The sequence below is a fragment of the Maritimibacter alexandrii genome, assembly GCF_005871115.1.
GTDB lineage: Bacteria > Pseudomonadota > Alphaproteobacteria > Rhodobacterales > Rhodobacteraceae > Maritimibacter > Maritimibacter alkaliphilus.
On sequence record NZ_SWKQ01000014.1, the window covers coordinates 250,529 to 305,639 of the forward strand.

At 64.5% G+C, this 55,111-nt stretch carries 62 protein-coding genes (1 of these 62 only partly in view); 29 read left to right on the top strand and 33 right to left on the bottom strand.

Annotation, left to right across the window (positions count from 1 at the left end; translation table 11 throughout):
* Positions 1-238: 238 nt before the first annotated feature.
* The 4 genes from FCT00_RS17900 to ruvC all read right to left on the bottom strand — a co-directional run bounded on the left by FCT00_RS17900 (position 239) and on the right by ruvC (position 3,730).
* Positions 239-1,405, bottom strand: coding sequence for a M20 aminoacylase family protein (locus FCT00_RS17900; RefSeq protein WP_138424098.1), 1,167 nt, complete (start codon positions 1,403-1,405; stop codon positions 239-241).
* A gap of 54 nt (positions 1,406-1,459) precedes the next feature.
* On the bottom strand, positions 1,460-2,488 hold the full coding sequence (gene ruvB / locus FCT00_RS17905) for a Holliday junction branch migration DNA helicase RuvB (protein ID WP_138424099.1): 1,029 nt from the start codon (positions 2,486-2,488) through the stop codon (positions 1,460-1,462).
* Between the two features lie 70 nt (positions 2,489-2,558).
* Positions 2,559-3,227, bottom strand: a complete 669-nt coding sequence (gene ruvA / locus FCT00_RS17910; protein WP_138424100.1) for a Holliday junction branch migration protein RuvA — start codon at positions 3,225-3,227, stop codon at positions 2,559-2,561.
* Positions 3,224-3,730: a crossover junction endodeoxyribonuclease RuvC gene (gene ruvC / locus FCT00_RS17915; protein WP_138424101.1), complete on the bottom strand. Its 507-nt coding sequence runs from the start codon at positions 3,728-3,730 to the stop codon at positions 3,224-3,226. Before ruvC ends, ruvA begins: the two co-directional genes overlap by 4 nt.
* A 318-nt stretch (positions 3,731-4,048) precedes the next feature.
* Between ruvC and FCT00_RS17920 the strand changes: the two genes are divergently transcribed.
* A complete protein-coding gene (locus FCT00_RS17920) occupies positions 4,049-4,240 on the top strand; it encodes a DUF1127 domain-containing protein (protein WP_008329598.1) in 192 nt (63 codons plus the stop codon).
* Positions 4,241-4,329: 89 nt separating this feature from the next.
* Here FCT00_RS17920 and FCT00_RS17925 read toward each other — a convergent pair whose 3' ends face one another.
* From FCT00_RS17925 to rpiA, 6 genes are all read right to left on the bottom strand, one after another.
* A complete protein-coding gene (locus FCT00_RS17925) occupies positions 4,330-5,847 on the bottom strand; it encodes a DegQ family serine endoprotease (RefSeq protein WP_008329599.1) in 1,518 nt (505 codons plus the stop codon).
* Positions 5,848-5,929: 82 nt separating this feature from the next.
* Positions 5,930-6,115: a DUF2065 domain-containing protein gene (locus tag FCT00_RS17930; RefSeq protein ID WP_008329600.1), complete on the bottom strand. Its 186-nt coding sequence runs from the start codon at positions 6,113-6,115 to the stop codon at positions 5,930-5,932.
* On the bottom strand, positions 6,112-7,158 hold the full coding sequence (hflC, locus tag FCT00_RS17935; RefSeq protein ID WP_008329601.1) for a protease modulator HflC: 1,047 nt from the start codon (positions 7,156-7,158) through the stop codon (positions 6,112-6,114). The genes FCT00_RS17930 and hflC overlap by 4 nt, the downstream gene beginning before the upstream one ends.
* Complete coding sequence (gene hflK / locus FCT00_RS17940; protein WP_008329602.1) at positions 7,158-8,330, bottom strand: FtsH protease activity modulator HflK; 1,173 nt, start codon at positions 8,328-8,330, stop codon at positions 7,158-7,160. Before hflK ends, hflC begins: the two co-directional genes overlap by 1 nt.
* A gap of 87 nt (positions 8,331-8,417) precedes the next feature.
* Entirely contained in the window at positions 8,418-9,779 is a 1,362-nt protein-coding gene (gene gor, locus FCT00_RS17945) for a glutathione-disulfide reductase (protein ID WP_171043036.1), read from the bottom strand.
* Positions 9,780-10,130: 351 nt separating this feature from the next.
* Positions 10,131-10,913: a ribose-5-phosphate isomerase RpiA gene (gene rpiA, locus FCT00_RS17950; RefSeq protein ID WP_008329627.1), complete on the bottom strand. Its 783-nt coding sequence runs from the start codon at positions 10,911-10,913 to the stop codon at positions 10,131-10,133.
* Positions 10,914-11,046: 133 nt separating this feature from the next.
* On the opposite strand from rpiA, the gene FCT00_RS17955 reads away from it, so the two are divergent.
* Complete coding sequence (locus FCT00_RS17955) at positions 11,047-11,649, top strand: hypothetical protein (RefSeq protein WP_138424104.1); 603 nt, start codon at positions 11,047-11,049, stop codon at positions 11,647-11,649.
* Positions 11,650-11,751: 102 nt separating this feature from the next.
* Positions 11,752-12,105 carry a YbaN family protein gene (locus FCT00_RS17960; protein ID WP_138424105.1) on the top strand — a complete coding sequence of 118 codons (354 nt, stop codon included), beginning with the start codon at positions 11,752-11,754 and terminating at the stop codon, positions 12,103-12,105.
* A gap of 1 nt (position 12,106) precedes the next feature.
* Here FCT00_RS17960 and FCT00_RS17965 read toward each other — a convergent pair whose 3' ends face one another.
* Positions 12,107-12,745, bottom strand: coding sequence for a thiamine diphosphokinase (locus FCT00_RS17965; RefSeq protein WP_235889171.1), 639 nt, complete (start codon positions 12,743-12,745; stop codon positions 12,107-12,109).
* 50 nt (positions 12,746-12,795) lie between these two features.
* Entirely contained in the window at positions 12,796-13,005 is a 210-nt protein-coding gene (locus tag FCT00_RS17970; protein WP_138424107.1) for a hypothetical protein, read from the bottom strand.
* On the opposite strand from FCT00_RS17970, the gene FCT00_RS21530 reads away from it, so the two are divergent.
* Positions 12,995-15,280 (top strand): hypothetical protein, encoded by a 2,286-nt coding sequence (locus tag FCT00_RS21530; RefSeq protein ID WP_171043037.1) that lies wholly within the window; start codon positions 12,995-12,997, stop codon positions 15,278-15,280. The two genes, FCT00_RS17970 and FCT00_RS21530, sit on opposite strands and share 11 nt — an antisense overlap.
* A 55-nt stretch (positions 15,281-15,335) precedes the next feature.
* Here the strand turns inward: FCT00_RS21530 and FCT00_RS17980 are convergent, their stop codons facing one another.
* Positions 15,336-15,566, bottom strand: a complete 231-nt coding sequence (locus FCT00_RS17980) for a DUF2842 domain-containing protein (RefSeq protein WP_138424108.1) — start codon at positions 15,564-15,566, stop codon at positions 15,336-15,338.
* Positions 15,567-15,620: 54 nt separating this feature from the next.
* Positions 15,621-16,916, bottom strand: a complete 1,296-nt coding sequence (locus FCT00_RS17985; protein ID WP_138424109.1) for an adenylosuccinate synthase — start codon at positions 16,914-16,916, stop codon at positions 15,621-15,623.
* Between the two features lie 174 nt (positions 16,917-17,090).
* On the opposite strand from FCT00_RS17985, the gene secG reads away from it, so the two are divergent.
* The 13 genes from secG (at position 17,091) to FCT00_RS18050 (ending at position 29,570) form a co-directional block, all read left to right on the top strand.
* On the top strand, positions 17,091-17,480 hold the full coding sequence (secG, locus tag FCT00_RS17990; protein WP_138424110.1) for a preprotein translocase subunit SecG: 390 nt from the start codon (positions 17,091-17,093) through the stop codon (positions 17,478-17,480).
* A 220-nt stretch (positions 17,481-17,700) separates the two neighbouring features.
* Positions 17,701-19,344 carry a CTP synthase gene (locus FCT00_RS17995; RefSeq protein WP_008329614.1) on the top strand — a complete coding sequence of 548 codons (1,644 nt, stop codon included), beginning with the start codon at positions 17,701-17,703 and terminating at the stop codon, positions 19,342-19,344.
* 167 nt (positions 19,345-19,511) lie between these two features.
* A complete protein-coding gene (locus FCT00_RS18000) occupies positions 19,512-20,900 on the top strand; it encodes an aromatic ring-hydroxylating oxygenase subunit alpha (protein WP_235889173.1) in 1,389 nt (462 codons plus the stop codon).
* A gap of 49 nt (positions 20,901-20,949) precedes the next feature.
* Entirely contained in the window at positions 20,950-21,732 is a 783-nt protein-coding gene (locus FCT00_RS18005; RefSeq protein ID WP_138424112.1) for a 23S rRNA (adenine(2030)-N(6))-methyltransferase RlmJ, read from the top strand.
* A 1-nt stretch (position 21,733) separates the two neighbouring features.
* A complete protein-coding gene (locus FCT00_RS18010; RefSeq protein ID WP_138424113.1) occupies positions 21,734-22,027 on the top strand; it encodes a DUF1330 domain-containing protein in 294 nt (97 codons plus the stop codon).
* 75 nt (positions 22,028-22,102) lie between these two features.
* Positions 22,103-22,537 (top strand): tellurite resistance TerB family protein, encoded by a 435-nt coding sequence (locus FCT00_RS18015; protein WP_138424114.1) that lies wholly within the window; start codon positions 22,103-22,105, stop codon positions 22,535-22,537.
* A gap of 132 nt (positions 22,538-22,669) precedes the next feature.
* Positions 22,670-23,449: an ABC transporter ATP-binding protein gene (locus tag FCT00_RS18020; protein WP_138424115.1), complete on the top strand. Its 780-nt coding sequence runs from the start codon at positions 22,670-22,672 to the stop codon at positions 23,447-23,449.
* A gap of 20 nt (positions 23,450-23,469) precedes the next feature.
* Positions 23,470-24,201 (top strand): transporter substrate-binding domain-containing protein, encoded by a 732-nt coding sequence (locus tag FCT00_RS18025; protein WP_008329606.1) that lies wholly within the window; start codon positions 23,470-23,472, stop codon positions 24,199-24,201.
* A gap of 41 nt (positions 24,202-24,242) precedes the next feature.
* Positions 24,243-25,127 (top strand): ABC transporter permease, encoded by an 885-nt coding sequence (locus FCT00_RS18030; protein WP_138424116.1) that lies wholly within the window; start codon positions 24,243-24,245, stop codon positions 25,125-25,127.
* Positions 25,124-25,930 (top strand): ABC transporter permease, encoded by an 807-nt coding sequence (locus tag FCT00_RS18035; RefSeq protein WP_138424117.1) that lies wholly within the window; start codon positions 25,124-25,126, stop codon positions 25,928-25,930. Before FCT00_RS18030 ends, FCT00_RS18035 begins: the two co-directional genes overlap by 4 nt.
* 163 nt (positions 25,931-26,093) lie before the next feature.
* The gene (locus FCT00_RS18040) at positions 26,094-26,771 is read left to right on the top strand and encodes a type 1 glutamine amidotransferase (RefSeq protein ID WP_138424118.1); all 678 of its coding nucleotides are present in this window, start codon (positions 26,094-26,096) and stop codon (positions 26,769-26,771) included.
* Complete coding sequence (locus FCT00_RS18045; protein WP_008329629.1) at positions 26,771-28,132, top strand: glutamine synthetase family protein; 1,362 nt, start codon at positions 26,771-26,773, stop codon at positions 28,130-28,132. Before FCT00_RS18040 ends, FCT00_RS18045 begins: the two co-directional genes overlap by 1 nt.
* A 214-nt stretch (positions 28,133-28,346) precedes the next feature.
* The gene (locus tag FCT00_RS18050) at positions 28,347-29,570 is read left to right on the top strand and encodes a DegT/DnrJ/EryC1/StrS family aminotransferase (RefSeq protein WP_008329631.1); all 1,224 of its coding nucleotides are present in this window, start codon (positions 28,347-28,349) and stop codon (positions 29,568-29,570) included.
* Positions 29,571-29,626: 56 nt separating this feature from the next.
* Here FCT00_RS18050 and FCT00_RS18055 read toward each other — a convergent pair whose 3' ends face one another.
* The 6 genes from FCT00_RS18055 to FCT00_RS18080 form a co-directional block, all read right to left on the bottom strand.
* Positions 29,627-30,046: a PACE efflux transporter gene (locus tag FCT00_RS18055; RefSeq protein ID WP_138424119.1), complete on the bottom strand. Its 420-nt coding sequence runs from the start codon at positions 30,044-30,046 to the stop codon at positions 29,627-29,629.
* A gap of 251 nt (positions 30,047-30,297) precedes the next feature.
* A complete protein-coding gene (locus tag FCT00_RS18060) occupies positions 30,298-30,834 on the bottom strand; it encodes a dihydrofolate reductase family protein (RefSeq protein WP_008329633.1) in 537 nt (178 codons plus the stop codon).
* Positions 30,831-31,790, bottom strand: a complete 960-nt coding sequence (locus FCT00_RS18065; RefSeq protein ID WP_138424120.1) for a LysR family transcriptional regulator — start codon at positions 31,788-31,790, stop codon at positions 30,831-30,833. The genes FCT00_RS18060 and FCT00_RS18065 overlap by 4 nt, the downstream gene beginning before the upstream one ends.
* 42 nt (positions 31,791-31,832) lie before the next feature.
* Positions 31,833-32,393, bottom strand: coding sequence for a polyhydroxyalkanoate synthesis repressor PhaR (gene phaR / locus FCT00_RS18070; protein WP_008329635.1), 561 nt, complete (start codon positions 32,391-32,393; stop codon positions 31,833-31,835).
* Positions 32,394-32,595: 202 nt separating this feature from the next.
* The gene (locus FCT00_RS18075; RefSeq protein WP_008329636.1) at positions 32,596-33,039 is read right to left on the bottom strand and encodes a phasin family protein; all 444 of its coding nucleotides are present in this window, start codon (positions 33,037-33,039) and stop codon (positions 32,596-32,598) included.
* A gap of 145 nt (positions 33,040-33,184) precedes the next feature.
* Positions 33,185-34,981 carry a PHA/PHB synthase family protein gene (locus FCT00_RS18080; protein ID WP_138424121.1) on the bottom strand — a complete coding sequence of 599 codons (1,797 nt, stop codon included), beginning with the start codon at positions 34,979-34,981 and terminating at the stop codon, positions 33,185-33,187.
* Positions 34,982-35,090: 109 nt separating this feature from the next.
* Between FCT00_RS18080 and phaZ the strand changes: the two genes are divergently transcribed.
* A complete protein-coding gene (gene phaZ, locus FCT00_RS18085; RefSeq protein WP_008329638.1) occupies positions 35,091-36,386 on the top strand; it encodes a polyhydroxyalkanoate depolymerase in 1,296 nt (431 codons plus the stop codon).
* Positions 36,387-36,447: 61 nt separating this feature from the next.
* On the opposite strand, the gene FCT00_RS18090 is transcribed toward phaZ, so the two are convergent.
* The 3 genes from FCT00_RS18090 to FCT00_RS18100 all read right to left on the bottom strand — a co-directional run bounded on the left by FCT00_RS18090 (position 36,448) and on the right by FCT00_RS18100 (position 39,222).
* The gene (locus tag FCT00_RS18090; RefSeq protein WP_008329639.1) at positions 36,448-37,158 is read right to left on the bottom strand and encodes an alpha/beta fold hydrolase; all 711 of its coding nucleotides are present in this window, start codon (positions 37,156-37,158) and stop codon (positions 36,448-36,450) included.
* Positions 37,155-37,898, bottom strand: coding sequence for an alpha/beta fold hydrolase (locus FCT00_RS18095; RefSeq protein ID WP_138424122.1), 744 nt, complete (start codon positions 37,896-37,898; stop codon positions 37,155-37,157). The genes FCT00_RS18090 and FCT00_RS18095 overlap by 4 nt, the downstream gene beginning before the upstream one ends.
* 67 nt (positions 37,899-37,965) lie before the next feature.
* Positions 37,966-39,222, bottom strand: coding sequence for an MFS transporter (locus FCT00_RS18100; RefSeq protein WP_138424123.1), 1,257 nt, complete (start codon positions 39,220-39,222; stop codon positions 37,966-37,968).
* Between the two features lie 140 nt (positions 39,223-39,362).
* Here FCT00_RS18100 and thrS point away from each other — a divergent pair, with 140 nt between their 5' ends.
* From thrS to FCT00_RS18125, 5 genes are all read left to right on the top strand, one after another.
* Positions 39,363-41,312 carry a threonine--tRNA ligase gene (gene thrS, locus FCT00_RS18105; protein ID WP_138424124.1) on the top strand — a complete coding sequence of 650 codons (1,950 nt, stop codon included), beginning with the start codon at positions 39,363-39,365 and terminating at the stop codon, positions 41,310-41,312.
* 196 nt (positions 41,313-41,508) lie between these two features.
* Complete coding sequence (locus FCT00_RS18110) at positions 41,509-41,823, top strand: BufA1 family periplasmic bufferin-type metallophore (protein WP_138424125.1); 315 nt, start codon at positions 41,509-41,511, stop codon at positions 41,821-41,823.
* 68 nt (positions 41,824-41,891) lie between these two features.
* Entirely contained in the window at positions 41,892-42,743 is an 852-nt protein-coding gene (gene bufB, locus FCT00_RS18115) for an MNIO family bufferin maturase (protein WP_138424126.1), read from the top strand.
* A 102-nt stretch (positions 42,744-42,845) separates the two neighbouring features.
* Positions 42,846-43,562, top strand: a complete 717-nt coding sequence (locus FCT00_RS18120; protein WP_138424127.1) for an HvfC/BufC N-terminal domain-containing protein — start codon at positions 42,846-42,848, stop codon at positions 43,560-43,562.
* Entirely contained in the window at positions 43,559-44,104 is a 546-nt protein-coding gene (locus FCT00_RS18125) for a DoxX family protein (protein ID WP_138424128.1), read from the top strand. Before FCT00_RS18120 ends, FCT00_RS18125 begins: the two co-directional genes overlap by 4 nt.
* Here the strand turns inward: FCT00_RS18125 and FCT00_RS18130 are convergent.
* On the bottom strand, positions 44,077-44,400 hold the full coding sequence (locus tag FCT00_RS18130; RefSeq protein WP_138424129.1) for an arsenate reductase family protein: 324 nt from the start codon (positions 44,398-44,400) through the stop codon (positions 44,077-44,079). The genes FCT00_RS18125 and FCT00_RS18130 overlap by 28 nt on opposite strands.
* 167 nt (positions 44,401-44,567) lie before the next feature.
* Between FCT00_RS18130 and FCT00_RS18135 the strand changes: the two genes are divergently transcribed.
* The gene (locus FCT00_RS18135) at positions 44,568-44,774 is read left to right on the top strand and encodes a cold-shock protein (protein ID WP_008329657.1); all 207 of its coding nucleotides are present in this window, start codon (positions 44,568-44,570) and stop codon (positions 44,772-44,774) included.
* A 65-nt stretch (positions 44,775-44,839) separates the two neighbouring features.
* On the opposite strand, the gene FCT00_RS18140 is transcribed toward FCT00_RS18135, so the two are convergent.
* From FCT00_RS18140 to FCT00_RS18155, 4 genes are all read right to left on the bottom strand, one after another.
* Entirely contained in the window at positions 44,840-45,238 is a 399-nt protein-coding gene (locus FCT00_RS18140) for a DUF2177 family protein (RefSeq protein ID WP_171043038.1), read from the bottom strand.
* Positions 45,239-45,303: 65 nt separating this feature from the next.
* A complete protein-coding gene (locus FCT00_RS18145) occupies positions 45,304-45,717 on the bottom strand; it encodes a hypothetical protein (protein WP_171043039.1) in 414 nt (137 codons plus the stop codon).
* Between the two features lie 85 nt (positions 45,718-45,802).
* The gene (locus tag FCT00_RS18150) at positions 45,803-46,282 is read right to left on the bottom strand and encodes a dihydrofolate reductase (protein WP_138424132.1); all 480 of its coding nucleotides are present in this window, start codon (positions 46,280-46,282) and stop codon (positions 45,803-45,805) included.
* Positions 46,282-47,100, bottom strand: coding sequence for a thymidylate synthase (locus FCT00_RS18155; protein WP_008329663.1), 819 nt, complete (start codon positions 47,098-47,100; stop codon positions 46,282-46,284). The genes FCT00_RS18150 and FCT00_RS18155 overlap by 1 nt, the downstream gene beginning before the upstream one ends.
* A 243-nt stretch (positions 47,101-47,343) precedes the next feature.
* Between FCT00_RS18155 and FCT00_RS18160 the strand changes: the two genes are divergently transcribed.
* Together FCT00_RS18160 and FCT00_RS18165 are read left to right on the top strand one after the other, a co-directional pair.
* Complete coding sequence (locus tag FCT00_RS18160) at positions 47,344-48,690, top strand: tetratricopeptide repeat protein (RefSeq protein WP_138424133.1); 1,347 nt, start codon at positions 47,344-47,346, stop codon at positions 48,688-48,690.
* Entirely contained in the window at positions 48,629-49,411 is a 783-nt protein-coding gene (locus tag FCT00_RS18165; RefSeq protein WP_138424134.1) for a DUF1194 domain-containing protein, read from the top strand. Before FCT00_RS18160 ends, FCT00_RS18165 begins: the two co-directional genes overlap by 62 nt.
* A 208-nt stretch (positions 49,412-49,619) precedes the next feature.
* On the opposite strand, the gene FCT00_RS18170 is transcribed toward FCT00_RS18165, so the two are convergent.
* The 3 genes from FCT00_RS18170 to FCT00_RS18180 all read right to left on the bottom strand — a co-directional run bounded on the left by FCT00_RS18170 (position 49,620) and on the right by FCT00_RS18180 (position 50,851).
* The gene (locus tag FCT00_RS18170) at positions 49,620-50,117 is read right to left on the bottom strand and encodes a MarR family winged helix-turn-helix transcriptional regulator (protein ID WP_138424135.1); all 498 of its coding nucleotides are present in this window, start codon (positions 50,115-50,117) and stop codon (positions 49,620-49,622) included.
* An 87-nt stretch (positions 50,118-50,204) separates the two neighbouring features.
* Entirely contained in the window at positions 50,205-50,465 is a 261-nt protein-coding gene (locus tag FCT00_RS18175; RefSeq protein WP_008329670.1) for an FAD assembly factor SdhE, read from the bottom strand.
* A complete protein-coding gene (locus FCT00_RS18180; protein WP_138424136.1) occupies positions 50,462-50,851 on the bottom strand; it encodes a helix-turn-helix domain-containing protein in 390 nt (129 codons plus the stop codon). The genes FCT00_RS18175 and FCT00_RS18180 overlap by 4 nt, the downstream gene beginning before the upstream one ends.
* Before the next feature lie 79 nt (positions 50,852-50,930).
* Between FCT00_RS18180 and FCT00_RS18185 the strand changes: the two genes are divergently transcribed.
* Positions 50,931-52,133 (top strand): pyridoxal phosphate-dependent aminotransferase, encoded by a 1,203-nt coding sequence (locus tag FCT00_RS18185; RefSeq protein WP_138424137.1) that lies wholly within the window; start codon positions 50,931-50,933, stop codon positions 52,131-52,133.
* Between the two features lie 88 nt (positions 52,134-52,221).
* Positions 52,222-52,626 (top strand): hypothetical protein, encoded by a 405-nt coding sequence (locus FCT00_RS18190; protein ID WP_008329676.1) that lies wholly within the window; start codon positions 52,222-52,224, stop codon positions 52,624-52,626.
* A gap of 116 nt (positions 52,627-52,742) precedes the next feature.
* On the opposite strand, the gene FCT00_RS18195 is transcribed toward FCT00_RS18190, so the two are convergent.
* Complete coding sequence (locus FCT00_RS18195) at positions 52,743-54,116, bottom strand: MATE family efflux transporter (protein WP_138424138.1); 1,374 nt, start codon at positions 54,114-54,116, stop codon at positions 52,743-52,745.
* Between the two features lie 230 nt (positions 54,117-54,346).
* Positions 54,347-54,943, bottom strand: coding sequence for an SAM-dependent methyltransferase (locus FCT00_RS18200; protein ID WP_138424139.1), 597 nt, complete (start codon positions 54,941-54,943; stop codon positions 54,347-54,349).
* Between the two features lie 89 nt (positions 54,944-55,032).
* Between FCT00_RS18200 and FCT00_RS18205 the strand changes: the two genes are divergently transcribed.
* Positions 55,033-55,111, top strand: partial view of a TIGR02453 family protein gene (locus tag FCT00_RS18205; RefSeq protein ID WP_138424140.1) — the beginning only. Its footprint extends 560 nt past the window's final position; only the first 79 of its 639 coding nucleotides appear in the window; its start codon is at positions 55,033-55,035; its stop codon lies off the right edge, out of view.

Here is a 55,111-nt window from a genome sequence, read left to right on the forward strand (position 1 = left end):
GCCTGAGACCAGGGGGACGGAGACGGGCGGGACGATCCACCGAAATCGACGAGGGGCCCCGGCTTGCCGGGGATACGTCTATTTCGGTTGAGCGGCACGACCGGCTCTGTCATCGCAGGATCAGGCGACCGCGGATACGCAAGCGAAAGGTCTTTCGCTTTGGTGAGCCGGAGCCACCCTACTCCAGAATAGAGCGTGCGGCGTCAGCCGCACTCAATCCAACACCGCCACGCAGCCCTCACGCCGCCGGCATCCGCCGTTCCACGATCTCGGCCCACCAGCTGCACCCCGCCGGGATCGCTTCGTCGTTGAAGTTGTATTCCGGGTGATGCACCGGCGCCGTGTCGCCGTTGCCCACGAGGATATAGGCCCCCGGCCGCGCCTCGAGCATATAGGCGAAGTCCTCGCCGCCCATGATCGGGTCGGCCTCGGCGGTCTCCTGCCCCGTCACCGCCTGCGCCACTTCGGCGGCGAAGGCAGTCTGTTCCTCGGAATTCACCATGACCGGATAGCCCGGCAGGTAGGTGAACTCGGCCCGCGCACCGAATCCGCTGGCGATCCCCTCGGCCAGAGCCTTCACCCGCTCCGGCGCGGCCTCGCGCACGTCGGCGTCATGGGTGCGGATCGTGCCTTTCATATGCACGCGCTGGGGGATGACGTTGTAACTGTCGCCCTCGGTCTGCATCGTCGTGACGCTCACCACCACATGCTTCACCGGGTCCACATTGCGGCTGGCGATGGTCTGGAGCGCGACGATCACATGGCTCGCCACCACCGTCGGGTCCACGCCCTCATGCGGCTTGGCGGCATGTCCGCCCTTGCCTTCGATCGTCAGGTCGAACTGGTCGGTGGCGGCGAAGAACCCGCCTGCGCGGATTTGGAACTGCCCCACGGGAACGCCGGGCCAGTTGTGCATCCCGTAGACCTCCTGAATACCCCAGCGGTCCATCATCCCGTCTTCGACCATCTCGCGACCGCCACCGCCGCCCTCTTCGGCGGGCTGGAAGATCACGACGCAGGTGCCGTCGAAATTGCGCGTCTCGGCCAGATATTGCGCCGCCCCCAGCAGCATCGAGGTGTGCCCGTCATGACCGCAGGCATGCATCTTGCCGTCCGTGCCAGAGGCATAGGGCAGCCCGGTCGCCTCCTTGATCGGCAGGGCATCCATGTCGGCGCGCAGCCCGATGACCTTGCCCGCCGTGTCGCTTTTGCCCTTGATGACGCCCACGACCCCGGTGCGCCCGATCCCTTCGACCACCTCGTCGCAGCCGAAGGCGCGGAGTTTCTCGGCCACGAGCGCGGCGGTGCGGTGGGTGTCGAACAGAAGTTCGGGATTGGCGTGGATGTCCTGCCGCCACGCGGTGATGTCACCGTGCAGTTCGGCGAAGCGGTTCTTGATGGGCATGAAGCTCTCCTTTGCCCGGAATCTGTGCCCGGACCCTCGGACAGTCAAGCGGCCTCAGTCCTCGAAAAGCGAGCCTTGTCCGGGACCGCGCGGGGCCTCCAGCCCCAGATGCCGCCAAGCCAGATGGCCCAGCATCCGCCCGCGCGGGGTGCGCTGGATCAGGCCCTGTTGAAGCAGATACGGCTCGATCACCTCTTCCAGAGCGTCCCGGCTTTCCGACAGCGCCGCCGCCAGCGTTTCGATGCCCACCGGTCCGCCGCCATAGTGCTCGGCCATCAGAGTGAGATACCGTCGGTCGGCCCCGTCCAGACCCAGATGATCGACCCCGAGCCGCGTCAGGGCATTGTCCGCAATCGCCCGCGTAATGCGCCCGTCGCCCTCGACCACGGCGAAGTCCACGACCCGGCGCAAAAGCCGCCCGGCGATGCGCGGCGTGCCGCGTGCGCGCTTGGCGATCTCCAATGCGCCGTCTTCATCGGCGGGTGCGCCCAGCTTGATCGCGTTTTTGGTCACGATGCTGTGGAGTTCTTCGACCGTGTAGAATTGCAGCCGCGTCGGAATGCCGAAGCGGTCGCGCAATGGCGTGGTCAGCAGGCCCAACCGTGTGGTCGCGCCGACCAGCGTGAAAGGCTGCAATTCGATCCGCACAGTGCGCGCGGCCGGCCCTTCCCCGATCACGAGGTCCAGTTCGAAGTCCTCGAGCGCCGGGTAAAGCACCTCTTCCACCACCGGGTTCAGACGGTGAATCTCGTCGATGAACAGCACATCGCGCGCTTCGAGGTTGGTCAGGATCGCCGCCAGATCGCCCGCTTTCGCCAGCACCGGGCCGGAGGTCATGCGGAAATTCACGCCCAGTTCGCGCGCCATGATCTGCGCCAGCGTGGTCTTGCCCAGACCGGGCGGGCCGTGGAACAGCGCGTGATCCATCGCCTCGCCCCGCCGCCGCGCGCTTTCGATGAACACGCTCAGGTTCGCGCGCGCCTCCGCCTGCCCGATGAAATCGGCGAGCGTCTGGGGCCGCAGGGCGCGGTCGAAGTCTTCCGCCATCGGTGCGGGCCGCAGGGTGGGATCAGGCTCGGTCATGCTCCTCGCACGCTTTCAGAGGCTCGTCGCCGCGAAGACAGCCCAAGGCTGGATGAGCAGCACATTCTCCCTACCCCTTCGGCGCGAGCAGCTTCAAGGCCGCGCGGATCAGCCCCGCCGTGTCGAGGTCAGGATCGTCGCCCAGAGCGGTGGCCACCGCACTCGCCGCCTCACCCGGCCCGTAGCCGAGGTTCGCGAGCGCCGACAAAGCCTCAGGCTGGGCCATGTTCGCGGGCTTTGCAGCCGTTTTGGGCGCCGCCGCGACCGGCGCGGTATCGCTTTCGATCAGCACGTCCTCGGGCGCGGCCACAGCCGCCCCCGCGCCCATCGCCATGATCGTCGGCGCCTTGTCTTTCAATTCGTTCACGACACGCTGCGCCGTCTTCGGCCCCAGCCCCTTGGCCGCTTTGACCGCGTTCCAATCGCCCAAGGCAATCGCCCGGCTCACACCGTCCGCACCAAGCGTGCCGAGGATCGCGGTCGCGGCCTTGGCCCCGATGCCCTGCACCGTCATCAGAAGCCGGAACCACTCTTTCTCGACCAGCGAGGTGAAGCCGTGCAACTGCATCAGGTCTTCGCGCACGATCATGTCGGTATAGAGCGCCACCGCCTCGCCCGGCCCCGGCAGGCCGGCGAGCGTGCGGTCCGAGACGTGGACGATATAGCCGACGCCGCGCACGTCGATGAGCACGTGATCGTCGCCCTTGTAGTCGATCCGGCCCGACAGCTTCCCGATCATGCCCGCACCCGTCCCACGGCCTGCGCGAGCCGGTCGCCCGCCCGCGCATGATGGGCATGGCAAAGCGCGATGGCCAGTGCATCCGCCGCATCCGGCCCCGCGATCTCGACCCCCGGCAATTGCAGGCGCACCATATGGTCGATCTGGCGCTTGTCGGCATGGCCCACGCCCACGACGGTCTTCTTGATCGTGTTGGGCGCGTATTCCCCGACCGACAGGCCCGCGCGCGCCGGGACCAGCATCGCGATCCCGCGCGCCTGACCCAGTTTCAGCGTGCCCGCGCCATCCTTGTTTACGAAGGTCTGTTCCACCGCCGCCGTGTCCGGGGCGAAGCGCGCGACCACGTCGGTGAGCGCGTCGAACAGGGCCAGAAGGCGGTCGGCCAGATCTTCGCCGGTCCCGTGACAGACGCCGTTCGCGATGTGCGAGATTCGGCTGCCGGATACGTCGATCACGCCCCAGCCGAGGTTTCTCAGCCCCGGGTCGATGCCCAATACCCGCATGTCGCCGCCCCTTTTGTTCTGCTTTTGACGAAAAATTAGCACGAAACGCGAACATCTGCCAAGGTCAATCCTTAGGGACCGCTCCTCGATTTGCGACCACGAGGGCGAAAAACGACACCCCGGAAATCGAAACCGACGGTTTTGGCCACCCGGATTCCTCAAGTTATTTCAGGGCCTTAAATGATGCGTTAGCTATGCGGAAATGACAGCCTAGCCATGCAGAAACTGCATTTGTGCCGGCACGTGTTTCTCCCTATTTGCACCGGGTCGGGCGTAGATGTTTTCAAAATGCCCATAACTTATGCAAGGAGCGCCGAAATGGCTGTCAAAGTCGCCAACTACGAATTCGCCGGTCACGTTTCGCGCGTCGTCCGGTTCTTCTCCGATCTCGCCATCGAGGTTGAGCGTCGTCGTGCCCGCCGCATGACCCGCGCGATCCTCACCGGCCTGACGGATGCGCAGCTCACGGACATCGGGGTGAACCGCCTCGACGTGTTCCGTATGCGCTGACCCGCCACTCACGCGAACGAAAAGGGCCGCCCAACGGGGCGGCCACGAAGCGCCCCGCCTATTTCGGCGGGGCGTTTTGTTTTCATGGTCTACTCGGTGACCGGCAGCGCCACGAAGCGCGGGTCGCCGCCGCGCCGCACCAGAAGCAGCAAGGATTGCCGACCGCCATCACGGGCCGAGGCGATCCGTTCTTCCAGCTGAGCGATGGAGGTCAGCTGCTGTTGACCGGCCTCGGTGATGACGTCGCCTTCGATCAGGCCCTTGGCGGCGGCTTCGCTGTCGGCCTGCACCGCCGTCACGACGAGCCCTTGCGCCCCGGCGTCGAGCCCCAGTTCCTCGCGCAATTCGTCGGTCATTTCCGACAGGGTCATGCCGAGGATTGTCTGTTGCTGCACCTCGGGCGCGGGCGTGCTGTCGGTCGACGAGCCGCCTTCGTCATTGGCGAGGGCTTCCTCGCGCCGGCCGAGCACGACCTTCAGCGTCTGGGTCTGACCGTCGCGCAGGACCACGACGCGCACGGTTTCACCCACGCCGGAGTTGCCGACGATGCGCACGAGTTCGCGGGTGTTCGCGACCTCTTCGCCCGCGAAGCTCAGGATCAGGTCGCCCGCTTCCATGCCCGCATCCTTGGCCGGGCCGTCCGGCACATCGGTCACGAGCGCGCCGTTGGTGGAGGAAAGCCCCATCGCCTCGGCCACGTCGTCGCTCACGTCCTGAATGCGGACACCCAGCCAGCCGCGCCGCGTCTCGCCGAATTCCTTGAGCTGGTCGACCACCTTGGTCACCACGTTCGACGCCATGGCGAAACCGATGCCGATGGACCCGCCGTTGGGCGACAGGATCGCGGTGTTCACGCCGATCACCTGCCCGTCCATGTTGAACAGCGGCCCGCCCGAGTTGCCCCGGTTGATCGCCGCATCGGTCTGGAGGAAGTCATCATAGGTGCCCTGAAGCTCGCGCCCACGGGCCGAGATGATCCCGGCGGAAATCGAAAAGCCCTGACCCAGCGGGTTGCCCATCGCCATGACCCAGTCGCCGACGCGGATCGCTTCGGAATCGCCGAAGGGCACGAAGGGGAGCGGTTCGTCGGTCTCGACCTTCAAAAGCGCGATGTCGGTGTTCGGGTCGGTGCCGATCACGGTCGCATCCAGTTCGCCCCGGTTGCCGAAGAATTCGATCACGATCTCGTCCGCGCCCTCGATGACGTGGTTGTTGGTGACGATGTAGCCGTCCTCGGAAATCACGAAGCCCGATCCGAGAGCGGACGAACGCCGGGTGCGCGGCGGCTGCCCCTCGCCCTCGCGGTCGAGGAAGTCACGGAAGAAATCCTCGAACGGCGACCCCTCGGGCACCATCGGTTGCGGCCCGGTGTCCTGACTGACGACCGTGGCCGTGGTGATGTTCACAACCGAGGGGCTGACCTTTTCGGCGAGATCCGCGAAACTCGCGGGCCGGGTCTGGGCATGGGCCAGCGACGTGGCCGCCAGCACCATCGCCGCCATCAGGGCGAACAGGGTTGCGATCAGTTTGGGGTTCGGTCGGGTCTCTACCCTCGCCTGCGCTTTCACTGCAGTCTCCTCTGAAATCCTGTCGGACGTTTCGTTCATCTTTCCAGATAGGAGGCGCCAAGCGCAACGCAATCTTGACCACGGGCCGTCACGGCGGCGTGACATGGCCCACCCGCCCCGCTCAGCGATTGGCGAGCCAGACCAGCGCCACGCCAAAAGCAATGGCCACCAACCCCACGACCCGCCGCCTGTCGCGGCTCATCGTGGCGATGGTGGCCAGTATGTTTTCCAGGCGGCCCGGAAGCAGGGCGAAGATCAGGCCCTCGAACACGAGGGCGAGACCCAGGCCCAAAAACAGCCAGCTCATCCGTCGGCGGGCTGCTCTTGCGTCGCTTCGTCACCACCGGCCGAGTCGGTCGCGGTCGCATCCTCGTCGCCAAGCCCGGCACCGGGAACTTCGATCACGGGACCGGCATCGGCCGACCCGTCGGTCTCGGTTTCGACACGGGTGTCGTTCGGCGTGCCCGCGCTGCGCGCGATCTGGGCCGAGGTGTCGGACTTGAGGTAGTTGAAGAACTCGCTGTTGGGCGAAATGACGAGCGTGGAGTTTCCGCCCCGGATCGACCGCTCATAGGCGCTCATCGACCGGTAGAAGGCGAAGAATTCCGGATCGCGGCCAAAGGCTTCGGCATAGATCGCGTTGCGCTGCGCGTCGGCTTCACCGCGAATGATCTCGGCTTCACGCTGGGCTTCGGATGTGGTTTCGACCACGGTCCGGTCGGCTTGTGCGCGCAGACGCTGCGCCGCCTCGTTACCCCGTGCAATCTCGTCCGCCGCTTCCCGCTGACGCTCGGCCCGCATCCGTTCAAAGGTCGCCTCGAGGTTCTGATCCGGCAGGTCGGCGCGCTTGATGCGCACGTCGATGACACGGATACCCAGCGCGGCGGCCTCGTCGCGCGACTGGTCGCGGATCTGGTTCATGAGCGACACACGGTCGACCGACAGCACCGCGTCCGAGGGCACGCTACCCAGCACTTCGCGAAGCTCGGCGTTCAGGATGCGCTCAAGCCGCGAACGTGCGCCCGAGATGCCCGACGCGCCAACAGCACGGCGGAACTGGGTCGCATCCTCGATCCGCCAGCGCGCGAAGGCATCGACGACGAGACGACGATCATCCGCCGGCGTGACCTCGAGCGGCTCGGTGTCGAGCGGCAGGATACGGTCGTCGTATTTGGCGATCTCGTGCAGGACCGGCACTTTGAAATAAAGACCCGGCTCGCCGATCTCGGCCGTGACCTCACCGAACCACAGGCGCAGGGCCTTTTCGCGTTCGTCGACGATGTAATAGGAATTCAGGCCGATAAAGACGAGAACGGCGATGATCCCGAGAATGACGTAGGAACGACGCATCAGTTCGACCCTCCCGAAGTAGTGGTGTTGGTCGAGTTCCGGCGCAGCTCGTTCAGCGGCAGATAGGGCACGACCCCCTGCTCGCCGCCCACGGCATCGTCCATGATGATCTTGTCGACATCACCCAGAACCCGCTCCAGCGTTTCGATGTAAAGGCGGCGACGGGTCACTTCCGGCGCCTTCGCGTATTCGTTGTAGACCGCGATGAAGCGCGCGGCTTCACCTTCGGCCTCGTTCACGACGCGGGCGCGATAGGCCTCGGCCTGTTCCAGCGTCTGCGCCGCTTCACCACGGGCTTCCGCAACCACGCGGTTGGCATAGGCATCCGCCTGCGATTGAAGCGTGTCGCGGGTCTGTTCGGCGGCCTGCACTTCGCGGAAGCTGTCGATGACCTCGCGCGGCGGGTCGGCGCGGTCGAAGTTCACACGCACGATGTTCACGCCGGAGTTGTAGCTGTCGAGCGTCGACTGGATCAGCTCTTCCAGTTCCTGCGCGATGACGCCGCGATCCCGGTTCAGGATCGGCGCGAGCGAGGAGCGACCGATGATCTCGCGCATGGCCGATTCCGACACGGCGCGGATGGTGTTCACGGGATCGGCGAGGTTGAACACGAATTGCTCGACGTCACCGATGTTCCAGACCACCTGATAGTCGATGTCGACGATGTTCTCGTCACCCGTCAGCATCAGACCCTCGTCGAGGCCCACACCGATGTCTTCGGTGTTTTCGCGGGTGACGGGGTAGATTTCCTTGGTCACGACCGGCCAGGGCGCGAAGTTCAGACCTTCGGTGCCGACCTGATAGCGTTCGCCGAACAGAAGCTCGACCGACTGCTCCGAGGTGTCGACGCGGTAGAAGCTGGCGAACAGCCACAGCGCGACGGCAGCCAGAACGACGATCCCGATGGTGCCACGGGTGAACCGCGGGCCGGCCGGACCTTCGCCGCCGCCGTTGCCCCGGTTTGCACCGCCCTTGCCGCCCATGAGCACGCGAAGCTGTTCCTGCCCGCGCCGCATCAGGTCGTCTATTTCGGGGATGTTTCCGCCTTGCTGACCGGGCCGGCGATTGCCGCCGTTCTGCCCGTTGCGGTCGTCGCCGCCATTCGATCCGCCATTGCTGCCGCCACGGTTTCCACCGCCGCCGCCCCAGGGTCCGCCGCTATCGCTGGCCATATGTGTAGAGTCCTCCAGAAACTGTCCGCTCATAACTGGCGGCTGAATGCTTGTTTTTCAACCCGGATCACGGGTTCTCTATTGGGTTCAATCGCTCCGCGTGGGCGATTTCATCAGCACGATTTCCTCGGCCATGGTCGGGTGCACCGCCACGGCGGCGTCGAAATCGGCCTTGGTCGCCCCCATCTTTACCGCCACGGCGGCCAGCTGGATCATCTCGCCCGCCCCATCCGCGACGATATGGCACCCCAGAACCCGCTGGCTCTCCTGACTGACAACCAGTTTGAAGAGCGCCTTTTCCTGACGGTCGATGAAGCTTTTCTGCATCGGGCGGAAGGTCGCGGTGTAGACGTCGATCGGCTCCTGCGCGCGCGCGTCCTCTTCGGTCAGCCCGACTGTGCCGTATTCCGGCTGGGTGAAGACCGCCGAGGCGACCATTTCGTGATCCGGCTTGGTCGGGTTGCCCTTGAACACCGTCTCGACGAAAGCCGCGCCTTCGCGGATCGCGACCGGGGTGAGGTTGATGCGGTCGGTCACATCCCCGATGGCATAGATCGACGGCACGGCGGTCTGGGAATAGTCGTCCACGACGACCTCGCCCCGTTCCCCGATCTCGACCCCGAGGTCTTCGAGCCCAAGACCATCGGAATTGGGCTTGCGGCCCGTGGCCCACAAGACCTCGTCCACGACGACCTTGTGGTCGTCCGAGCCGATCACCCGGATGCGCCCGTCGTCACAGCGTTCGAGCGCGCGGGGACTGACGCCCACGCGCAGGTCGATCCCCTGCGCCAGCATGAGTTCCGCGATATGCCCGCGCACCTCGTCATCGAAGCCGCGCAGCACCTGCGGCCCCCGGTGCCATTGCGTCACATGGGTGCCCAGACCATTAAGAATGCAGGCGAATTCACAGGCGATATAGCCGCCGCCGACGATCAAGATCTTCTTCGGCAACCGGTCGAGGTTGAAGACCTCGTTCGAGGTGATCCCCATTTCCGCCCCCGGCAGATCAGGGATGAAGGGCCGGCCGCCGGTCGCCACGAGGATATGCTTGGCGGTGTAGCTCTGCCCGTTGGACAGCGCGACCGTATGCGCATCGGTCAGCGTGGCGCGCGCGTCGTAGATGTCGGTGCCGGGCCGCGCGAGGTTGGTGCGGTAGATGTTCTCGAGCCGGCTCAACTCGGCATGGAGGTTAGGGCGGAACTTCGACCAGTCGAAGGTGCCGTCGCCCATGTCCCAGCCCCAGTCGCGCGCCTCGCCGGTGGCCGGGCCGAACTTGGAGGCGAAGACCATCAGTTTCTTCGGCACACAGCCCCGGATCACGCAGGTTCCGCCCATGCGGAACTCCTCGGCCAGGGCCACCCTGGCCCCGCTCTCGGCCGCCACACGCCCCGCGCGCACCCCGCCGGAGCCGCCGCCGATCACGAAAAGGTCGTAGTCGAATGTGCTCATGGTCATCCCTTCCCAACCGTTCGATGCGGATATTCCACACAAATCCCGGGGATGCCAGCCGCCGCGACGCAGCGGAGGATCACGCCCGGGTGTGATACGCCAGACAGCGGAGCCGGCTTGCGCCGGCACAGGGTTTGCGCCGCCCCGCCTTCGGCAGGCCGTCGCGGTGAGGGGGACCAGTCCCCGTGGGCGCATTTGCAGGCAAATGCGCCCTTACCCCCTGAGGTTTCCCGAAACGGAGAAGAGGGAAGCCGCGCGCTTATGCCTTCTCTGTTTCAAAAAACCTCGGGAGAGCGCGAGAGGGCAGCGCCCTCTCGCCCGGGTCGGATTTCGCGCAAGCGGAATTCGAAATCAGATGTCGGAGAACAGGTTCTCGGTTTCGGCGAATTCGACGAGGCCCTCGTCATGCGTGCCTTCGTTGATGTCGATGACTTCGACGCGCCCATCCTGATGCCCGATGACGACCTTGTCGCAGATGTCGATGAACAGCCCGTTCTCGACCACGCCCGGGATCTGGTTCAGGACCATGGAGAGCTGGCGCGGGTTGCCGATGCGTTGCAGGTAGAGGTCGATGATGTGGTTGCCTTCGTCGGTGACGAAGGGGGCCTCGCCATTCATCCTGAGGGCGCTGGTCTGTCCCAGAACCTCGAGCGAGGCGAGCGTTTCTTCGATCAGGGCCTTCGAGGTCTGCCATCCGAACGGAATCACTTCGACCGGCAACGGGAACGAGCCGAGGTGTTCGACCTGTTTCGACGGATCGGTGATGACGATCATCTGGTCCGAGGCCGTCGCCACGATCTTTTCCTGAAGATGCGCGCCGCCCCCGCCCTTGATGAGGTTGAGGTCCATGTCGAATTCGTCCGCGCCGTCGATGGTGAGGTCGAGCCAGCGCGCCTCGTCCAGCGAGATCACGCGGATTCCGACCTGGCGCGCCAGTTCCGCGGTGCGGGTCGAGGTCGGGACACCGGCGATCCGGAGCCCCTCCTCACGCACGCGTTCTCCCAGACAGCGCACCATCCAGGCCGCCGTCGACCCGGTGCCCAGCCCCACGCGCATCCCGTCCTCGACGAAATCCACCGCACGCTTGGCGGCGACGAATTTGGCGGTGTCGATGGGCGAGAGGTTGGATGACATGGGCGGGTCCCTGCACTGCGTTCGCAGGCTTTATAGGCAATCGGTGCGAGCGGGGCGAGAGCCGATTGCGATGCGAAGACTGGCCTCATGCGGCGCGCGGCCTTATGATTTTCTCACCGATCCGGAGATCGCCATGTTTCGCGCCGCCCTGACCGCCCTTGCCCTGTCCGCCGCCGCCCCGTACGCGATGGCCGAGGGCACGCTGCCGGGCCCGGACGCGTCGCTTTGCGATACGGCACAACTCGACCCCGAAGCGGTGATGGGGGACGGCTGGACGATGACCGTCTCGCGGTTCCGCATCCGCACCGAAGAGACGCCGACCTACACGTCCGAGATCAAACGCCTGCCGGTCCGGCTTTATGTCGTCGACGGGGCCTTCAGGATGTTCGGGATGGTGGCGCCCCTCTCGCCTGTCACTTTCGTCGAAATGCCGTTCGGTCAGGGCGTGTGGCGCTGGTCCGGCGATCCGGTCCTGACGCTTCCCGACGATCCCGAGGCCGCTCAATCCAGCGCGGATGTGGAGGCGGCCTTGGGCTGCACACTGTCGCGCTTTCCCCGGCTGGCGGCGCAGGTCGAGACGGTGTCGGACGACGGTCGGCAGTTCACCCACACCATCTGGCTCGTCGCCCTGTCGGCCGACCTGATGCTCGGCGCCTGGGACTGGCGCACGCGCGACGACGGGCCCGAGATTCACTATACCGCCGGGCTGAGACTTGCCCGAACACAGGCGGAGTGACGCCCGGCCTTGCCGTCTTATCGGCATGGGGCCATGGTGCCGGAATTGTCCGGTCTTCCGGACGGGAACGATTTGGCAAGCGGCACAGGGTACAGTCGGATCATGCAACGTTTCGGGTTTCTCCTGTTGGGTTGGGCCGCGCTCGCCCTTGGCGGTCTCGGGGTCGTTCTGCCGGGCCTGCCGACCACGCCTTTCCTGCTGGTCGCGGCCTTCGCCTTCGGCAAGGGCAGCCCCCGGATGCGGGCATGGCTGATCGACCATGCCCACCTCGGTCCGCCGATCCGGGATTGGGAGGATCGCGGTGCGATTTCGCGCCGGGCCAAGGTGCTGGCGGTGTCGATGATGGCGGCGCTCTTGCTTTTGTCGGTGGTGCTGGGCCTGTCCGGCTGGCTCATCACCGTGCAAGCTCTGTGCATGGGCGGAGCGGCGGTTTTCATCCTCACCCGTCCCGATTAGGTCACGGCATGGCCAGAACCGCCTCCATCGCCGCGTTCAGATGCCCGACCGGAAGGATGACCAGCAGACCGGGGCCGGAGCTTTCGATCTCCACCACTCCGTCCGCCGCATTCGACGTACCGACCCGACCAAGGGGCGACAGGGTGATGCCCTCATGCGACCAGACCAACCCGCGCAGGTTCACCACGCGTTCGGCCAGCGGAAACACCGACACCCGCGTGCCCTTGGGCAGGTCGAGCCGGACCGAGGCAGGCGCGTGAAAGCAGATGTCATGATCGCCGACGAGGATGCAGCGCCGGTCCCAACGCACGAGCGCATTGTAACAGGCAAGTTCATGGTCCAGCCTGCGTCCCATGAACCCCGCCCCCAGAACCAAAGGCGCGTCGATGGCGAGGAGCGCCTTGTCGAAATCCGTCGTGTCCTGGTCGCCGGAGAAATGCACCGTCGCCGGGTCGAGCCTTGCGCGCGTTTCCGCGTCGATCGAGTCGAGATCGCCGACCACCGCGTCCGGCACATGGCCCATCGCCAGCGCCCTTCCCGCCGCCCCGTCACAGCAGACGAGATTCGGCGCGATCGTCAACAATTCGGAAACCGTGCCCGGGGCAAGCTCGCCGCCGCCCAGAAGGGTGACTTTTTCCAAATAGGTTAAAAAACCGGAATTTATGGCCAACTTTGTATCCATGTCGGAAACTATCCACATTTCGGACCAGAAAAAATACCGCGATTATCTCGGTTTTGTGCAATTTCGCGGGACAGGGCATGGTAAACCATTCCCTGCTGGATCGGGGGAGAAAGCGAGTCAGAGATGGTGAGTTCGAGCAGGATTCTCACTGTATCATACGGAACTTTCAGCTGCACGCTGGAGGGATTCGATGAGCCGTTCTCGACGATGAAGTCCATCGCCGAGTATTTCCGCGAACTTGCGGCGGATGACCGCTATTTCGGGGCCGAACCCCCGCAGCCGGATGCCGAGATGCTGCACCAGATCGCCGAACGCGAGGTCAAGCGCCGCGTCGAGGCTCGGGTCAGTGAACACGGCGTCGTGCTGCGTCAGGCCACCGACGACGAGATGCCCGCGACCGGTCTGCTCACCGGTGCCGCGGCCCCGACCGTGGACGACGAAATCAAGCGCCAGGCCGATGAGGCCCGTCGCCGCGCCGCCGAGGAAGAGGCGGAACGCCACGCCGCCGAAGTCGAGCGTCAGGCCGAGAATCGCCGGGCCGCCGAAGAGGCCGCCGCAAAGGCCGCAGAAGAGGCTGCCGTGCAGGAGGCCGAGGCCGCCCGCAAGGCCGAGGAAGACGCCGCACGCGCCGCCGAAGAAGAAGAAGCCCGCCGGGCCGAGGCGGAAGCCGAAGCGGCCCGTCGCCGCGCCGAGGCGGAAGCGGAAGCCGAACAGCGCCGCGCCGAAGCCGAGGCCGAGGCCGAAGCGCGCCGTGCCGCCGATGAGGACGAAGACGAAGCGGCGGACGCCGGGTCCGTGACCGATCGCATCCGCCGCATCCACGCCGTCACCGATGTAAGCGCCGACGACTATTCAGAAGACGAACACGCCGACGATTACTTCCGCGACGACGACGACATTCTCGAAGAGGCGCTGCTGGCCGAGGAACAGGACGAAGTTCTGCCGATCGACACCGACGACGAAGACGACACGCCCGCCGAAGCGCAGGCGGAGGACGATGCGTCGGAGGAGGATGACGACATTTCCGCCCTGCTCGGCAAGGTGGCCGAAGATTCGGCGCTCGAGGACGAGGCGCTGACCGACGAAGTGAGCGAAGAGACCGCCTCGGAACTCGACCACGACGAGGATGAGGACGAAGCGCCGCTGGACCTCAGCGCCTTTGCCGAGGACTTCGCGACCGATGACGCAGATGCGGACGAAGATACCCCGCAGGCCGCCGAAACGCCGGATGCAGCCGAGGACGAAGCGCCCGCTCAGGACGCCAAGGCCGCGACCGTGATCGTGCCCGCCCAGACCCAGACCCCGGCGACCCAGCCGCGCCGCCCGATCGCCCGCGTGGTCCGTGTGCGCCGCCCCTTCGCCAAGGACGAAACCCCGGCCCCGCAGCAGATCGAAGCGACGGCGACCGCGGAGCCTTACGACCCGGACGAGGACGATTTCACCGTTCCCGGCGAAAGCACGCTGACGCCCGAGGACGAGGCCGCGTTGATTGCGGAGCTGGCCGAGGTCGAGCGCGACTCGCGCGAAACGGCGGGTGCCGACGAAGACGATTTCAACGCCGCACGCGCCGCGCTGGCCGAGGACGCCGGCGAGGACGAGGCCGCTCTGGCCGACGACGTCGCGGACGCGGACGATGAAGACGAAATGGTGCGCGGCGAAGCCCTGCCCATCGAGCCCGAGGAAGAGCCCGAGGATCGCATTCAGGACGACCGCAAGACGCAGGCCGCGCCGTTCGCGGATGTGGACATGGGCGAAACCGACCGCGCCATCGACCGCATCCTGCAAAAGACCAATTCGCAGCTCGCCACCGGCGAAAGCACCCGTCGCCGCAATGCGATCCAGCACCTCAAGGCCGCGGTTCAGGCGAAGCGCGCCGACCGTGACGAGGTGGACGAGGCGCTCGATTCGATCGACCCGACGCCGCTGACCAACGACGAATACCGCGACGACCTTGCCCGTGTCGTGCGTCCGCGCCGCCCGCAGGCCGATGCCGACCGCCCCAAGCGCCGCCTCGCCCCGCTGGTTCTGGTGTCCGAGCAGCGTGTGGATCAGTCCGACGTGGCCAAAGCCGAAGTGCCCCAGCCCGCGCGCCCGGCCGCCGTCGCAAAACCCGCCCGTCCGGTGCGCCCGGTGCGCCCGCGTCGCGTGGGCAAATCGAACCTTGCCATGCAGGACGAGCCGGAAGAGGCGCAGGATGACGAGGGCGAAGAGGCCAGCGACAACATGACCTCGGGCTTCCGCGCTTTCGCCGCCGATCTGGGAGTCGAAGGGATCGAAGACACGTTGGAGGCGGCCACCGCCTTCGTCACGCAGGAAGTGGGCCGTCCCTGGGCCACACGTCCGCAAATCATTTCGCTCGCCCTCGCCTCCTCGTCCGGCGCGGGGCGCGAAGAAGCGCTGGCGAGTTTCGCCCAGCTCCTGCGCTCCGGCCAGATCGTCAAGGTCAACCGGGGCCAGTTCGTCCTGTCTGAGGACAGTTTGTATTACGAGTGAAACGCTGCCGCGTTATGGGGATGTCGGAAACGGCGGGGTCGGACCCCGCCGTTTTTCATTCCACGTCGCGCTTTTCTTCGGGCGGCATCGCGGCGACGCCCTGAAACAGCTTCTTGAACGGCAAAATCCACGCCACGCCCAGCACGACGAACACGATCAGCTCGACGAGGATGGAATCGCGGTTGATGAGATCGGCCAAGTTGACCGCCACGATGATCCACAGCGGCAGGCCGATCAGCAGAACGACCAGCGACCAGCGTTTGCGGGCTTTCAGTGACAGGGCCATGGCGTCTCCTTTCAACGGGCTTGCGCCCTTGGTCTGGTATCCAGACTTACGGCATCAGTCCGCGAACGGATCGGTGACGAGGATCGTGTCGTCGCGCTCCGGGCTGGTGGACAAGAGCGCGACCGGGCATTCGATCAACTCCTCGACCCGGCGGACGTATTTGATCGCGGCGGCCGGAAGATCGGCCCAGCTACGCGCGCCTTCGGTCGACTCGCTCCACCCTTCCAGCTCTTCGTAGATCGGCTTGCACCGCGCCTGCTCGTCGGCGGCGGTTGGCAGGTAGTCCAGCCGCTTGCCGTCCAGATCGTAGGCCACGCAGATTTTCAGCGTTTCGAACCCGTCGAGCACGTCGAGTTTCGTCAGGCAGATGCCGTTGATGCCGGAAATCGCGCAGGTCTGCCGCACGAGCGCCGCGTCGAACCAGCCGCAGCGCCGCTTGCGCCCGGTAGTGGTCCCGAATTCGTGTCCGCGCGTGCCCAGACGGTCGCCGTCCGCGTCGAAAAGCTCCGACGGGAACGGCCCTTCGCCCACGCGGGTCGTATAGGCTTTCACGATGCCCAGCACATAGTCGATCGCCCCCGGCCCCATGCCGACGCCCGTGGCCGCCTGACCCGCGATCACGTTGGACGAGGTCACGAAGGGATAGGTGCCGAAGTCGATGTCGAGCAGCGCACCCTGCGCCCCTTCGAACAGGATGCGGTTGCCCGCCTTGCGCTTCTCGTTGAGCACCTTCCACGCCGGCGCCGCGTATTCGAGGATCTTGGGCGCGATCTCTTTCAACTGCGCGATCAGCGCGTCGCGGTCGATCTCGTCCACGCCCAGCCCCTTGCGCAGCGGGTTGTGGTGCTGAAGCGCCCGGTCCACCCGCGCCTCGAGCGTCGCGTCGTCGGCAAGGTCGGCGACCCGGATCACCCGGCGCCCCACCTTGTCCTCGTAGGCCGGGCCGATGCCACGGCCCGTCGTGCCGATCTTGGTCCCGGTGCTCGCGGCCTCTTCGCGCGCCCGGTCCAATTCGCCGTGGAACGGCAGGATCAGCGGCGTGTTTTCGGCGATCATCAACGTCTCGGGCGTGATTTCGACGCCCTGTTTGCGTATCGTCTCGATCTCGCCCAGCAGGTGCCACGGGTCCAGCACCACGCCGTTGCCGATCACCGACAGTTTGCCGCCGCGCACCACGCCCGAAGGCAGCGCGTGCAGCTTGTAGACGGTGCCGTCGATGACAAGGGTGTGGCCCGCGTTATGGCCACCCTGAAACCGGCAGATGACGTCAGCGCGTTCGCTGAGCCAGTCCACGATCTTGCCTTTCCCCTCGTCGCCCCACTGGGCGCCTACGACGACTACGTTGGCCATGACGTTTCCTCTGTCGGTAAACCCGCGCCCGTATAGCGAAGCCCGCGCCCCGGTGAAAGGCCAATCCCGCGCGCCCTGCTCGCATTTCGGCATGGCTTTGGGGTTGCGACGGCGCGCCGTTCACCCTAGATAGCCCCATCGGAACACTGACCCCCGGAAGGCCGCTAAAGTCCCATGGAAAACGTCCTGCTCGTCATCCTTCTCCTGCTCGCGCTGTCGCTGATCGGCGTCGTGCTTCTGCAACGCTCGGAAGGCGGTGGGCTCGGCATGGGCGGCGGCGGTGGCGGCGGCGGCGTGATGTCGTCGCGCAGCGCGGCCACGGCGCTTTCCAAACTGACCTGGATTCTGGGCATCGCCTTTCTTGCCGCGTCACTTGGTCTCACGATCATCTCGGCGCGCAACTCGGCGGACAGTTCGGTCACCGACCTGATCGTCGCACCGGCTTCGGATGCCGGCGACGCGACCCCGGACGCCCCGGCGCTGCCCGACGTGACGGACATGATGCCGTCGCAGAATTCGGATCAGCCGTCGGATGCTCCGGCAGCCCCGCCGCGCGCCGAGTAAGCGCGGCACCCGAAACCCCGTCCGTGACCCGGACGGGGTGATTTCGCACCACACTACAACCTGTTGATAAGCCGGAAAATCCGGCCACATCATATTGCGGTCTGCTTGCCTTGAGACCGGGAATCGGATATTCCGGAATCCCGTGATGATGGGTTTTTGAGCCGGGACAACTCGGCCTGAGCGCACCGCATCCAACCAAAATCACGGGGGCAGCCCTTACATGGCACGTTACATCTTCATCACCGGCGGCGTGGTTTCGTCCCTTGGCAAGGGGCTCACGGCGGCGGCACTCGGCGCGTTGTTGCAGGCACGCGGCTTTTCCGTCCGGATGCGCAAACTGGACCCGTATCTGAACGTCGATCCGGGCACGATGTCGCCCTTCGAGCATGGCGAAGTGTTCGTCACCGACGACGGCGCGGAAACAGACCTCGATTTGGGCCATTACGAACGCTTCACCGGTGTCGCGGCGCGCGCCACCGACAGCGTCTCGTCGGGCCGCATCTATACCAACGTGCTCGAGAAAGAGCGGCGCGGCGACTACCTCGGCAAGACCATTCAGGTGATTCCGCACGTCACCAATGAAATCAAGGACTTCATCGAGATCGGCGATGACGAGGTCGATTTCATGCTGTGCGAGATCGGCGGCACCGTCGGCGACATCGAGGCGCTGCCTTTCTTCGAAGCGATCCGCCAGTTCAGCCAGGAACGCCCCCGCGGACAGTGCATCTTCATGCATCTCACGCTGCTCCCCTATCTCGCGGCCTCGGGCGAGCTGAAAACCAAGCCCACGCAGCACAGCGTGAAGGAGCTGCGCTCCATCGGCATCGCGCCCGACGTGCTGGTCTGCCGCGCCGAGCATCCGATCCCCGAAAAGGAACGCGCCAAGATCGCGCTGTTCTGTAACGTGCGCCCCGACAGCGTGATCCCGGCCTACGACCTCAAGTCGATCTACGAGGCGCCGATGTCGTTCCACCGCGCGGGCTTGGACCAAGCCGTGCTCGACGCCTTCCAGATCAGCCCGGCGCCCGCGCCCAACATGACCCGGTGGGAGGATGTCGAGGACCGCATCCACAACGCCGAGGGCGAGGTGAAAATCGCCATCGTCGGCAAATACGTGCAGCTTGAAGACGCCTACAAGTCGATCAAAGAGGCGCTCACCCACGGCGGCATGGCCAACCGGGTGAAGGTCACGACCGAATGGGTCGATGCCGAGATTTTCGAAAAGGAAGACCCGGCCCCGCATCTTGAAGGCTACCATGCGATCCTCGTGCCCGGCGGCTTCGGTGAACGCGGGACCGAAGGCAAGATCCGCGCCGCCCAGTTCGCGCGCGAGCACAAGGTGCCCTACCTCGGGATCTGTCTGGGGATGCAGATGGCCGTGATCGAAGCGGCCCGCAACGTCGTCGGGCTCGAGGATGCCGGGTCCGAGGAATTCGACCATGAAGCCGGGAAAAAACGTTTTACGCCCGTGGTTTACCACCTCAAGGAATGGGTGCAGGGCAACTATACCGTCAAGCGCAAGGTGTCCGACGACAAGGGCGGCACGATGCGGCTTGGCGCCTATACTGCGACGCTGAAAGAGGGGTCGAAGGTGGCCGAAGTCTATGGCGACACGACCATCGAAGAACGCCACCGTCACCGCTACGAGGTCGACATCAAGTATCGGGAGGAGCTTGAGGCCAAGGGCCTGTGCTTCTCCGGTATGTCGCCAGATGGCCGCCTGCCCGAGATCGTCGAATGGCAGGACCACCCGTGGTTCATCGGCGTGCAATATCACCCGGAGCTGAAGTCGAAGCCCTTCGCGCCCGCGCCGCTCTTTGCCGATTTCGTTCGCGCGGCGATCGAGCAGGAACGCCTCGTTTAACGCGGGCCGCAACCGCCCAACTGACAAGGGCCGCTGCACCGATGGGTGCGGCGGCCTTTTTCGTGTCCGCGCGCGGTGCGCGATTGATCTGGATCAAGGTTTTTGTATGCACCTGGTCGCTATCCGTATGCACAAGAGACAATGAACGGATGCAGACGGAGCCCGCCATGAACCGCGAAACCCCAGCCCCCCTTGCCGACCCGGAAACCATCGAAGGCCGCCCGCGCCCGACCTATCAGATGGTGCTGGACCGGGACACGAACCCGCCTTCGCCCTGCCTGCGCGACGTGGCGCCGTATCATCCGCAGACCGTCCGCGTGGCCACCGCCCGTTACACCTCCCCCGACTATTTCCAGCGCGAAGTGCGCGAGATGTGGGAAAAGGTCTGGCAGATGGCCTGCCGGGACGAAGACATTCCCGCGCCGGGCGATCAGACCGTTTATGACATCGCGGACCGCTCGGTCCTGCTGGTCCGCACCGAAAGCGGCACGGTGCGCGGCTTCGTCAATTCCTGTCCGCACCGGGGCCGCAAGCTTCGGGCCGACGCCGGGCAGGCCCAGACGATCCGCTGCGCGTTTCACGGTTGGACCTGGAACCTCGACGGCAGCGTGAAAAGCATCCCCTGCCGCTGGGATTTCCCGCATCTGACGGACGACGACGCGCACCTGCGCGAGGTGCAGGTCGACACGTGGGGCGGCTTCGTCTTCATCAATTTCGACCCGGACGCCGCGCCGCTTGCCGACTACCTCGGCGTGCTACCGGAGCATTTCGCGCCCTGGCGGCTCGAAGATTGCTATAAGTCCGTGCATCTGGCCGGGGTCATGCAATGCAACTGGAAGGTGGCGCAGGAGGCTTTCATGGAAAGCTACCACGTCATCGCCACGCACCCGCAGATCCTTCCCTTTTTCGCGGACGCCAGCGCGCAATACGACCTTTACGGCGACAACGTGAACCGAAACCTCGCCGCCTTCGGCGTGACCAGCCCGCATATGGGCGAGGGCGCCGTGTCGGAGCAGGAGATCGTGGCGCAGATGCTTGGGATGCGCGAAGAGGCGCAGACGGTCGACCCCAAGGACGATGGCGCGATTCAGGCCCGCCGCACGCTGGGCGACAAGACCCGGGCGGCGTTCAGCCGGGCCTATGGCACCGACCATTCCGGCGTCTCGGATGCCGAGGTTCTGGACGCGCTCGTCTACAACGTCTTTCCGAACTTCGCGCCGTGGGGCGGGTTCGCGCCCAACATCGTCTACCGCTGGCGCCCAAACGGGATGGACGTTCATTCGTGCATCATGGAGGTGATGATCCTGAAGCGCTGCCCCGCTGGCAAACCGCGCCCTGCGCCCGCCGAACTGCGGTGGATCGAACCGGGCGCGCCGTGGTCGGAGGCCCCCGAACTGCCCGTTCTGGGGCCGGTCATAGATCAGGACATCTCGAACCTCGGGCTTGTGCAGGACGGGCTGCGCAATTCCGCGACCGGCGTCGTCGAGCTTGCGCGCTACGAAGAACAGCGCATCCGGCACTTTCACCAGACCCTCGGCAAATACGTGGCAGACTGACCATCGCCTCGCCCCTTGATGCCGCTTGGGGCAGGCGTTACGCCAAGGGATGCTGTCTTACCAACACATCTTCCATGCGGGCAATCTGGCCGACGTGCACAAACACGGGCTTCTGGCATGGGTGCTGGACTACCTGACCCAAAAGGACAAACCGCTGTCCTACATCGAAACCCATGCGGGTCGCGGGCTTTATCGGTTGGACGCGCCCGAGGCGGTCAAGACGGGCGAAGCGGCGGCGGGCATCGGGCGTGTGGCCGACTGGTTCGGCCCCGATCACCCCTACACCCGCGCCCGCGACTGGGTGTCTGCCGAGTATGGCCCAACCGCATATCCCGGCTCGCCCCTGATCGCCGCGCATCTTTTGCGACCCGGCGATACCCTGCGACTGGCCGATCTGCATCCGCAGGAAAGTGCGGCTCTGGCCGAGGTCATGCGGCCCTTGGGCGCAAAAGTCGAACAGCGCGACGGGATCGAGATGGCGCTGGCCGTGACGCCCCCCGATCCGCGCCGGGGCGTTTTGCTCATCGACCCGTCGTGGGAGTTGAAATCGGATTACGACACCCTGCCGAAGGCGATCTCGAAGATCGCGCGCAAGTGGCCCGTGGGCGTTGTTTTGCTGTGGTATCCGATCCTCACCGACGACCGCCATACCGGGATGGTACGCACACTCACCACCCAGCACCCCGATGCGTTGATAAGCGAAGTGCGCTTTCCACCCGCACGCCACGGGCATGGCATGGTCGGCTCGGGTCTTTTCGTGCTCAACCCGCCGTGGGGTCTGGCCGACGAAGCGGGAAAACTGAAACGGGACTTCGATAGCTTGGGAGGCTGACATGCCCAAAGGATACTGGATAGGTCGCGTCGATGTGGACGACCCCGAAACCTACATGACCTATGTGGTCGCGAACGCCTCGGCTTTCGCCAAGTACAAGGCCCGCTTCCTCGTGCGCGGCGGCGAGCACCGGATCGCCGAAGGCACCGCACGCGCGCGCAACGTAGTGATCGAGTTTCCCAGCTACGCCGATGCGCTCGCCTGCTACGACAGCCCGGAATATCAGGCCGCCAAGGCGATCCGCGACCCGGTGTCCGAAGGCGACCTCATCATTATTGAGGGCTATGAGGACTGAGGAACCGGGCCATATCCCCGAAAGTTGACAGTCATACGCTGGAAAGCGTCGCGAAACCGGCCTAAGTGGAAAGCTATGTTCGACAAACTCATGAATTCCCTCTTCGGCTCCGCGCCCGAAGAGCTCCCGCCCGAAGACGCCCGCGTGGCGCTGACCGCCCTGCTCGTGCGGATCGCCCGCTCGGACGGGCAATATGACGACGTCGAAAAGGACCAGATCCGCGACATCGTGGCGGACCGTTACGACCTGTCCCCCGAACTGGCGCAAGACTTGATGTATCAGGCGCAGGAGTTGGAATCGCAGGCCCCCGACACCGTCCGTTTCACCGAGGCGATCAAGGATGCGGTGCCCTACGAAGACCGCACGAGCGTCGTCGCGGCCGCCTGGCGCGTGGTATTGGCGGACGGCGACCGGGCCGATGAAGAAGACGCGCTGATGCGGCTCATCGCCAAGTTCCTGGGCGTGTCCGACCGCGACTCGAACATCGCGCGACAAAAGGCGACGGGCTGAGGCCCGCTGCCCGTTTTCGCGCCACCTGACCCAACGGCAGGCAAAAGCCGCCCGGGCATCGGGCAATCTATCGTTGCAATACATTGGGATTTCGTCCCTACTCGGGCCTCGAAACCGATATGATCAAATGCTGTGCCGCACACTGAACCGCCCGTCATAGAGATACATGACCTGCACAAGAGTTTCGGGGAACTCGAGGTCCTGAAAGGTGTCAGCCTGTCCGCCCCGCGCGGGCATGCGATCTCGATGATCGGGTCGTCCGGCTCGGGCAAATCCACGCTTCTGCGTTGCTGCAACCTGCTGGAAGACAGCCAGTCGGGCGAGATCCTGTTCGAGGGCGAGCCGATCCGCTGGCATGGAACCGGCCTTGCCCGCCGCCCCGCCGACCGGGCGCAGGTGACGCGCATTCGCACGAACCTGTCGATGGTGTTCCAGCAGTTCAACCTGTGGTCCCATATGACCATCCTCGAAAACGTCATGGAGGCCCCCGTCACCGTGCTGGGCCGCCCGAAAAAAGACGTGGAAGAGGCCGCGCGCGCCTATCTCGAAAAGGTCGGCATCGGCGACAAATGCGATGTCTACCCGGCGCAGTTGTCCGGCGGCCAGCAACAGCGCGCCGCCATCGCCCGCGCGCTGTGCATGGAGCCCAAGGCGCTTTTGTTCGACGAACCCACCTCGGCCCTCGACCCAGAGCTCGAGCAAGAGGTGGTGCGCGTCATCAAGGCCCTCGCCGCCGAGGGCCGCACCATGATAATCGTGACCCACGACATGCGCATGGCCGCAGACGTGGCCGATCATGTGGTCTTTCTCCATCAGGGAAAGATCGAGGAAGAAGGGCCACCTGAAGAGCTTTTCTCCAACCCCAAATCGGAACGTCTGAAGGGGTTTCTCTCCGCCACCGTTCCGGCCTGAACCAACCAAGGGAGCAAGAAATGAAAAAGCTGATCCTCACCGCCGCCGCGCTCGCGTTGACTGCGGGCACCGCGATGGCCGAAAGCCACGCCATGACCGTCCGCATGGGCACCGAAGGCGCTTACCCTCCGTTCAACTTCCTGAACGACAACGGCGAAGTCGACGGGTTCGAGCGCGAACTGGGCGACGCGATCTGCGAAACCGCCGGGCTGACCTGCGAATGGGTGACGAACGAGTGGGATTCGATCATCCCGAACCTCGTGTCGGGCAACTACGACACGATCATCGCGGGCATGTCGATCACCGACGAGCGTGACGAGGTCATCGACTTTACCGAGGCCTACTTCCCGCCCGATCCGTCCTCCTTCGTCGCGATGTCCGACGCCTTCGACGGCACCGGCGTGATCGCGGCCCAGACCGGCACGATTCAGGCCAGCCACGTGGCCAGCATGGACGGCGCCCAGCTTGTCGAATTCGCCACCCCGGACGAAACCATCGCCGCCGTGAAGAACGGCGAAGCCGACGCGGTCCTCGCAGACAAGTCGTTCCTCGAGCCCATCGTGGCCGAAGACAGCGACCTGATGTTCGCGGGCGACGACGTGATGCTGGGCGGCGGCATCGGCCTTGGCGTGCGTGAAAGCGACACCGAGCTGAAAGACAAGCTCAACGCCGCGATTGCCGAACTGAAGGCGGACGGCACCGTCAACGAACTGATCGCCAAATGGTTCGACGGCATGGAAGGCCCGTACTGATCTGACACGGGGGGCGGCTTTCGGGCCGCTCCTCTCCACCGATGTTCGAAATCTGCGCAGACCCCCAGAACCTGCAAGAATTGCAGTGGCTTGCCTGCTACCTCACCAGCGGCAAGCATATCCTGTTCTACCAGTCCTTCGGGGTGGTGATGCTGCTTCTCGTCATCACCGCGCCCGTTTCGCTGGCCTTCGGCTTCATCGGGGCCTCGGCCGCCCGCTCGCCCATCGCGCCGCTGCGCTGGTTCGGCAAGGGTTATACCTCGATCGTGCGCGGCGTGCCGGATATCGCCTTTTTCCTCTTCTTCGTCATCGCGCTGGATCAGGCGTTCGAGTGGCTGCGCCATCAGGTAAAGTGTCCCGACTGGGAAGCGCCGATCCGGCAGGGCAGCGATTTCGTGGTCTGTGCGCAGGCCAAACTGCCGCTCTCGACCTCGCCGCAATGGGTGCATGAAAGCTACGGCTTCACCCTCGCCGTCCTGACCTTCGCCATCGTTTTCGGCGCCTTCGCGGCCAATGTGCTGTTCGGCGCCATGCGCTCGGTCCCGCGCGCCCAGATGGAAACCGCCGAGGCTTATGGCTTTTCCCACCGTCAGGCCTTCTGGCGCATTCTCGTCCCGCAGATGTGGCTCTACGCCCTGCCGGGCCTGTCGAACCTCTGGATGATCCTCATCAAGGCCACGCCGCTCCTGTTCCTTCTGGGGGTCGAAGACATCGTCTATTGGGCGCGCGAACTCGGCGGCTCCAAGACCGCGCGCTTCTCCGACTACCCGCACGGCGACTGGCGGATGTATTACTTCGGCGCACTGCTCGTGTTCTATCTGCTGCTCACTAAACTCTCGGAATTCGTGCTCGACAAGCTGATGGCCCGCCTTTCCCACGGGCAGGCCACCGCCGCGGGCGAGGCCCAGCGGAAGGCCGCCGCATGAGCTGCTGGGACACGGTCATGGACTACGGCCTGCGCTCCATCGGGATCGGTGAGCGGCTCCTGCCCCGGTCCGACTTCACGATCTGCCAGCAGTTCACGCTGATCGGCTCAGGCATGATCTGGAACATCTACTTCGGCGTCCTCTCGCTCGCCTTCGGGTTCTTCCTGTCGATCGCCGTGGCGCTCGGCAAATCCTCCGCGAAGCCCCTCATCAGAAAACCGGCGGAGTGGTTCATCTTCCTCTTTCGCGGTTCACCCCTCTTCATCCAGTTCTTCTTCGCCTATTTCGCCTTCCTGTCGCTGAAACAGGTCGCCCCGATCTTCGATCCGCTGACCTCGGCGGCCTTCGGGGCCACCATCGTTCTGTTTCTGAACACCTCGGCCTACGCCGGCGAAATCTTCTATGGCGCGCTCAAAGCCATCCCGAAGGGCGATCTCGAAGCCGCCGACGCTTACGGCATCATGGGCTGGAAACGCTTCCGCCGGATCACCTTTCCGACCATGCTGCGCCTCGCTTGGCCCGCCTATACGAACGAGGCGATCTTTCTGTTTCACGCCACCGCGCTCGTGTTTTTCTCGGGCTTTCCGGCCTGGCAACAGCGGGGTGACGCGCTTTATTACGCCAACTATTTCGCGGACAAGACCTTCAACCCCTTCGTCCCCTACCCGATCCTCGCCTTCTATTTCATCCTGCTGACCCTCACGGTCATCACGATCTTCGGCGCGATCAACCGCCGCCTCACCCGCCACTTGCCGCAGGAAACCCGCCCGAAACTGCGCCTGCGGCCCATGCTCGTGCGCTGAACGCGTCTCTTTCCGGTCCCAAATATCCCGGGGGGTGTGGGGGGCTGGCCCCCCACATGGGTCGGATTGGGCGCAAGCCCAATTCGAAACAGACAACACCCCGCTTGCCGCCCCCGCGCCCCTCGGCTAGGGTCGCCGCGAGATTTGATCAAATCGAGGCTTCATGCTTATCGGCATCCTGCAAACCGGCCACATGCCGGACGCGCTCATCGGCGAGACGGGCGACTATTCCGCCATGTTCGAACGGCTCTTTTCCGGTCACGGCTTCACCTTCCGCACGTGGAACGTGGTCGATGGCGCGTTCCCGGAGAGCCCTGACACCTGCGACGGCTGGCTCATCACCGGCTCGCGCCACGGCGCCTATGAGGATCACGACTGGATTCCCCCGCTCGAAGACCTGATCCGCGCCATCGCCGCGTCATCCCGCCCGATGGTGGGCATCTGCTTCGGCCACCAGATCATCGCGCAGGCCCTTGGCGGCAAGGTCGAGAAGTTTCGCGGCGGCTGGTCCGTCGGGCGCCAGATCTACGATTTCGGCGACACCGAGCTGGCGCTCAATGCCTGGCATCAGGATCAGGTGGTCGAACGGCCCGAAGGCGCGCAGGTCATCGCGGAAAGCGAGTTCTGCAAGAACGCCGCCATGGTTATCGGCTCCTCCATCCTCACCGTTCAACCCCACCCCGAGTTTCGCGCCGACGTGATCGAGGGGCTGATCGAACACCGCGCCGCCGCCGTGCCGCCCGCCCTCGTGGACGAGGCCCGCGCGAACGTGGCGAAACCCACTGACAACGACGAACTGGCCGACCGCATGGCCGCGTTCCTCAAGAAAGGGGCCAAGTGATGGCCAGCGACTGGACAACGGGCCTGCCTGAGGCCGCGCAAGCCTATCTCGACGGGCGCAGGCTGGACGAGGTGGAATGCATCATCGCCGACCTGCCCGGCATCGCGCGGGGCAAGGCGGTGCCGGCGGGCAAATTCGCGCGCCAGAACTATTTCCACCTGCCGGATTCGATCTTCTACCAGACCATCACCGGCGACTGGGGCGAGGCGGCCGGGGACGAGGGCTTCATCGAACGCGACATGATCCTGAAGCCCGACATGACCACCGCGACGGCGGCGCCGTGGACGGCGGACGTGACGCTTCAGGTGATCCACGACGCCTTCGACCGCAACGGCGAGCCGATCCCCTATTCCCCACGCAACGTGCTGAAACGGGTGGTGGAGCTTTACAAGGCGCAGGGCTGGACGCCCGTGGTCGCGCCGGAGATGGAATTCTTTCTCGTCGCCCGCAACCTCGACCCCGCCAAGAAGATCGAGCCGATGATGGGCCGCTCGGGCCGCCCCGCCGCCGCGCGTCAGGCCTATTCCATGACCGCCGTGGACGAATTCGGCCCGGTGATCGACGACATCTACGATTTCGCCGAAGCCCAAGGGTTCGAGATCGACGGCATCACGCAGGAAGGCGGCGCGGGGCAGTTGGAGATCAACCTGCGCCACGGCGACCCGGTGAAGCTGGCCGACGAGGTATTCTATTTCAAACGCCTGATCCGCGAAGCCGCGCTGCGCCACGACTGTTTCGCCACATTCATGGCCAAGCCCATCGCGGACGAGCCGGGCTCGGCCATGCACATCCACCACTCGGTCGTGGAAACGGACACCGGAAAGAACATCTTCGCAGGCCCCAACGGCGGCGACACCGATGCGTTCTTCACCTTCATCGGCGGGCTTCAGACCCACCTGCCCTCGGTCATCGCGGTGCTGGCGCCTTACGTGAACAGCTATCGCCGCTACGTGCGCGACAACGCCGCGCCGATCAATCTGGCCTGGGGCCGCGACAACCGCACCACCGGCATCCGCATCCCGCTTTCCGGCCCCGACTCCCGCCGGGTCGAGAACCGCCTGACCGGCATGGACGCGAACCCCTATCTCGCCATGGCCGCCTCGCTCGCCTCGGGTTACCTCGGCATGATGAACGAGGTGCGGGCCGAGCCGCAGTTCCGGGGCGACGCCTATGACGCGGACGAGGAAATCCCCCATGACCTCTGGTCCGCACTCGACCTGTTCGAGGAAGCGACCGAGATGCACGAGGTGCTGGGACCGGAATTCGCCCGCGTCTATTCCATCGTGAAACGCACGGAGTATCAGGAATTCCTGTCGGTCATCAGCCCGTGGGAACGCGAGCATCTGCTCCTGAACGTGTAAGGCACGAGACCGCGATTCGCGCCGTTGCGAAAAGCCGCCCGGCACCGGCCCGGTGGGCGGTGCTGTGCCAATGAAATCCTCTATAGCGAGCAAGCACTTACGGTGGGCAGGGTATCCTGACCCGCCGTGCGCGTCATTTTTCTTTGCTTGGTTTCATGCGGGTGTTACACTTTTCCCGAATATCACCTTCGGAAAACCCGAAAAGGATACGAGTATGACCCTGGGGCCCAACGTATACGACGCAGAACCCATTCCCGAAGCTGCCCGCGCCGAGATCGACCGGCTGCTGCAATCGGGCGACCTGTTCCGCTACACCGCGCCTCAGGACGCGCCGGTGGCTTTGTTGGAGCGTGAATTCGCCGACATGATGGGGGCCAAGTATGCGCTGGCCGTGGCCTCCTGCTCGGCGGCGCTGTTCATTTCTCTCAAGGCGCTCGGCCTGCCGCGCGACACCAAGGTTCTGATCCCGGCCTTCACCTTCGCCGCCGTGCCCTCCTCGGTCGTTCATGCCGACTGCGTTCCGGTGCTCGTGGACGTGATGGACAACTACCGCGTCAACATGGACGACTTCGAGACCAAGCTCACCGACGACGTGGGCGCGGTCATCATCAGCCACATGCGCGGCCACACCTCGGACATGGACGCGATCATGGCGCTTTGCGACGCCAAGGGCATTCCGGTCGTCGAGGATGCGGCCCATAGCCTCGGCACGCTCTGGCATGGCGAGAAGATCGGCAAGATCGGCAAGATCGGCTGCTTCTCGTTCCAGTCCTACAAGATGCTGAATGCCGGCGAGGGTGGCATCCTCATCACCGACGATGCCGACATCATCGCCCGCGCGGTCATCATGTCCGGTGCCTATGAGCACAACTGGAAGAAGCACAAAGGCCCGCACGGCGACAACACGACCGAGCTGGAAGAGGCCTTCGGGCGCTGGCAGAACAAGCTGCCGCTTTACAACACGCGGCTGTCTAACCTCTCGGCAGCGGTGATCCGGCCCCAGATCCCCGAGCTCGAGCGCCGGGTGACCGACGGCCTTCGCAACCACGACTACGTGGCCGCCAAGCTGAACGAAAGCCCGTGGATCGACGTGCCCGCCCCGCTGGCCGCCGAGACCCGCGCGCCGGATTCGATCCAGTTCAACCTCGTCGACATGACCGACGACGAGACCCGCGCCTTCATGGATGCCGCAAAGGTGCGCGGCGTGTCGGTGCAGGTCTTCGGGATGCACACGGATAACGCCCGCGCCTTCTGGAACTGGGAATTCATCGGCGATCAGGGTCCGCTGCCCGGCACCAAGAAGATGCTGATGCGCGCCTGTGACACCCGCCTTCCCGTCCGCCTCAAGAAGCCGGAACTCGACTTCATCGCCAATGCGCTGGTCGCGGCGGCGGCGGATGTGAAAGAGGCCGCAAGCGCCTCGGTCGCGGCGCAGTAAACGGTTCGAAAACGCTGGAAAAGGCCGCCCTTGGGGCGGCCTTTTCGCTTGGCCGGTCAGGCGGGTCGTGGGACCGGAAACAGCCAGTCGTAGGCGCAGTTGAACGCGAAGGCGTAGACCAGATAGAACGCCGCGAACCCCAGATCCATGACCAGCGCCTCGACGAGCGTGAGGCCCAGATACCACGCCATGAAGGGGAGCAGCAGGGCGAGCAGCCCCGCCTCGAACAGCACCGCATGGATCACACGAAGTCCGATTGATTTCGCGGTGGTGCCACGACGCCAGCGCAGCACCAGATCGAACAGAAGGTTGTAGATCAGGTTCCACAGCGTCGCGAGCGTCGCGCTGACCACGCCCACGACACCGATGTCATGAACGGGAAGGTGAAACAGGACCGCGCCCAAGGGCACGGCGAGGCCGAGTGCGAGAAGTTCGAATGTGACGGCATGGCGAAGACGATCGAGAGGCGAGCGCATCGGAAACCCCGTGTGCTTTCCGGGTCGTCCCGGTGTTGATCCATGATGGGAAGGTCGTCCTGATGACCGAGAGATGGATGTCCGGGTGCCCGCGTTCAACCTGTCGTCATATGCGCGATGTGACGGGTTGCCCGATGGCAACCATCGGGGGCACGACGCCCAAGCTGGTGGTCACGAAGCCCCGCGCCTTGCGAGGCGACGCATTTGCCCGAGGCACGCCTATTTTCGTCCCCGCAGGGACCAATGCTGCCTCACAACACCCGGTATCTGGTGGTCAGGAAACCCGCCTTGGTCTTTTCCGCATGTTCGAGCTTCAGGTCGATGTCGCGTTCGAGGGGGCCGAACAGGGATCGGCCCTGCCCCAGAAGGATCGGAATGATGGTGATCGTCATGTCGGCGATCAGGCCCGCGCGCAGGAAACTGTGGACCAGCGCCCCGCCGTCGATATAGGCGCGCGTCCAGCCCTCGATCTCGACCATGTCCATCAGCGCCTGTGGGTCTTGGCGCGTAACTTCGACGCTGGACCGCCGCGCCTCGGGAATGTCCTCGCGCGTCAGGGCGTGGCTCATCACCCGGATCGGCTTGTCGCCATAGACCCATTCGTCGAAGCCAAGGACCGTGCGGAAGGTGCCGGACCCCATCACCATCCCGTCGACCGATGCGAAGAAGTCGAAAAAGCCCCCGTCCCCGTCATCCTCCGGCTGTTTCATCAGCCAGTCGATCGCATGATCCGGCCGTGCCACGAACCCGTCCAGGCTCATCGCCATGAACACGTGGCCGGTGGTCACAGCAACCTCATCCTGTCTTTCAGCCACGGCAGCCGGGCATGGAACGGCTTCAGGATCATGTCGGCCATGTGCGACTTCAGCCGTGTCGCGACATCGCCCGGCAGGTCGCCCAGCCCGCCGCGCCGGGCCGTCAGAGTGATGCGCCGGGAAAACGAGGGGAACGGCAGTTCGACAATGTCCACCTCCGACACGAACCGCTTGGCGCGCAGCACCCCCAGCGGGGTCAGGATCGTCCAGCCCGCCCCTGCGGCGACCATCGACAGGATCGCGTGATAGCTGTCGAGTTCGAAGCGGTGATTGACCCGCAAATCCTGCGTGGCAAGCTGCGACGCGATCTGACGCCCCATGAAATGACGCGAGGAATACTGCACCATCGGCATCGTGCGCAGCGCGTCGAGCACGTCGCCCTGCACCTTGCCCTTGGGAACGGCGGCGACGAAGGGTTCTTCGATCAGCGGGTGCATCTCGTGCCCGTCGGCCAGATCGCCCATCTCGGCGGTCACCACCACGTCCAGCGCCCGCGCCTCGAGCTGGTCCATCAGCCGATGCGACGCCCCGGTTTCAAGCAGGAACTGCGTGCGCGGCCAGGCTTTCGACAGGTCCGACAGCAGCGCGGGCGTCACGTCGGCGTCGAAATCCTCGATCATGCCCAGCCGGAACCGCGTGAGCCGTGTCATGTCGGCTGCCGCAAGCTCGGCCTTGGCCTGTTCGGCTTCGTTGATGATGGTCAGGGCGCGGCGGCGGAAAAGCTCGCCTGCCGGGGTGCAGATCAGTGGGCGCGCCGAGCGGTCGATCAGCGCCGTGCCCACCGCGGTCTCCAGATTGGTCAACTGCTGGCTGACGCTCGACGGGCTGGCCCCCAGCCGCCGGGCCGCCGCCGAAATCGACCGCTCATCCGCGATGGCGGCAAAGACTTCGACCCCCCAAAGGGTGATGCGTCCGGCGGTTTCGACCACGTTCGGCCCCGTATGTTGGCGCCCGGCGGACCGGGCCTTTGCTTACATGCCGGAAAGCTTCTTCTGGAGGGCGGCGAGCTGTTTCTTGATCTCGTCGAGTTCCTCGCCCTTGCTGTCGCCATCCGTCGCGGCGTCGTCGTCGGACGGGCCGGAAGCGGCGCCGGGCCAGTTCGCCATCATGGCTTTCATGAACGCCTGCTGCTGCGCCTGCAAAGCGTCGAACCCCGGCACCTGCGCCATCGGGTTCGGGATCGCCGACATGTTCTCCATCATCTTGGACTGGCTGTCCTTGAGCATCTCGAAGCTGGCGGCAAGAAACTGCGGCACCATGCTCTGCGCCTGCGTCGTGTAGCTGCGCACGAGATCGGTCAGAACGTCGACCGGCAGGACGCTTTCGCCCCGGCTCTCATGTTCTGCAATGATTTGAAGGAGATATTGTCGGGTCAGGTCGTCGCCGGATTTCAGATCGACAATCTGCACTTCGCGGCCTTCCGAGATGAAGCCTGCGATATCTTCGAGCGTAACGTAATCGGACGTCTCGGTGTTATAGAGACGGCGGCTTGCGTAACGCTTGATGAGGAGCGGATCCTTGGTTTCGGCCACGTAGTCCTCCCAACGGTTCAGTATTCAGGCACTTTGGCGGTGCAGAAAAAAGACTACGCCAGTGCAGAAACCAAAAGCAAGCACTGTTCACTTGGGCGATGGGCGCGACGGCACTTTCGCATTCCCCAACAAAAAAGGCGGGCCGCATGGGCCCGCCAGGATGATCTTGTCGGCAGGGAGGAGGTAGCCGACCAAGAATTCCTTACTTCGAGGCGGCTTTCGTCGCCTTGGTCACCTCGTCGGTGGCCTTCTTGACGGCGGCCTGGGCTTCTTCGCCCATGTCCTTGCCGGCGGCGAGCATCAGCTCGACGGTGTCCATCTGAACTTTCTTCGCGACTTCGGCGAAGGCCGACATGTGCTCGGCAGCCGATTCAGCCTGAGCCGAAGCGAAGTCGGTCATGGCTTTGGTGTAGTCGGCCGGGTCCGCTTTGGCGGTCGACAGGTCGCCCATCTTGGCGAGGGTCGATTTCGTCCAGGCGGTCGAGATTTCGGTCGACTTGTCGGCGGCGTCGAGGGTGAGCTTCGCCATTTTCTCGGTCAGAGCGGCGGACGACTTCATCGCGCCTTCGTAGGCCGACATGTCCATCGGGAACGAGCCCATCATGTCGCTGAACATCTTGGTGTAGTCGGTGGTGGCTTTAGCCATGTCGTATCTCCTAAGGTCTTCCCCGGAACCGCCCGGGGGTGAATTTCTGCGTGTGCAAAGAATATGCATGCTGCACCGCAGAAAATCAACCCTTTTTCTGCGGTGCAGCAAAAAATCTCTGCCGGAAATTCAAAACCTTGGGAAATCAGACCTTTGGACAGCCGATGACGTATGTTCCCGGAGCTTCCGCTAGGGCAGGATGCCCGGAATCACCGATCTCGCGCGCCGGAATCTTCTTGCCGGACCGCTTGGCGAGCCATTTGCCCCACCGGCCCCACCAGCTGCCTTCGTGCTTGTCCGCACCGGCCTGCCAGTCTTCGGGGTTTTCCGGCCAGTCCTCGTTCGTGTAGTGGCCGTATTTCTTTTTCGACGGCGGGTTCACGATGCCCGCGATATGCCCGGATTCCGTCAGGATGAAGGTCTTGTCATCGGACCCCATCTTGCGCATCCCCCGGTAGGAGCTTTTCCAAGCGGCGATGTGATCGGTCTCGCAGGCGATGGCGCACAGCGGCACCTCGACATCTTCGATCCGGGTGCGCGTGCCGAGGATCGGGAACCCCTTCCCCTCCCCCGCGAACTTGTCGTCCTGACACAGCCCGCGCAGGTATTCGACCGCCATCCGGCCCGGCAGGTTGGTCGAGTCGCCGTTCCAGTAGAGCAGATCGAAAGCGGGCGGCGCGTTGCCCATCATGTAGGATTTGATCGCCGGGCCATAGATCAGGTCGTTCGAGCGCAGGTAGCTGAAGGTGCGCGACATATAAAGCGACGGCAGCACGCCCTTGTCCGTCACCTCCTCTTCGATCCCGTCCACGAAATCGTTGTCGAGGAACACGCCCACCTCGCCCTGATCCGAGAAATCGGTGAGCGCGGTAAAGAAGGTGGCGGAGTTGATCTTGTCTTCCTTGCGCTTCTTCATCAGCGACAGCGTGATGGCGAGCGTCGTGCCGGCGATGCAGTAGCCGACGACATTCACCTTGTCCTGCCCGGTGATCGCGCGCACCTCGTCGATCGCGGCGAAGTAGCCGTCTTCGACGTAATCCTCCATCCCGACGTCGGCATAGCTCGTATCCGGGTTCACCCAGGACACGACGTAAAGCGTGAAGCCCTGTTCGACGATCCAGCGGATCAGGCTGTTCTCGGGCTTGAGGTCGAGGATGTAGAACTTGTTGATCCAGGGCGGGAAGATGATGAGCGGACGCTCATAGACCTTGTCGGTCTTCGCCTTGTACTGGATCAGCTCGATCATGCGGTTGCGATAGATCACCTGCCCCTCGGCGGTGCCAAGGTTCTCGCCCACCTTGAAGGCATCGGGGTCCGACAGCGTCACCACAAGCTCGCCATCGTTGCGTTCGAGATCGCGGATCATGTTCTCGAGCCCGTCGATCAGCGACTGCCCCTCGGTCTCGATGGCCTTTTCCAGCGCGTCGGGGTTGGTGGCCAGGAAATTGGTCGGCGACATCATGTCGACCATCTGCTGCGTGAAATAGGTCACGCGCTTGCGGTCCTGCGGGTCGAGCCCTTCGAGCCCCTCGACCGCATCCTTCATCGCCTCGGAGGTGATGAGATACTGCTGCTTGAGATAGTTGAAATAGGGGTGCGTGTCCCACAGCGGATTGCGGAAGCGCGGGTCTTTGGGTGTCGGGTCTTCCGGCACGCCCTCGTTCGCGATCAGGGCCTTCTGTGCATCGACCGCGTGTTTCAGCGTCTTGCCCCAGTATTCCACCTGATCTTCAAGCACCTTGCCGGGGTGCTTCATCATCTCGGTCCAGTAGGCACCCAACGACTTGGTGTAATAGTCCTGCCCCGGCCCCTGAAGCGAAGGACGAATCGCCTGCTTCTTCGCAACCGCAGCGGCGAAACGCTCTGTAAGCTCCTCGATCCGTTCGAGGTTCTCTTTCAGTTTCTCGCTACTTTCGTTCGGGTTGACTTCATTCGTTGTCATGCGAAATATTCCGCCTTATGTTATTTCGCACATGCAGCATCATGCTGTGTGTCCTCCGGTTGTCGAACCTAACTGAGGAAGGGCTGCTGGGGCAACCGAAAGGGTTACCATGCGTTACCTTGCCACGTACGATTTGATGGAAACGGTTCGGAACACGAACCAATGGCTCGGGGCCACCGCCCAGGCGATCGGGGAATACCCGATGTTCGCTCTCGCGCCCAATCCGATGTTCAAGATGCTCTCGGCCTGGGGTGAGGTGACCGAACGCAGCTTTGCGCGGATGGTCGCGAAACCGGACTGGGGCATCTACACCGTGGTCGGCGCCGATGGCCGCGACCATGTGGTGAACGTGAAGAAGGTGATCGAACGTCCCTTCGGCGACCTGATCCATTTCGAGGTCGCCGGGCGCAAGACCAAGGAACGCAAGATCCTGATCGTCGCGCCGATGTCGGGCCACTACGCCACGCTTCTGCGTTCGACCGTCGCCTCGCTCCTCCCGGATGCCGAGGTTTATATCACCGACTGGCATAATGCGCGCGACATCCCGGTGTCCAAGGGCAAGTTCGATATCGAAGACTACACCCTGTATGTTGTCGATTTCATGAAAGAGCTCGGCCCCGACACCAACGTGGTCGCCGTGTGCCAGCCTGCCCCGCTCGTGCTGGCCGCGACCGCCTATCTCGCCGACATCGACCCCGAGGCGCAGCCGCAGACGCTGACCCTGATCGGCGGCCCGATCGACCCGGACGCGGCGGCGACGGACGTGACCGACTTCGGAGACCGTGTGACGATGGGCTATCTGGAAAAGACAGCAATCCAGCGCGTCGGATTCAAATACGCTGGCGTCGGCCGGTCGGTCTATCCGGGTCTGCTGCAACTCACCTCCTTCATGACCATGAACGCGGAGAAGCACGCCAAGGCGTTTTCCGATCAGATCATGGCCGTGGCGCGCGGCGAAGCGGGCGACCATGACAAGCACAACAAGTTCTACGACGAATACCTCGCCGTCATGGACATGACCGCCGAATTCTACCTCACCACCGTCGAGCGCATCTTCAAGGAGCGCGAGATCGCGAAGAACGAATTCGTGGTCGCCGGGCGCAAGGTCGATATCGGCAAGATCACCGACGTGGCCGTGATGACCGTGGAAGGGTCCAAGGACGACATCTCGGCCCCGGGCCAGTGCCTTGCCGCGCTGGACCTGTGCACGGGCCTTCCCGACGAGAAGAAGAACCATCACCTCGAAGACGGCGCGGGTCACTACGGCATCTTCGCGGGCAAGTCGTGGCGCAACAACATCCGTCCCTTCGTGCTAAATTTCATGGATCAGCACGCGGGCGAACACGCCGCTCAGGCCAGCAAGAAAAAGGCCGCGAAAACCAAGCCGGCGCTGAAGGCGGTCTGACCCTTCTCCGATCAATATTGACGAAAAGCGGCGCTTCGGCGCCGCTTTTTCTTTGGCCGGATCAGCGCAGCGTCATCGGCAGGTCGAGCCAGGCTTCCAGCGCCATGTTGGTTTTCTCGGGCGTCTCCAGCGTGGGCAGGTGACCCGCGTCGTCGATGATGGCAAGCTCGGCATAGGGGATCAGTTCCGCCATGAACGTGTGCCGTTTGGGCGGTGTGATCTTGTCGTGCTCGCCGCACAGGACCAACGACGGCGCCCGCAAGGTGCGCAGCGTTTTCTGACCGTCGGGCCGCCGCTGCAACGCGCGCGACTGGCGCACGAAGGTGTCCGGGCCCAGCTTGCGGGCCATGTCGTGAACGAGTTCGACCGTCTTGGCCTTGTTCGGACCGGGCGCGAAATTGTCGGGCGACAGCGCCTCGTTCATCGCGTCCTCGAGCTTCCCCGCCTGCGCCTTGACGATCTGCGGCTCGCGCCAGACCGCCTGTTCCGGCGTCTCGGTCAGCGGCGTGGTCGAGATCAGGCACAGGCGCGTGACGCGCTCCGGCACGCGGCGCAGGATCTCCATCGCGACGATACCGCCCATCGACAACCCGCACAGTGCAAAGCGCGGCGGGGCCTGAAACAGCACGTCGGCGGCCATTTCGCGGATCGAATGCGCCTTGGACACGTTCGCGACGGTGACCGCGTGATCGCGTGAGAGGGCTTCGATCTGCGGCCCGAATACCCGTGAATCGCACATCATGCCGGGCACCAGAAGGACCGCGTCCTTCATGCGAGCACCTCTTCCACCATGCGCTTGACCAAGGCGAGGCAGGCGGGGTCGGAAAACCGATGATCGGCCCCTTTGACGAAGGTCAGGCGCACGTCGTCGCCCTCGATATGGTCGAGCAGGTTCAGGGCCACGTCGCGCTCGACATCCGCATCCGCGGTGCCCTGAAGCAGCCGCACGGGGAACTTCATCGGCAGCGGACGGCGCAGGACAAGCTGATCGCGCCCGTCGGTGATGAGTTTCTTGGTGATCGGATACGGGTCGCCGTACTCGGACGGCAGAAGCACCAGACCGTCACGGTTCAGCTTGGCGCGCTCGAAATCCGAGAAGTCGCGCCACATGCTGTCTTCGGTGAAGTCCGGTGCCGCCGCTATGCCGACGAACCCCGCGAAGCGTTCGCGGATCTCGCGGCTCAGGATCGCGGCGATCCAGCCGCCCATGGACGAGCCGACGAAGACCTGCGGGCCTTCGGTCACGGCCTCGATCACCGAACGTGCATCCGCCGCCCAGTCGCCGATGCAGCCGTCGGTGAACTCGCCCGACGACTGGCCATGGCCCGAGTAGTCGAAGCGCAGAAAGGCACGCCCCTGCGCCTTGGCCCAGTCTTCCAGCGCGATGGCCTTGGTGCCTTCCATGTCGGATTTGAACCCGCCCAGAAAGATGACCCCCGGCCCTTTTCCTTCCGTCTTGTGATACGCGATCTGCCGCCCGTCGGCGATTTCGTGATAGCTTGGCTCGCTCACGCGATTTGCCCCTTTGTCCCTGCCTTTTGCGCGATCCTGCAATACCGCGACGGGGTTTGAAAGGGGGTTAGGCGCCCTCGGCTTCCTTCAGCCCAAGCGCCACCCCGGACCCGATCAGCGCCATGACCGCGAAACCGCCCAGAGCGGCCATCGGGCCCAGAAAAGACAGGGCTCCGCCGATCGCGCCGGAGATCAGCAGGAGACCGCCGATCAGCGTATTTGCCGTTGCGGCATAGGCGGCGCGGTTCTCGTCCGTCGCGATGTCGACGAGGTAGGTCGAGCGCCCCTGACGCACGCCGTGATGGGCGATCATCAAAACGAAGAGCACGGCAGGCATGGCCCAGACGGTCGCCGCAAGCCCGGTGAGCGACGCACCGATGGCGGCGGCCATGGCAAGGGCACCCACGACGCCGGCCACGATCAGCACCTGACGCGAGGAATGGTCCGCGAACCGCCCCCAGGCATAAGACGACAGGAACGAAGCGGCGGCGGACGCGATGACGAGCGCGCCCAGGGTGCCCAATCCGCCTTCGCCGTCGCCCGATAGGATCACGAGGTATGGCGGGGCAAGCGCGGTGGCCGTCAGGAACCCCCGCGCCGCCACGAAGCGGGCGAACGTGGCGTCTTCACGCAGGAGTTTCCACGGGCGCAGGGCCGCGCCCCCCTGCCCGGTCTCGGACGGCTCCTCTTCCAGCGTCGAAAAGAGCGCGGCGGCCGCGACCCAGAGAAGCGCCGCCACCCCGACCGCTGCGGCCAGCGCCACGGTCCCTTCGAGCCAGCCGGAGACGAGCAACAGCGCAAAGACGAACACCCCCGCCGAAGCGACCGAACCCGCGAAGCCCGTCACCGAGCCGCGGCGGCGTTTGCCCACCGTCTTGCCCAGAATGTCCTTGTAGCTGACCGACGCCGCCGCCCGCGAAAGCGCCAGCATCGTGATCCCGCCGACAAAGGCCCAGCCCGCCGCCGCCCCTTCGAGCGTCAGGGCGGAAAGCGCGATCAGGGCCGCCGCGATCCCCTGCCCCACGCTGCCAGCGACCCACATCCAGCGCCGCATCTTCATCCGCTCCAGCCGATGCGCGAGGAAAACCTGTGGCAAAAGCGCGCCCGCTTCCCGGATCGGAACGAGTGCCGCGACAAGCGCGGCGGGCGCGCCGAGCGCGTTCAACAGGTAGGACAGCACCAGCTTGGGGTTGATGAGACCATCTGCCAGCTTGGTCAGCGACAGCGACACCACGTGGCGGATGCCGTTGCGCGCCTCGGCCGGAGTCTCGGGCGTGCCCGCCAGCGTTTCGAAGGCGGCTTCACCGATGGTTTCGTTCGTCATTTTCGCGCCCCTGGCTACTCTCGCTTCGCTATCGGACGGATCACTGGCTTGACTTGCCCTGCCCCGCGCGTCAAACCGCCTTCACGACATAACCCGCAACCGGGCGTTCCGTGGGCGCCAAACCGACGAGGAGAAAGGCCATGAGCCACATTTCCCTTACATTTCCTGATGGCAATACGCGAGTCTACGACGCGGGGATCACTCCCGCCGCGATTGCCGCCGACATCTCGAACTCGCTGGCGAAAAAAGCGATCTCGGCGACCGTGAACGGCGCGCATTACGACCTTCAGTGGCCGATCACCGAAGACAGCGAGATCGCGATCCACACGATGAAGGACGACGCGCAGGCGCTGGAGCTTATCCGTCACGACGCGGCGCACATCATGGCGCGTGCGGTGCAGGCGCTGTGGCCGGACACCAAGGTGACCATCGGCCCGGTGATCGAGCACGGCTGGTATTACGATTTCGACCGCGACGAGCCGTTCACGCCCGAGGATCTGGGCGCGATCGAGGCGAAGATGAAGGAAATCATCAACGCCCGCGACGAGGTGCGCACCGAGGTCTGGTCGCGCGCCGATGCCATCGCGCACTATGAGAAGACCGGCGAGCCCTACAAGGTCGAGCTGGTCAACGCGATCCCGGACGACGGGCAGCCGATCCGCATGTACTGGCACGGCGACTGGCAGGATCTGTGCCGGGGGCCGCACTTGCAGAACACGGGTCAGGTGCCTGCGGATGCCTTCAAACTGATGAAGGTCGCCGGGGCCTATTGGCGCGGCGACTCGACCCGCCCGATGCTCCAGCGCATCTACGGTGTGGCGTTCAAAAACCGCGACGACCTGAAGAAGCACCTTACCTTCCTCGAAGAAGCCGAGAAGCGCGATCACCGCCGCTTGGGGCGCGAGATGGACCTCTTTCACATGCAGGAAGAGGCGCCGGGTCAGGTGTTCTGGCACCCGAACGGCTGGACGATCTACACCGTGCTTCAGGACTACATGCGCCGCCAGCAGCAACGCGGCGGCTATGTCGAGGTGAACACGCCGCAGGTCGTCGACCGCAAGCTGTGGGAAGCCTCGGGGCACTGGGAGAAGTATCAGGAGAACATGTTCATCGTCGAAGTGGACGAAGAACATGCGCGGGAAAAGGCGATCAACGCGCTCAAACCCATGAACTGCCCCTGCCATGTCCAGATTTTTAATGTGGGCCTGAAATCCTATCGCGATCTGCCGCTGCGTATGGCCGAATTCGGCTCGTGCAACCGCTATGAGCCTTCGGGGGCGCTGCACGGGATCATGCGCGTGCGCGGCTTCACGCAGGACGACGCGCATATCTTCTGCACCGAGGACCAGATCGAAGCGGAAACCGAGCGGTTCATTTCGTTCCTTGCTGCCATCTACAAAGACCTCGGCTTCCCGACGTATAAGATCAAGTTCTCGGACCGCCCCGACACGCGGGCCGGGTCGGACGAGATCTGGGACAAGGCGGAAAAGGCTCTGCTGGACGCCACCCACAAGGTGACGAACGACGTGGAGCTGAACCCCGGCGAAGGGGCGTTCTACGGCCCCAAGCTGGAATTCGTGCTGACCGACGCCATCGGGCGCGACTGGCAATGCGGCACGTTGCAGGTGGATTTCGTCCTGCCGGAGCGGCTTGACGCGAACTACATCGGCGAAGACGGGGCCAAGCATCGGCCCGTCATGCTCCACCGCGCCACGCTGGGCTCGTTCGAGCGGTTCATCGGCATCCTGATCGAAGAACACGCTGGCAAGCTGCCGTTCTGGATCGCACCGCGTCAGGTGGTCGTCGCGTCGATCGTGTCGGATGCGGATGATTACGTGCGTGAGGTGGTCGACGCGCTGCGGGCCAAGGGCGTGCGCGCCGAGGCCGACACGCGCAACGAAAAGATCAACTACAAGGTGCGTGAGCATTCCGTGGGCAAGGTGCCGGTCATTCTGGCCATCGGGATGAAAGAGGTCGAGGACCGGACTGTTACACTCCGCCGCCTCGGCGAGAAGCAGACGCGGGTCGTGGCACTGGACGAAGTGGTACAGGAACTCTCGGCTGAGGCGACCCCGCCCGATCTGGCCTGACAGTAAGTCATTGATATCTTTGCGAACGGGCGGTCCATCGGGCCGCCCGTTTCACATCCAACTCACGAAAGCGTTTGTTTCACTCCGTCACAGCGCCGCGCGGCACGGGCCCGTGAATGGTCTGTTACGCGGCTTCAGGGCTAGCAATTGGTCACCGCAAGAACGCGGAACCGAATGCAAACTGGAGGACAGACCCTTGACCATCAAACTTTCCAAAACCGCCGTGGCCGGCGCCGTCGCAACCGCGCTCGCCTCGCTCACCCTGCCCGCGCACGCACAGGACATGGAGAAATGCTACGGCGTCGCCAAAGCCGGCGAGAACGGCTGCGCGGCCGGCCCCGGCACCACCTGCGCCGGCACGTCCAAGGTGGACTGGCAGGGCAACGCCTGGTCGCTGGTGCCCGCCGGGACCTGCGAAGAGATGACCATCGAAGCGTCCATGACCGAGGACATGATGGAGCGCATGGGCTCGCTCGAGCCGCTCGACCGCGACCTGCCGATGGACGGCTGATCGACGACGCGCGGGCGGCACGGCTCTCGCCGCCCGCGTGTTTTCCAACGAACGGTCGGGAGGAGACGATGCTCGACATGACGGGACACAAACTGCCAGCCGGACCCGGTGTCGGGTTCAAACCGCAGCATTACGCCGAGGTGATCGGTGACAGCGGCGCGGTCAAGTGGCTGGAAATCCACGCGGAAAACTATATGGGCGATGGCGGGCGGCCACTGGCCCAACTGCGCGCACTGGCGGAACGGTTTCCGATTTCGGTGCATGGGGTCGGGCTGTCGATCGGCGGGGCAGACCCGCTCGACCGCGACCATCTTGCACGTCTGAAACACCTGATCGGCTGGCTCGATCCTGCGAGCTTCTCGGAACATCTGGCGTGGTCGTCGCACGGCGGGACCTATTTCAACGATCTTCTCCCGCTGCCCTATACGGCCCGCACACTGGCCCGTGTCGAGCGGCATATTCACGAGGTGCAAGAGGCGCTGGGGCGGCGGATGCTGTTGGAAAACCCCTCGACCTACCTCGCCTTCGACGCCTCGACGATGTCCGAGACGGATTTCCTGTCGGAACTGGTGCGCCGGACCGGGTGCGGCCTGCTGCTCGACATCAACAACGTCTTCGTCGCCTGCACGAACCAGCAGACCGATCCCCGCGCCTACCTTGCCGATTTCCCGCTGAACGCGGTGGGCGAGGTGCATCTGGGCGGCCATGACGCGGACGAGGACGCATCCGGCGCGCCGTTGTTGATCGACGCGCATGGCTCGGAAGTGGTCGATCCGGTGTGGGAGCTTTACCGCGAAACGGTTGCGCGGATGGGGCCGAAACCCACGCTGATCGAATGGGACACCGACGTGCCTGAGTGGGAGGTTCTCGAGGCTGAAGCCGCGCGCGCGGCCAACGTCCTTGGGTGCGCCAGACGTTAAGCGTGGCGTGTAAGGTGCTGACATAATTACGTTATCCGAAACATTCACGATACTAGTTTTCTAGGATCCTAGTATTCTAATCGCAAAGGCAAGGACCCCGGCATGACACCTTGGCCCACCGCCCTTCTCACCGCGGACGACGTGCCGGACGGCCTGTCCGGCCCGCATCGTTCGCCCGTCGGAAACCGCTTCGATGTCTACCGCAACAACGTGATGTCCTCGCTCGTGCAGGCCATGCGCGACGGGTTCCCGGTGATCCGGCGTCTCGTGGGCGAGGCGTTTTTCGCGCCGCTCGCCGGTGCCTATGTCCGCGCGCATCCCCCGACCTCTCCGGTCCTTTTCACCTATGGCGCAGACTTCCCCGCCTTCCTCGAAACCTTTCCGCCGGCCGCCAGCCTGCCCTATCTCGCCGATACCGCGCGGCTGGAACTGGCCCTGCGCCGTGCCTATCACGCGGGCGATGCGCGCGCCGTGGATGCGCAGACGTTAAACCAGCCGGGGATCGAACGCGCCCATATCACGCTCGCCCCCGCCGTCGCGGTGCTGTCGTCGCCCTATCCGATCCACGCGATCTGGCGTGCCAACATGGACCCGACCGCGCCCAAGCCGACCTCGGGCGCGCAATCCGTGCTCGTCACCCGAGCGGACTGGGACCCGTTGCCGGAACCGATCCCCGCGCCCGAGGCCCGGTTCATCGGCGCGCTCGCAACCACATCGCTCGGCGCGGCCGCCGAGGCCGCCCCCGGCCTCGATCTCGCGAATGCGCTATCGCGCCTGATCGCGCGCAAAGCCATCGTCAACCTAGAGGTGCCCCAATGATCCAGACCGCAATCCGCAGGCTCGATGCCGCCACAGGCCCGGTGATCGGCACGCTCGCCCGCCTGACCTTCGCCGCCACACTTGCCGGGTATTACTGGGCCTCGGCCCTGACCAAGATCGACGGCGGCTCGATTTCGATCAATGGCTATGCCCAGATCTTTCCCAAGGCGATGGAGGCGGTGAATTACGACGCCTCGCAGCTTTCCGCCTTTCACACGCTTGTGGTCGCGGCGGGCACAGCGGCAGAGTTCGTTCTGCCCGCGCTTCTGATCGTCGGACTGATGACGCGCCTCGCGGCTCTCGGCATGATCGGGTTCGTCGCGGTTCAGACGCTGACCGACCTTTTCGGCCATGGCGCCCTGTCACAGCCCGAAACGCTGGGCGCCCTCTTCGACCGGGTGCCCGACAGCCTGATCCTCGACCAACGGCTCCTTTGGATCACGCTGTTCGCCACCCTGATCTTCACCGGACCCGGCCCCCTGTCGCTCGACCGGCTGCTCTCCCGCTGGCGCGGTCAGAGCCAGACGGCCCTCGCCGCCTGATCCCAGCCAAGCGTGCGTGTCTCGCCATCGACGACGACGGGGCGTTTCATCAGCGTGGGATGGGCGGCGATCAGCTTGGCCGGATCGCCCGCCCGTTCCGCCTCGTCCAGCCCGCGCCATGTGGTCGAGCGTTTGTTGACGAGCGCCTCACCGAAGGCCTCCAGAAACCCTTTCAGATCAGACGGTTGCAATGGGTCATCGCGGATGTCCTGCAAGACCGGCTCATGCCCCCCTGCTTCCAGCTCTTTCATCGCCTTGCGCACCGTGTCGCAGCTCTTGATGCCGTAGACGCGCATCCAAGCCCCCTTTACAAAATCTTCTCTTGAGTTTTTTCCGTTTTGTTTCACTCTGACCGCGTGAGACAAGTACTTCCAGAAGATTGCTCCCTCGAAGAGCAGCTGAAGACTATGGCTGCACCACCCCGCCGCAATACCGTGGGCGGATCGATCGAAGGAGAGAACGGATGGCCACCGGCACCGTGAAATGGTTCAACGCGACAAAAGGGTACGGGTTCATCGCGCCCGATGATGGCGGCAAGGATGTGTTCGTGCACATTTCGGCTGTCGAGCGCGCCGGGATGACCGGCCTCGCCGACAATCAGAAAGTGTCCTATGAGATGATTCCGGGCCGTGACGGCCGGGAAAGCGCGGGCGACCTCAAGGCGCTCTGAGCGCCCTCGACCCATTGCGAAACCCCGCGCCGTAGCGCGGGGTTTTTTCGTTCCGCGCGGCCGGTTCAGGTGATCGCGCGCACGATCACGACGCCGATCCAGGCCGAAAAGCCGGTCAGAACCGTGCCCCAAATCACATCCGTCGCCACCATCTGCGGCGCCCAGAGCTTGAGCGTCGCGTAGTTGGTGAATTCATAGGTGCCATAGGCCATCGCGCCGATGATCCCGCCGCTGATGAGCGCGGAAGTGGGCGTCCCGTTCTTCAAGGCGGGCCACGACACCAGCCAGACCAGACCGGCCACGTAGAACAGGTAAAAGACCGCGGCGGGCGCGACCCGGATCGGCATTTGCAGCCAGTCGCCGAGGTGGTTTTCGAACAAGGGCTTCATCACCTTGTTCAGCATCACCGCATCGATGCCGAGGAAGATGACGGCGGTGATGATATAGAGAAGGACGGGCTGCATCGGATACCTCAAGTTCGTTGTCTTGAGCGGTTACGCGATGCCGGTTCGTCCGGATGAAAAAAAGCTCAGCACTCCGGCTGGTCGAGCCGAACCCGTTTCAGGGGCGACAGCGACCAGTTGTGCAGCTCGGTGTTAAGCTTCGGCCGCGGCGCGTCGCTGCGCGCGGCAAGCGCCTTGGCCACCCGTTCGTCCGCGCCAAGTCCCAGCTTGTCCCGGATGCCCTCGACGATGGCGACCCAGAAGGGTGTGTTCCGTTCTTCGACCACGATCTCGACCACTTCGACACGCCCATCATCGGTCACGTAGAACTTCTGCGACAGTGTAGCTTCGCGCACCGCCTCCGCCTGTTCGATCCCGGCGATATCCTCATACCCACAGGTCCACGACCCCTTGGCCGAGGCCATATGCGGTATCGAGATGCTCATCACGACCGCCATGGCGACCGCGCCCCTAGATATAGTATGTCCCATGGGTCTCATTTAACGGGCTGGACCAGAACAGCGCAACGCCGCAATAGGCAGCATTCTCACCAAACCGATCACAATGGCAGTTGTGCAACGCCCGTCAGCGCCGCCGCACCAGATCGCGTAAAACGCAGGCAGGGTCTGCATCGCGCAGCCGCGCCTCGCGCAGCGGATACCACTCGGCTTCGTCGAAATCCGGAAAAAAGGCGTCGGCATCCGGCACGTCACGGTCGACTTCGGTGACCATGATCCGGTCGGCCAGCGGAAGAAGCGCCCGATAGATCCCCGCCCCGCCGATCCCGTAAATCCGCGTATAGCCTTCGGAGCGGGCCAGCCCAATCGCCTCCTCGACCGAGCCGACGACGTGATCGGTCAGGGTCGTGTCGCGTGACACCACGATATTCAGGCGGTTTTTCAGGGGCTTGACCGGCAGGCTTTCCCAGGTTCTGCGCCCCATGACCAACGCCCCGCCAAGGGTTTCACGCTGGAACATCTTCAGGTCTTCGGGCGCGTGCCACGGAATATCTCCGTCTCGCCCGATGGCCCCACCCTTCGCGCGCGCAACGACCAGCGTCAGCATCAGACCGCCACCGGCGCCTTGATCGCAGGGGCCGGATCGTATCCCGGAAAGGCGAAATCGTCGTATTTGAAGTCGAAGATCGACCCGACGTGGCGCTTGATTTCGATCTGCGGCAGGGGGCGCGGGGTGCGCGACAGTTGCTCGTGCACCTGATCCATGTGGTTGGAATAGATATGCGCGTCGCCGATGGAATGAACGAAATCGCCCGGCTCGTACCCCGTCACATGGGCCAGCATCACCTGCAAAAGCGCGTAGGAGGCGATGTTGAACGGCACGCCCAGAAACATATCCGCCGACCGCTGGTAGAGTTGCAGATGCAGCTTGCCGCCGATGATCCTGACCTGCCAAAGCGTATGGCACGGCGGCAGCGCCATATCGGGCACGTCACCGGGGTTCCAGGCCGAGACGATCAGGCGGCGGCTGTCTGGCGACCTGCGGATCTGTTCGACAAGGTCCGCGATCTGGTCGACCTCGCCGATCACCGGCGCGCCGTCCGCCCCCCTGTCGATCTTCGGGAAGTGGCGCCACTGGTGGCCATAGACCGGCCCGAGGTCGCCGTTTTCATCCGCCCATTCGTCCCAGATCGAGACACCGTTTTCCTTGAGGTAGCCGATGTTCGTATCGCCCGAGAGGAACCAGAGCAGCTCATGCACGATCGAACGCAGATGCAGCTTCTTGGTCGTGACCAGCGGGAACCCCTCGGCCAGCGGATAACGGCACTGCATCCCGAAATACGATGTCGTGCCCGTCCCCGTCCGGTCGGTCGAGGGCACGCCCTGATCGAGCACCGTCTTCAACGCATCCAGATACTGCCGCATCGCTGCCTCCGCTTGTCCGGTGCGCCCGGTGGGCCGGGCGCAGGTCCACACCATATGTTGGGCTTGGCGCTCAGGCAACCACTACCAGCCGACAGTCCGTTGACAGCGCGCCCCCCTGCACCCTACCGTTTCGCGCAGGCAGGAATTGCGGGATTGGTTTGGGTCATGCAGGCAGGCAACGGTCGCCGAGGCCCCCGAAAGAGGGGGGTGGCGCGACGACCCACGTTCTTTAGAAACGCTCCCATGTGGGGCAAGAGAATCATGTCGGCGCTGGCGATCTGTCTGGCGCTCGGGGCAACCGCGCAGGCGCAAGGCCGGGACGAGGTGCTGCCCGCCGCCGTCGAGGCGCTCAAATCCGGTGACGGCACGCGCGCGCTGGCCCTGACCGACAGCCTGATCGCCGCCAATCCGCGCGACATCGACGCCCTGCTTCTGAAATCCGAAATCCACTTCGCCATGGGCCAGTCGCGTTCGGCGCGCGAGGCCGCTACGGCCGCCTTCACGGCCTCCGACATCCCGGCGGCACGCTACGCCTCGGGCATGCGGATCGCGGAATTGCACGCGCTCGACGGCAACTATCCCCTGTCGCAATTCTGGCTGCGTCAGGCGGGCAATTACGCCGCCAATGACGAGCAGTTGCAGCGGGCCGTCGCGGCCTATCGCAACGTGCGCGCGCGCAACCCGTGGCGGTTCACCTTTTCCGGCGGTGTCGCGCCGAATTCGAACATCAACAACGGCTCGTCCGAGACGACGATGGAGATTTTCGGCCTCCCCTTCGTGCTGTCGCCGACCGCGCGGGCCTTGTCAGGATATACCGCCGAGGCGCAGGCCAAGCTCGACTACCGGATTTTTCAGACCGAGCGATCTCAGACGACGGTCGGCATCGAAGCCGCCGGGCGGATGAACTGGCTCGACCGCGCCTCGGCCGCCGCGGCCCCGACGGTGAGCGGCCATGACTACGATTTCTATTCGCTCGCGCTGACGGCGACGCATCAGCAGATCGTCGGCAATGGCATCCGACTGGAATTCTCGGGGCGCGCGGGCCGCAACTGGTACGGCGGCGCGAAACTGTCCGATTTCTTCGGCGCCGGAACCGCCGTGACCTTTCCGCTGTTCGACGGGCGCGATGCCATGACCTTCTCGGCGCGCGCCGACCGCAGCCTGCTGGTGCAGGGCGGGCTGGTGCCCGAAACGGTCGCCACCATCGGCGCGGCCTATGCCCACAAACTCGCCTGGGGCGACACGGTGATCGGGCGCGTGAACTACACCCGTTCTTGGTCCGCCGGGGCTTCGCAGGTCTACACCCTGCCCAGCGCGGGGATCGACTATCGCTTTTCGCGCCCGATCCTCGGCGCCTATCTGGAGGTGGGCGGCAATTACGGCTACAAGTCGTATAACTTCTCGCCGTTTTCCACGACGGGGCGGCAGGACCGTATTCTGAGCGGCCATGTATCGGCGGAATTCCGGAATTTCTCCTACATGGGCTTTTCGCCCGTCGTGACGATGGAAGCGAAACGGTCCTGGTCGAATGTCCCGCTCTACTCTCAAACATCGTTCACGGGCGGGCTCAGCTTCCAGTCGCGTTTCTAGGGCGCTCGCCCTCGCGCTTGGCCTGAGCGCCCCCGCGCTCGCGCAGGAGGGCGCGTGCCGTCAGGCGCTCGTCCTCGCTCTCGACGTGTCCGGCTCGGTCGACAGCGCGGAATACCGGCTTCAGATGGACGGGCTCGCGCAGGCGCTGCTCGACCCGGTCGTGTCGCGCGCGATCCTCGCCCCCGGTGCGGCGCCCATCGCGCTCCACATCTTCGAATGGAGCGGGCCGCAGTTCCAGAATACCCTCGTCGACTGGACCCTCGTGACCGATGCCCCGACCCTGAACGCCATCGCCGGCACGCTTCGCGGCACCGGGCGCAGCCCCTCACCGCCTTCGACCGCGCTCGGCACCGCGATCGCGGTGGCCGCGACGGCGCTGAAGAACGGCCCTTCGTGCTGGAAAGGCACGATCGACGTGTCGGGCGATGGCAAGTCGAACACAGGCCCGCGCCCGCAGGATCTTGGCGATCTCGCGCAACTCGAAGGCGTGACGGTCAACGCGCTCGTCATCAACACCATCGACTCGATGGGCGCCGGGCCGGGGGACGAAGACCTCATGAGCTATTTCGAGAACCTCGTGATCCGGGGGCCCGGCGCCTTCGTCGAACCCGCCGAAGGGTTCGAGGACTACACCCGCGCCATGACCCGCAAACTCCTGCGCGAGATCGACGCGCTGGCGGTGGGCGGGCTTGCCCCCGACCATGCGCCGGACAAGGGCTGACCCATCCCTCTTCTCTGTTTCCGGAAACCTCGGGGGTGGGTCTCATTTGCCTGCAAATGAGACCAAGGGGGCTGGCCCCCTGCCCGACAAACACACGCGCCGCACCCGGACCTTACGCCCGAACCCGCCACCCGCGCCCACCGCGGCGACCTGCCGAAGGCGGGTCGGCGCAACCCCTGCGCGCCGCAGGCGCACCGCTTGGCGGCGGTCAGTAGATATAGCGGATCTGGTCGGTCCAATAGCGTTCGACACGTTTGAGCGAACTGTTGATCTCTTCGATCCCGTCGAGCGACAGGACCGCGCGATCCTCCAGCCCCTTGGCATGACGCTTGAACAGGTCGGCCACCACGTCGCGGATTTCGCAGCCCTTCCCGGTCAGCTTGACGCGGACGGACCGGCGGTCGATCTCGGACCTCTGGTGGTGCATGTATCCCATATCCACCAGCTTCTTGAGGTTGTAGGACACGTTCGAGCCCTGATAATAGCCGCGCGATTTCAACTCGCCCGCCGTCACCTCGTTGTCGCCGATGTTGAACAGGAGCAGCGCCTGCACCGCGTTGATTTCCAACATGCCCAGCCGCTCGAACTCGTCCTTGATGACGTCGAGCAGCAGACGATGCAGCCGCTCCACCAGTGACAGCACGTCAAGGTACTGCGTCATGAACCCGGTGCCCACCCCGGTCTCGATCTGGCTGTGAATGCTCATGCCCGTCTCCGTCGAATTCCAGTCCGACGGAGTTTTGCGAGAAAGATCAGAATATTCGGTTAAAGATCGGCCGAATTCCGAAAGCGCCTATTTGGCGGCCGCGTGGTCCGCGATCGTCGCGATCAGGCCCGCGAACCGTTCGGGCGCGGGCACCTGCCCCGACACCCACTGGTAAAGGTCCTGATCGTTCTCGAGCAGAAGCGCGTCGTAGAGGTCGAGGTCGGCGGCGTCCATCGTGGCGAGCCGGTCGTCGGAATAGGGGCCGAGGATCATGTCCATCTCCTTGGTCCCGCGCCGCCACGAGCGCATGTTCATCCGCTTCAACCGGTTCTCCGCCGTCTCGTTCACGCGCCCGCATCCTCCATCAGCTTGCGCAGACCCTTTTCCAGCCGCGCCATGCGTTTCGTCGCGTCCGTGATATCCGCCTGAACCTCGCGCAGTTCAAGCAAAAGCGCGCGCGCGTCCCGCGACATTTCGGTCTCCGCGCCCGGCGGGTCGACGCCCTCGCCCTCGCCCGTCAGCAGCCAGCCCAGCGAAACACTGAGCAGCCCGGACACCATCTGAAGCCGGTTCGCCCGCGGTTCCGACACGTCGTTTTCCCATGACGCAAGGGTCTTGGTCTTGATACCGAGCTTCTTGGCCAGTTCCTTCTGGGTCAGACCCGCGGCCTCGCGGGCCCCGGCCAGCCGGTCGCCGAATGTCGCGTTGTCCTCGGAATACCAGTCGTCGTCCATGACGCCTCCCTTCGCGCTTGATCGCATGTCGGGGCGAGCGTAGGACGAACGCAACCCAGTCTCTGACCCGGATGCGACCATGACACTCCTCTCCGCGACGCTTGACCGCGTGAAACCCTCGCCGACCATTGCAGTAACAACTCTGGCGCAGGAATTGAAGGCCGCGGGGCGTGATGTCATCGGTCTGGGCGCGGGCGAGCCGGATTTCGACACGCCGGAGAACATCAAGAACGCAGCCAAGGCGGCGATGGATGCGGGCAAGACGAAATACACAGCCCCCGACGGGATGCCGGAGCTGAAACAGGCGATCTGCGCCAAGTTCGCGCGCGAGAACGGTCTGACCTATCAGCCGAACCAGATCAGCGTGGGCACCGGCGGCAAGCAGATCCTCTACAACGCCCTGATGGCAACGCTGAATCCCGGCGACGAGGTGGTGATCCCGGCCCCCTATTGGGTGAGCTATCCCGACATGGTGCTGCTTGCGGGCGGTGAGCCGGTGACGGTGGAATGCGGGATCGACACGGGCTTCAAGATGACGCCCGCGCAGCTCGACGCCGCGATAACGCCCAAGACCAAGTGGCTGATCTTCAACTCGCCGTCCAATCCGACCGGCGCGGGCTATACCCGCGACGAGTTGAAGGCGCTGACCGACGTGCTGATGCGCCATCCCCATGTCTGGGTGATGTCGGACGACATGTACGAACACCTCGTCTTCGACGATTTCGAGTTCTTCTCGCCCGCCCAGATCGAACCGGGGCTTTACGAGCGCACGCTCACCGTGAACGGCGTGTCCAAGGCCTATGCCATGACCGGCTGGCGCATCGGCTATGGCGCCGGGCCGAAATTCCTGATCGACGCGATGCGCAAGATCCAGTCGCAGTCCACCTCGAACCCCTGCACCGTCAGCCAGTGGGCGGCGGTCGAGGCGCTGAACGGCCCGCAGGATTTCCTCGCTGAGAACGCCAAGGTCTTTCAGCGCCGTCGCGATCTGGTGGTCAGTATGCTGAACGCGGCGGAGGGGATCGATTGCCCGACACCCGAGGGGGCGTTCTACGTCTATCCGTCCATCGCGGGCTGCATCGGCAAGACCACACCCGGCGGCACGGTGATCGAGGATGACGAAACCTTCTGCAAGGAGTTGCTCGAGGCGACCGGCGTGGCCGTCGTTTTCGGCGCGGCCTTCGGTGTCTCGCCCAACTTCCGGGTGAGCTATGCCACGTCGGACGAACAACTCACCACGGCCTGCGAGCGCATACAGTCGTTCTGCGCCGCGCTGTCCTGAGACATTGACGTTGCGGCAGGGCACCGTTGCGCTGGTCGGTTCTGAACCAACCCGTTACAAATGCCTCGCGCAGGAGTAACAAGTAAAAATGTCGAGCGAACTTCCCGAATACTATTTTCGCGTCCGTGAAAACGGCGCCTTCGTGTTCAAGGTGGACACCCAGAACCGGCATCGCCGGATCGAGATGGACCAGATCGCAGTGGTCAACACCAAGAACGGCGACATCAAAGCCCATGGCGACCGCACCCTGTCCAATCAGGACATGGCCGCGATCTCCGACTGGCTTGCCGAACGGCAGGAGCTATTGTCGGCGCGCGAGGTCGACGACATCCTGCGCGCCGTGGACACGCTGAACCACACCGCGCATTGGGTGCAGACGCGGGCCGAGGATCATCATCTGGAGATGGTGACGGATTCGCTTCTCATGGCCATGCACGACCTGCGCACGCTCCTGGTGCGCAAAAAGGCCGAGCGATTGATGCGGGAAGACTGATTTCGCGCCGGGCTGGTGCCCGGCACGACCCGCTGGAGGGGTTCCACCCCTCCAGACCTCCCGGAGGTATTTTCGGACCAGAGAAGCGCAAGACGCTTTAGGAATAGCGTTTAAGTCTATGCCTTTGAAGGGTTTTCGTCCGCCGGGACGTGGCGCGCGAGGGCCCAAAACCGCGCTTGGAGATAGATTGCGGCGCAGGCGAGACCGGTGACGAGGCCGAGCCAGACGCCGACGCCCTCCCACCCCAAAACGATCCCGAAGATATAGGTCGTGGGCGCACCGATCAGCCAGTAGCTGACGGCGGCGGCCACCATCGGGCGGCGCGTGTCCTGCATCCCGCGCAGGATCGAAATGCCAAGCACCTGTGCGGAATCGACGAACTGAAACAGCGCGGCCATGGCGAGGAGGGTCGATCCGATGGCGAGGATCTCGCCCCGGAGCGGGTCGTCCGGGTCGACGAAGAGGCCCATCAGGGCCTCGGGGATCACAAGGAAGACGACGAGCGCGACACAGGCGAAGAAAAAGCCCAAGAGCCAGACCGCCACCGCCCCGTCGATAAGCGCACGCCCGTCCCGGCGGCCAAAAGCGCGGCCCGCGCGCACGGTGGCGGCGTTGGACAGGCCGAGTTGCACCATGAAAGCGATGGTGGCGATCTGGAGCGCGATCCCGTGGGCGGCGAGTTGGATCGTCCCGATCCAGCCCATGACGTAGGACGAAAAGTTGAACAGCCCCACTTCGGCCACGGTCGTCAGGCCGATCTGCCAGCCCATCGCGAAGACCTCGCGCAAGGCCTCGACATCCGGGCGCCAGAGACGCTGGAACAGGTTGTGGCCGGGAAAGACCCGGATGGCATAAAGCGCGAGCCAGATCGCCGAGACGAGGTTCACGACGAGCGAGGCGATGGCGGCGCCCTGAATGCCCAGTTCCGGGAAGCCGAAGCGCCCGAAGATCAGAAGGTAGTTGACCACCACGTTGGCTAGGGCCGCGCCGACGGTGACCCAGAACTGCACGCGGGTTTTTTCGAGCGCGGAGAGATAGCCCTTGAGCACCATGACCATGAGGCCGGGCAGGATGCCGAAGCCCGCGATGCGCAGATAGGTCTGGGCCATCTGGCTGATCTCGGGGTCTTGGCCCAGTGCGATCAGGATGGGTTTCGACCAGATGAACACCGGCAGGCAAAGCGCCCCGGTGCCGAGCGATACCCACAGCCCCATGCGCGTTACCCGGCGGATGCGCACCTCGTCGTCATGTTCGGCGGCAGCGGCGACCAACGGGGTCACGGCCCAGGCGAACCCGGAGATGAAGATGAACAGGATCAGGTAGGTCGAGGTGCCCAGCACGAGCGCGGCCAGCGCACGCACATCGTACCAGCCGATCATCAGCGTGTCGGTGGTCTGCACCGCCACCTGCGCCAGTTGACTGCCGATGAGCGGCAGGCCGAGCGTCAGGTGCGCCTTGGCATGGGTCCGGTATGTGGCGAGGGGTTGCATCGGCCCCGCTTTGCCATGAAGGCGGCGCGGGGGGAAGGGATTTGATCGGATGGTCGAAAAATGGCGCAGTCGCGCGGGTTTCGCGGGACGGCCCGGGCTGGATCGAGCCGGGAGTCAGCAGGTGTGCGAATACCAGGATACTAGGATTCTAGTATCCTGGTTCTGACTTTATTCATGTAGATCAGCGCGTTGCGCGACGCCCCTCTAGTGAATTCATTAACGAGGCCCCCTCAGCCCGGTTTGCGCGCGATCAGGTCGATCAGGGCCGACATCCCCGCATGCCCGGCCCCTTCGTCAAGCTCCATGTCGTAGGATGCGAGGCGCAGCACCTCCCACCCGTCGAAAGCCTCGGCCAGCAGGGCTTCGGTATAGAGGTTCTCCACCTGCTTCGGCCCGCCTTTCGCATAGTCGAGCTGTTTCGGGGTGTAGCCGTGGATCATGATGAGGCCGCCGGGCTTCACGGCCCGCTTCATCCCATCGAATACCCCAGCGCGGGCTTCGGCCCCCATGAACTGAATGAAGATGCCCGCCACGAGGTCGAATTCCGTCGCGCCCCAATCCCAGTCGAAGATATCCGCTTCGATGAATTCGACCGTCACGCCACGGTCCGCTGCGAGGGCGCGGGCCTTGGCGATGGCGTTGGGCGCGGCCTCCATCGCCGTGACGGTCAGGCCGCATTGCGCCATGTAGACCGAATTGCGCCCTTCGCCGTCCGCTACGGCCAGCGCGGTCATGCCGGGTTCCAGATACGCCCGCTGCGCCACCAGGAATTGCGAGGGCTCGGTGCCGAACACGAAGGCCTCGGTCGCGAACCGATCGTTCCACATATCTGACACCTCCTGTCAGCAGTCACTCACCAAACGCTTGGCGGATCGCCCGCGTCGCGCCAGACTGGCAGGAAACGGGAGGTTTGGCGATGGATGGGTTTCACGATCTGGTCTCCGGATCACGCGGCTTTTTCGCGCAGTTGGCCGCGAACAACGATCGCGCGTGGT

Coding starts and splice junctions, on each gene's coding strand:
- FCT00_RS17900 (WP_138424098.1), bottom strand. CDS start 1,405: ATGCCCATCAAGAACCGCTTCGCCGAACTGCACGGTGACATCACCGCG.
- ruvB (WP_138424099.1), bottom strand. CDS start 2,488: ATGACCGAGCCTGATCCCACCCTGCGGCCCGCACCGATGGCGGAAGAC.
- ruvA (WP_138424100.1), bottom strand. CDS start 3,227: ATGATCGGGAAGCTGTCGGGCCGGATCGACTACAAGGGCGACGATCAC.
- ruvC (WP_138424101.1), bottom strand. CDS start 3,730: ATGCGGGTATTGGGCATCGACCCGGGGCTGAGAAACCTCGGCTGGGGC.
- FCT00_RS17920 (WP_008329598.1), top strand. CDS start 4,049: ATGGCTGTCAAAGTCGCCAACTACGAATTCGCCGGTCACGTTTCGCGC.
- FCT00_RS17925 (WP_008329599.1), bottom strand. CDS start 5,847: ATGAACGAAACGTCCGACAGGATTTCAGAGGAGACTGCAGTGAAAGCG.
- FCT00_RS17930 (WP_008329600.1), bottom strand. CDS start 6,115: ATGAGCTGGCTGTTTTTGGGCCTGGGTCTCGCCCTCGTGTTCGAGGGC.
- hflC (WP_008329601.1), bottom strand. CDS start 7,158: ATGCGTCGTTCCTACGTCATTCTCGGGATCATCGCCGTTCTCGTCTTT.
- hflK (WP_008329602.1), bottom strand. CDS start 8,330: ATGGCCAGCGATAGCGGCGGACCCTGGGGCGGCGGCGGTGGAAACCGT.
- gor (WP_171043036.1), bottom strand. CDS start 9,779: ATGAGCACATTCGACTACGACCTTTTCGTGATCGGCGGCGGCTCCGGC.
- rpiA (WP_008329627.1), bottom strand. CDS start 10,913: ATGTCATCCAACCTCTCGCCCATCGACACCGCCAAATTCGTCGCCGCC.
- FCT00_RS17955 (WP_138424104.1), top strand. CDS start 11,047: ATGTTTCGCGCCGCCCTGACCGCCCTTGCCCTGTCCGCCGCCGCCCCG.
- FCT00_RS17960 (WP_138424105.1), top strand. CDS start 11,752: ATGCAACGTTTCGGGTTTCTCCTGTTGGGTTGGGCCGCGCTCGCCCTT.
- FCT00_RS21530 (WP_171043037.1), top strand. CDS start 12,995: ATGAAGTCCATCGCCGAGTATTTCCGCGAACTTGCGGCGGATGACCGC.
- FCT00_RS17970 (WP_138424107.1), bottom strand. CDS start 13,005: ATGGACTTCATCGTCGAGAACGGCTCATCGAATCCCTCCAGCGTGCAG.
- FCT00_RS17980 (WP_138424108.1), bottom strand. CDS start 15,566: ATGGCCCTGTCACTGAAAGCCCGCAAACGCTGGTCGCTGGTCGTTCTG.
- FCT00_RS17985 (WP_138424109.1), bottom strand. CDS start 16,916: ATGGCCAACGTAGTCGTCGTAGGCGCCCAGTGGGGCGACGAGGGGAAA.
- secG (WP_138424110.1), top strand. CDS start 17,091: ATGGAAAACGTCCTGCTCGTCATCCTTCTCCTGCTCGCGCTGTCGCTG.
- FCT00_RS17995 (WP_008329614.1), top strand. CDS start 17,701: ATGGCACGTTACATCTTCATCACCGGCGGCGTGGTTTCGTCCCTTGGC.
- FCT00_RS18000 (WP_235889173.1), top strand. CDS start 19,512: ATGAACCGCGAAACCCCAGCCCCCCTTGCCGACCCGGAAACCATCGAA.
- FCT00_RS18005 (WP_138424112.1), top strand. CDS start 20,950: ATGCTGTCTTACCAACACATCTTCCATGCGGGCAATCTGGCCGACGTG.
- FCT00_RS18010 (WP_138424113.1), top strand. CDS start 21,734: ATGCCCAAAGGATACTGGATAGGTCGCGTCGATGTGGACGACCCCGAA.
- FCT00_RS18015 (WP_138424114.1), top strand. CDS start 22,103: ATGTTCGACAAACTCATGAATTCCCTCTTCGGCTCCGCGCCCGAAGAG.
- FCT00_RS18025 (WP_008329606.1), top strand. CDS start 23,470: ATGAAAAAGCTGATCCTCACCGCCGCCGCGCTCGCGTTGACTGCGGGC.
- FCT00_RS18030 (WP_138424116.1), top strand. CDS start 24,243: ATGTTCGAAATCTGCGCAGACCCCCAGAACCTGCAAGAATTGCAGTGG.
- FCT00_RS18035 (WP_138424117.1), top strand. CDS start 25,124: ATGAGCTGCTGGGACACGGTCATGGACTACGGCCTGCGCTCCATCGGG.
- FCT00_RS18040 (WP_138424118.1), top strand. CDS start 26,094: ATGCTTATCGGCATCCTGCAAACCGGCCACATGCCGGACGCGCTCATC.
- FCT00_RS18045 (WP_008329629.1), top strand. CDS start 26,771: ATGGCCAGCGACTGGACAACGGGCCTGCCTGAGGCCGCGCAAGCCTAT.
- FCT00_RS18050 (WP_008329631.1), top strand. CDS start 28,347: ATGACCCTGGGGCCCAACGTATACGACGCAGAACCCATTCCCGAAGCT.
- FCT00_RS18055 (WP_138424119.1), bottom strand. CDS start 30,046: ATGCGCTCGCCTCTCGATCGTCTTCGCCATGCCGTCACATTCGAACTT.
- FCT00_RS18075 (WP_008329636.1), bottom strand. CDS start 33,039: ATGGCTAAAGCCACCACCGACTACACCAAGATGTTCAGCGACATGATG.
- FCT00_RS18080 (WP_138424121.1), bottom strand. CDS start 34,981: ATGACAACGAATGAAGTCAACCCGAACGAAAGTAGCGAGAAACTGAAA.
- phaZ (WP_008329638.1), top strand. CDS start 35,091: ATGCGTTACCTTGCCACGTACGATTTGATGGAAACGGTTCGGAACACG.
- FCT00_RS18090 (WP_008329639.1), bottom strand. CDS start 37,158: ATGAAGGACGCGGTCCTTCTGGTGCCCGGCATGATGTGCGATTCACGG.
- FCT00_RS18100 (WP_138424123.1), bottom strand. CDS start 39,222: ATGACGAACGAAACCATCGGTGAAGCCGCCTTCGAAACGCTGGCGGGC.
- thrS (WP_138424124.1), top strand. CDS start 39,363: ATGAGCCACATTTCCCTTACATTTCCTGATGGCAATACGCGAGTCTAC.
- bufB (WP_138424126.1), top strand. CDS start 41,892: ATGCTCGACATGACGGGACACAAACTGCCAGCCGGACCCGGTGTCGGG.
- FCT00_RS18120 (WP_138424127.1), top strand. CDS start 42,846: ATGACACCTTGGCCCACCGCCCTTCTCACCGCGGACGACGTGCCGGAC.
- FCT00_RS18125 (WP_138424128.1), top strand. CDS start 43,559: ATGATCCAGACCGCAATCCGCAGGCTCGATGCCGCCACAGGCCCGGTG.
- FCT00_RS18130 (WP_138424129.1), bottom strand. CDS start 44,400: ATGCGCGTCTACGGCATCAAGAGCTGCGACACGGTGCGCAAGGCGATG.
- FCT00_RS18135 (WP_008329657.1), top strand. CDS start 44,568: ATGGCCACCGGCACCGTGAAATGGTTCAACGCGACAAAAGGGTACGGG.
- FCT00_RS18140 (WP_171043038.1), bottom strand. CDS start 45,238: ATGCAGCCCGTCCTTCTCTATATCATCACCGCCGTCATCTTCCTCGGC.
- FCT00_RS18145 (WP_171043039.1), bottom strand. CDS start 45,717: ATGAGACCCATGGGACATACTATATCTAGGGGCGCGGTCGCCATGGCG.
- FCT00_RS18150 (WP_138424132.1), bottom strand. CDS start 46,282: ATGCTGACGCTGGTCGTTGCGCGCGCGAAGGGTGGGGCCATCGGGCGA.
- FCT00_RS18155 (WP_008329663.1), bottom strand. CDS start 47,100: ATGCGGCAGTATCTGGATGCGTTGAAGACGGTGCTCGATCAGGGCGTG.
- FCT00_RS18160 (WP_138424133.1), top strand. CDS start 47,344: ATGTGGGGCAAGAGAATCATGTCGGCGCTGGCGATCTGTCTGGCGCTC.
- FCT00_RS18165 (WP_138424134.1), top strand. CDS start 48,629: ATGTCCCGCTCTACTCTCAAACATCGTTCACGGGCGGGCTCAGCTTCC.
- FCT00_RS18170 (WP_138424135.1), bottom strand. CDS start 50,117: ATGAGCATTCACAGCCAGATCGAGACCGGGGTGGGCACCGGGTTCATG.
- FCT00_RS18180 (WP_138424136.1), bottom strand. CDS start 50,851: ATGGACGACGACTGGTATTCCGAGGACAACGCGACATTCGGCGACCGG.
- FCT00_RS18185 (WP_138424137.1), top strand. CDS start 50,931: ATGACACTCCTCTCCGCGACGCTTGACCGCGTGAAACCCTCGCCGACC.
- FCT00_RS18190 (WP_008329676.1), top strand. CDS start 52,222: ATGTCGAGCGAACTTCCCGAATACTATTTTCGCGTCCGTGAAAACGGC.
- FCT00_RS18195 (WP_138424138.1), bottom strand. CDS start 54,116: ATGCAACCCCTCGCCACATACCGGACCCATGCCAAGGCGCACCTGACG.
- FCT00_RS18200 (WP_138424139.1), bottom strand. CDS start 54,943: ATGTGGAACGATCGGTTCGCGACCGAGGCCTTCGTGTTCGGCACCGAG.